The sequence below is a fragment of the Streptomyces sp. NPDC047981 genome, assembly GCF_040653315.1.
Taxonomy (GTDB): Bacteria; Actinomycetota; Actinomycetes; order Streptomycetales; family Streptomycetaceae; genus Streptomyces.
This window is the reverse complement of sequence record NZ_JBEZNQ010000011.1, coordinates 1-56386: the sequence shown is the minus strand read 5'-3', so window position 1 is coordinate 56386 and position 56386 is coordinate 1. Positions and strand designations below refer to the sequence as shown.

52 protein-coding genes and 1 pseudogene (1 of these 53 cut by a window edge) are annotated in these 56386 nt (G+C 72.4%); 28 read left to right on the top strand and 25 right to left on the bottom strand.

What is annotated here, in order from left to right; genetic code table 11:
* The 3 genes from ftsH to AB0E14_RS09470 all read left to right on the top strand — a co-directional run.
* Positions 1-1291: the 3' portion of an ATP-dependent zinc metalloprotease FtsH gene (gene ftsH, locus AB0E14_RS09480; RefSeq protein WP_362414255.1), read on the top strand. Its footprint begins 731 nt before the window's first position; 1291 of the gene's 2022 nt are visible here — the last part of the coding sequence; the start codon falls outside the window, past its left edge; the stop codon is at positions 1289-1291.
* Positions 1292-1390: 99 nt separating this feature from the next.
* The gene (gene folE / locus AB0E14_RS09475; protein WP_362414253.1) at positions 1391-1996 is read left to right on the top strand and encodes a GTP cyclohydrolase I FolE; all 606 of its coding nucleotides are present in this window, start codon (positions 1391-1393) and stop codon (positions 1994-1996) included.
* A 34-nt stretch (positions 1997-2030) separates the two neighbouring features.
* The gene (locus AB0E14_RS09470; protein ID WP_362414251.1) at positions 2031-2561 is read left to right on the top strand and encodes an SMI1/KNR4 family protein; all 531 of its coding nucleotides are present in this window, start codon (positions 2031-2033) and stop codon (positions 2559-2561) included.
* A 3-nt stretch (positions 2562-2564) separates the two neighbouring features.
* Here AB0E14_RS09470 and AB0E14_RS09465 read toward each other — a convergent pair whose 3' ends face one another.
* The 6 genes from AB0E14_RS09465 to AB0E14_RS09440 form a co-directional block, all read right to left on the bottom strand.
* Entirely contained in the window at positions 2565-3056 is a 492-nt protein-coding gene (locus AB0E14_RS09465; protein ID WP_362414249.1) for a DUF3180 domain-containing protein, read from the bottom strand.
* Between the two features lie 52 nt (positions 3057-3108).
* Positions 3109-3708, bottom strand: coding sequence for a 2-amino-4-hydroxy-6-hydroxymethyldihydropteridine diphosphokinase (folK, locus tag AB0E14_RS09460; protein ID WP_362414247.1), 600 nt, complete (start codon positions 3706-3708; stop codon positions 3109-3111).
* A complete protein-coding gene (folB, locus tag AB0E14_RS09455) occupies positions 3705-4064 on the bottom strand; it encodes a dihydroneopterin aldolase (protein WP_361676937.1) in 360 nt (119 codons plus the stop codon). Before folB ends, folK begins: the two co-directional genes overlap by 4 nt.
* Positions 4065-4265: 201 nt before the next feature.
* The gene (locus tag AB0E14_RS09450; RefSeq protein ID WP_362414244.1) at positions 4266-4724 is read right to left on the bottom strand and encodes a nuclear transport factor 2 family protein; all 459 of its coding nucleotides are present in this window, start codon (positions 4722-4724) and stop codon (positions 4266-4268) included.
* A complete protein-coding gene (folP, locus tag AB0E14_RS09445; RefSeq protein ID WP_362414242.1) occupies positions 4721-5584 on the bottom strand; it encodes a dihydropteroate synthase in 864 nt (287 codons plus the stop codon). Before folP ends, AB0E14_RS09450 begins: the two co-directional genes overlap by 4 nt.
* A 99-nt stretch (positions 5585-5683) precedes the next feature.
* Positions 5684-7525, bottom strand: coding sequence for a phosphatidylglycerol lysyltransferase domain-containing protein (locus tag AB0E14_RS09440; RefSeq protein ID WP_362414239.1), 1842 nt, complete (start codon positions 7523-7525; stop codon positions 5684-5686).
* Between the two features lie 170 nt (positions 7526-7695).
* On the opposite strand from AB0E14_RS09440, the gene AB0E14_RS09435 reads away from it, so the two are divergent.
* Positions 7696-8808, top strand: a complete 1113-nt coding sequence (locus AB0E14_RS09435) for an alpha/beta hydrolase-fold protein (RefSeq protein ID WP_362414237.1) — start codon at positions 7696-7698, stop codon at positions 8806-8808.
* On the opposite strand, the gene AB0E14_RS09430 is transcribed toward AB0E14_RS09435, so the two are convergent.
* Positions 8795-9928: an ATP-binding cassette domain-containing protein gene (locus AB0E14_RS09430; RefSeq protein WP_362414235.1), complete on the bottom strand. Its 1134-nt coding sequence runs from the start codon at positions 9926-9928 to the stop codon at positions 8795-8797. The two genes, AB0E14_RS09435 and AB0E14_RS09430, sit on opposite strands and share 14 nt — an antisense overlap.
* 143 nt (positions 9929-10071) lie before the next feature.
* Between AB0E14_RS09430 and AB0E14_RS09425 the strand changes: the two genes are divergently transcribed.
* From AB0E14_RS09425 to AB0E14_RS09405, 5 genes are all read left to right on the top strand, one after another.
* A complete protein-coding gene (locus tag AB0E14_RS09425; RefSeq protein WP_362414233.1) occupies positions 10072-10758 on the top strand; it encodes an ABC transporter permease in 687 nt (228 codons plus the stop codon).
* Positions 10759-10761: 3 nt separating this feature from the next.
* On the top strand, positions 10762-11421 hold the full coding sequence (locus AB0E14_RS09420) for an ABC transporter permease (RefSeq protein ID WP_362414231.1): 660 nt from the start codon (positions 10762-10764) through the stop codon (positions 11419-11421).
* A 96-nt stretch (positions 11422-11517) separates the two neighbouring features.
* Positions 11518-12489, top strand: coding sequence for an ABC transporter substrate-binding protein (locus AB0E14_RS09415; protein WP_362414229.1), 972 nt, complete (start codon positions 11518-11520; stop codon positions 12487-12489).
* Positions 12490-12609: 120 nt separating this feature from the next.
* Positions 12610-13671 carry a hypothetical protein gene (locus AB0E14_RS09410; protein WP_362414227.1) on the top strand — a complete coding sequence of 354 codons (1062 nt, stop codon included), beginning with the start codon at positions 12610-12612 and terminating at the stop codon, positions 13669-13671.
* Positions 13668-14156, top strand: coding sequence for a GNAT family N-acetyltransferase (locus AB0E14_RS09405; RefSeq protein ID WP_362414225.1), 489 nt, complete (start codon positions 13668-13670; stop codon positions 14154-14156). Before AB0E14_RS09410 ends, AB0E14_RS09405 begins: the two co-directional genes overlap by 4 nt.
* 92 nt (positions 14157-14248) lie before the next feature.
* Here the strand turns inward: AB0E14_RS09405 and AB0E14_RS09400 are convergent, their stop codons facing one another.
* A complete protein-coding gene (locus AB0E14_RS09400) occupies positions 14249-15391 on the bottom strand; it encodes an NADH-quinone oxidoreductase subunit D (RefSeq protein WP_362414223.1) in 1143 nt (380 codons plus the stop codon).
* Between the two features lie 193 nt (positions 15392-15584).
* Entirely contained in the window at positions 15585-16562 is a 978-nt protein-coding gene (locus tag AB0E14_RS09395) for an SAM-dependent methyltransferase (protein WP_362414221.1), read from the bottom strand.
* Positions 16563-16659: 97 nt separating this feature from the next.
* On the opposite strand from AB0E14_RS09395, the gene AB0E14_RS09390 reads away from it, so the two are divergent.
* Positions 16660-17865: a sensor histidine kinase gene (locus tag AB0E14_RS09390; RefSeq protein ID WP_362414219.1), complete on the top strand. Its 1206-nt coding sequence runs from the start codon at positions 16660-16662 to the stop codon at positions 17863-17865.
* Positions 17866-17883: 18 nt separating this feature from the next.
* On the top strand, positions 17884-18558 hold the full coding sequence (locus AB0E14_RS09385; RefSeq protein WP_362414217.1) for a response regulator transcription factor: 675 nt from the start codon (positions 17884-17886) through the stop codon (positions 18556-18558).
* 31 nt (positions 18559-18589) lie between these two features.
* On the opposite strand, the gene AB0E14_RS09380 is transcribed toward AB0E14_RS09385, so the two are convergent.
* Entirely contained in the window at positions 18590-19678 is a 1089-nt protein-coding gene (locus AB0E14_RS09380; protein ID WP_362414215.1) for a DUF5937 family protein, read from the bottom strand.
* Between the two features lie 101 nt (positions 19679-19779).
* On the opposite strand from AB0E14_RS09380, the gene AB0E14_RS09375 reads away from it, so the two are divergent.
* Entirely contained in the window at positions 19780-20010 is a 231-nt protein-coding gene (locus AB0E14_RS09375; protein WP_362414213.1) for a hypothetical protein, read from the top strand.
* A gap of 68 nt (positions 20011-20078) precedes the next feature.
* Here AB0E14_RS09375 and AB0E14_RS09370 read toward each other — a convergent pair whose 3' ends face one another.
* Positions 20079-21320, bottom strand: coding sequence for a beta-eliminating lyase-related protein (locus AB0E14_RS09370; RefSeq protein WP_362414211.1), 1242 nt, complete (start codon positions 21318-21320; stop codon positions 20079-20081).
* 124 nt (positions 21321-21444) lie between these two features.
* Here AB0E14_RS09370 and AB0E14_RS09365 point away from each other — a divergent pair, with 124 nt between their 5' ends.
* The 10 genes from AB0E14_RS09365 to AB0E14_RS09320 all read left to right on the top strand — a co-directional run bounded on the left by AB0E14_RS09365 (position 21445) and on the right by AB0E14_RS09320 (position 29760).
* A complete protein-coding gene (locus AB0E14_RS09365; RefSeq protein ID WP_362414209.1) occupies positions 21445-22371 on the top strand; it encodes a DUF2520 domain-containing protein in 927 nt (308 codons plus the stop codon).
* The gene (gene panC, locus AB0E14_RS09360) at positions 22368-23414 is read left to right on the top strand and encodes a pantoate--beta-alanine ligase (RefSeq protein WP_362414207.1); all 1047 of its coding nucleotides are present in this window, start codon (positions 22368-22370) and stop codon (positions 23412-23414) included. Before AB0E14_RS09365 ends, panC begins: the two co-directional genes overlap by 4 nt.
* Positions 23411-25105 carry an L-aspartate oxidase gene (locus AB0E14_RS09355; protein WP_362414205.1) on the top strand — a complete coding sequence of 565 codons (1695 nt, stop codon included), beginning with the start codon at positions 23411-23413 and terminating at the stop codon, positions 25103-25105. The genes panC and AB0E14_RS09355 overlap by 4 nt, the downstream gene beginning before the upstream one ends.
* Entirely contained in the window at positions 25102-26115 is a 1014-nt protein-coding gene (gene nadC, locus AB0E14_RS09350; protein ID WP_362414203.1) for a carboxylating nicotinate-nucleotide diphosphorylase, read from the top strand. Before AB0E14_RS09355 ends, nadC begins: the two co-directional genes overlap by 4 nt.
* Entirely contained in the window at positions 26115-26921 is an 807-nt protein-coding gene (locus tag AB0E14_RS09345) for a type III pantothenate kinase (protein ID WP_362414201.1), read from the top strand. The genes nadC and AB0E14_RS09345 overlap by 1 nt, the downstream gene beginning before the upstream one ends.
* A 290-nt stretch (positions 26922-27211) precedes the next feature.
* Positions 27212-27835 (top strand): hypothetical protein, encoded by a 624-nt coding sequence (locus AB0E14_RS09340; RefSeq protein WP_362414408.1) that lies wholly within the window; start codon positions 27212-27214, stop codon positions 27833-27835.
* Positions 27836-27849: 14 nt separating this feature from the next.
* The gene (locus AB0E14_RS09335) at positions 27850-28026 is read left to right on the top strand and encodes a hypothetical protein (RefSeq protein WP_362414199.1); all 177 of its coding nucleotides are present in this window, start codon (positions 27850-27852) and stop codon (positions 28024-28026) included.
* A 154-nt stretch (positions 28027-28180) separates the two neighbouring features.
* On the top strand, positions 28181-28663 hold the full coding sequence (locus AB0E14_RS09330) for a BlaI/MecI/CopY family transcriptional regulator (protein WP_362414197.1): 483 nt from the start codon (positions 28181-28183) through the stop codon (positions 28661-28663).
* Between the two features lie 9 nt (positions 28664-28672).
* Positions 28673-29200: an amino-acid N-acetyltransferase gene (locus tag AB0E14_RS09325; protein ID WP_362414194.1), complete on the top strand. Its 528-nt coding sequence runs from the start codon at positions 28673-28675 to the stop codon at positions 29198-29200.
* A gap of 224 nt (positions 29201-29424) precedes the next feature.
* Positions 29425-29760, top strand: coding sequence for an Lsr2 family protein (locus AB0E14_RS09320; RefSeq protein ID WP_362414192.1), 336 nt, complete (start codon positions 29425-29427; stop codon positions 29758-29760).
* A 4-nt stretch (positions 29761-29764) separates the two neighbouring features.
* Here AB0E14_RS09320 and AB0E14_RS09315 read toward each other — a convergent pair whose 3' ends face one another.
* A complete protein-coding gene (locus tag AB0E14_RS09315) occupies positions 29765-30379 on the bottom strand; it encodes an SCO3374 family protein (RefSeq protein ID WP_362414190.1) in 615 nt (204 codons plus the stop codon).
* Between the two features lie 474 nt (positions 30380-30853).
* On the opposite strand from AB0E14_RS09315, the gene AB0E14_RS09310 reads away from it, so the two are divergent.
* Entirely contained in the window at positions 30854-33379 is a 2526-nt protein-coding gene (locus AB0E14_RS09310; RefSeq protein WP_362414188.1) for an ATP-dependent Clp protease ATP-binding subunit, read from the top strand.
* A 70-nt stretch (positions 33380-33449) separates the two neighbouring features.
* Here the strand turns inward: AB0E14_RS09310 and AB0E14_RS09305 are convergent, their stop codons facing one another.
* From AB0E14_RS09305 to AB0E14_RS09295, 3 genes are read right to left on the bottom strand one after another with little or no spacing between them, the layout of a single operon-like run.
* The gene (locus tag AB0E14_RS09305; protein ID WP_362414186.1) at positions 33450-36350 is read right to left on the bottom strand and encodes an NACHT domain-containing protein; all 2901 of its coding nucleotides are present in this window, start codon (positions 36348-36350) and stop codon (positions 33450-33452) included.
* On the bottom strand, positions 36350-36679 hold the full coding sequence (locus AB0E14_RS09300; protein WP_362414184.1) for a trypco2 family protein: 330 nt from the start codon (positions 36677-36679) through the stop codon (positions 36350-36352). The genes AB0E14_RS09305 and AB0E14_RS09300 overlap by 1 nt, the downstream gene beginning before the upstream one ends.
* A 28-nt stretch (positions 36680-36707) precedes the next feature.
* Positions 36708-39770 (bottom strand): NACHT domain-containing protein, encoded by a 3063-nt coding sequence (locus tag AB0E14_RS09295; RefSeq protein WP_362414182.1) that lies wholly within the window; start codon positions 39768-39770, stop codon positions 36708-36710.
* A gap of 477 nt (positions 39771-40247) precedes the next feature.
* Between AB0E14_RS09295 and AB0E14_RS09290 the strand changes: the two genes are divergently transcribed.
* Positions 40248-40952 carry a M23 family metallopeptidase gene (locus tag AB0E14_RS09290; protein WP_362414180.1) on the top strand — a complete coding sequence of 235 codons (705 nt, stop codon included), beginning with the start codon at positions 40248-40250 and terminating at the stop codon, positions 40950-40952.
* A 14-nt stretch (positions 40953-40966) separates the two neighbouring features.
* Here AB0E14_RS09290 and AB0E14_RS09285 read toward each other — a convergent pair whose 3' ends face one another.
* Positions 40967-41521, bottom strand: coding sequence for a helix-turn-helix domain-containing protein (locus AB0E14_RS09285; protein ID WP_362414178.1), 555 nt, complete (start codon positions 41519-41521; stop codon positions 40967-40969).
* A 138-nt stretch (positions 41522-41659) separates the two neighbouring features.
* Between AB0E14_RS09285 and AB0E14_RS09280 the strand changes: the two genes are divergently transcribed.
* The gene (locus AB0E14_RS09280; protein WP_362414176.1) at positions 41660-43249 is read left to right on the top strand and encodes an MDR family MFS transporter; all 1590 of its coding nucleotides are present in this window, start codon (positions 41660-41662) and stop codon (positions 43247-43249) included.
* Positions 43250-43375: 126 nt separating this feature from the next.
* On the opposite strand, the gene cseC is transcribed toward AB0E14_RS09280, so the two are convergent.
* The 6 genes from cseC to AB0E14_RS09250 all read right to left on the bottom strand — a co-directional run bounded on the left by cseC (position 43376) and on the right by AB0E14_RS09250 (position 48782).
* Entirely contained in the window at positions 43376-44692 is a 1317-nt protein-coding gene (gene cseC, locus AB0E14_RS09275; protein ID WP_362414174.1) for a two-component system sensor histidine kinase CseC, read from the bottom strand.
* Between the two features lie 32 nt (positions 44693-44724).
* Positions 44725-45429: a two-component system response regulator CseB gene (gene cseB, locus AB0E14_RS09270; protein WP_362414172.1), complete on the bottom strand. Its 705-nt coding sequence runs from the start codon at positions 45427-45429 to the stop codon at positions 44725-44727.
* Between the two features lie 28 nt (positions 45430-45457).
* The gene (locus AB0E14_RS09265; RefSeq protein WP_362414170.1) at positions 45458-46162 is read right to left on the bottom strand and encodes a hypothetical protein; all 705 of its coding nucleotides are present in this window, start codon (positions 46160-46162) and stop codon (positions 45458-45460) included.
* Positions 46150-46713 (bottom strand): SigE family RNA polymerase sigma factor, encoded by a 564-nt coding sequence (locus AB0E14_RS09260; RefSeq protein WP_362414168.1) that lies wholly within the window; start codon positions 46711-46713, stop codon positions 46150-46152. Before AB0E14_RS09260 ends, AB0E14_RS09265 begins: the two co-directional genes overlap by 13 nt.
* Before the next feature lie 455 nt (positions 46714-47168).
* On the bottom strand, positions 47169-48095 hold the full coding sequence (locus AB0E14_RS09255) for an A/G-specific adenine glycosylase (RefSeq protein WP_362414166.1): 927 nt from the start codon (positions 48093-48095) through the stop codon (positions 47169-47171).
* A 33-nt stretch (positions 48096-48128) separates the two neighbouring features.
* The gene (locus AB0E14_RS09250; RefSeq protein WP_362414164.1) at positions 48129-48782 is read right to left on the bottom strand and encodes a phosphatase PAP2 family protein; all 654 of its coding nucleotides are present in this window, start codon (positions 48780-48782) and stop codon (positions 48129-48131) included.
* Between the two features lie 159 nt (positions 48783-48941).
* On the opposite strand from AB0E14_RS09250, the gene AB0E14_RS09245 reads away from it, so the two are divergent.
* Positions 48942-49769: a hypothetical protein gene (locus AB0E14_RS09245; RefSeq protein WP_362414162.1), complete on the top strand. Its 828-nt coding sequence runs from the start codon at positions 48942-48944 to the stop codon at positions 49767-49769.
* A gap of 102 nt (positions 49770-49871) precedes the next feature.
* On the opposite strand, the gene disA is transcribed toward AB0E14_RS09245, so the two are convergent.
* Positions 49872-50930 (bottom strand): DNA integrity scanning diadenylate cyclase DisA, encoded by a 1059-nt coding sequence (gene disA, locus AB0E14_RS09240; RefSeq protein ID WP_362015852.1) that lies wholly within the window; start codon positions 50928-50930, stop codon positions 49872-49874.
* Positions 50931-51053: 123 nt separating this feature from the next.
* Entirely contained in the window at positions 51054-52445 is a 1392-nt protein-coding gene (radA, locus tag AB0E14_RS09235; RefSeq protein WP_362414160.1) for a DNA repair protein RadA, read from the bottom strand.
* A gap of 174 nt (positions 52446-52619) precedes the next feature.
* Here radA and AB0E14_RS09230 point away from each other — a divergent pair, with 174 nt between their 5' ends.
* On the top strand, positions 52620-54350 hold the full coding sequence (locus AB0E14_RS09230) for a hypothetical protein (RefSeq protein ID WP_362414158.1): 1731 nt from the start codon (positions 52620-52622) through the stop codon (positions 54348-54350).
* Between the two features lie 31 nt (positions 54351-54381).
* Here the strand turns inward: AB0E14_RS09230 and AB0E14_RS09225 are convergent, their stop codons facing one another.
* On the bottom strand, positions 54382-55329 hold the full coding sequence (locus tag AB0E14_RS09225) for a hypothetical protein (RefSeq protein WP_362414156.1): 948 nt from the start codon (positions 55327-55329) through the stop codon (positions 54382-54384).
* Positions 55330-55369: 40 nt separating this feature from the next.
* Here AB0E14_RS09225 and AB0E14_RS09220 point away from each other — a divergent pair.
* Positions 55370-56293: pseudogene (locus AB0E14_RS09220) on the top strand (Ppx/GppA phosphatase family protein); the annotation flags it as partial.
* Positions 56294-56386 lie beyond the last annotated feature (93 nt).

The window sequence follows — 56386 nt, the reverse complement described above, 5'->3', positions numbered from 1 at the left end:
CGAGATGTTCGTCGGTGTCGGTGCCTCCCGTGTCCGCGACCTCTTCGAGCAGGCCAAGGCGAACGCCCCGGCGATCGTCTTCGTCGACGAGATCGACGCCGTCGGACGCCACCGCGGCGCCGGCCTCGGCGGCGGCCACGACGAGCGCGAGCAGACCCTCAACCAGCTGCTCGTCGAGATGGACGGCTTCGACGTGAAGGGCGGCGTCATCCTGATCGCCGCCACGAACCGCCCCGACATCCTCGACCCGGCCCTCCTGCGCCCCGGCCGCTTCGACCGCCAGATCGCGGTCGACCGCCCGGACATGCAGGGCCGTCTGGAGATCCTCAAGGTCCACCAGAAGGGCAAGCCGGTCGCCCCGGACGTCGACCTGGGCGCGGTCGCCCGCCGCACCCCGGGCTTCACGGGCGCCGATCTCTCCAACGTCCTGAACGAGGCGGCGCTCCTGACCGCCCGCTCGGACAAGAAGCTGATCGACAACCACTCCCTGGACGAGGCGATCGACCGCGTGGTCGCGGGCCCGCAGAAGCGGACCCGGATCATGTCGGACAAGGAGAAGAAGATCACCGCGTACCACGAGGGCGGTCACGCCCTGGTCGCGGCGGCCTCGCCGAACTCCGACCCGGTCCACAAGATCACGATCCTGTCCCGCGGCCGCGCCCTGGGCTACACGATGGTGCTCCCGGACGAGGACAAGTACTCGACCACCCGCAACGAGATGCTCGACCAGCTGGCGTACATGCTGGGCGGCCGCGCGGCGGAGGAGCTCGTCTTCCACGACCCGACCACGGGCGCGGCGAACGACATCGAGAAGGCCACGGCCACCGCTCGCGCGATGGTCACCCAGTACGGCATGACCGAGCGGCTCGGCGCGATCAAGTTCGGTGGAGACAACACCGAGCCGTTCCTGGGCCGTGAGATGGCGCACCAGCGCGACTACTCGGAAGAGGTCGCCGCGCTGGTCGACGAAGAGGTCAAGAAGCTCATCGAGACCGCGCACAACGAGGCGTGGGAGATCCTCGTCGAGAACCGTGACGTCCTCGACAACCTGGTCCTGCAGCTCCTGGAGAAGGAGACGCTGGGCAAGGAGGAGATCGCCGAGATCTTCGCCCCGATCGTCAAGCGCCCGGCTCGCCCGGCCTGGACGGGCTCGTCCCGCCGCACGCCGTCGACCCGCCCGCCGGTCCTCTCCCCCAAGGAGCTGGCCCTGACGAACGGCGCGAACGGCAGCGCACCGGTGGACACCACCAAGGCGATCGAGGTCGCCCCCGAGGAGGCCCCGGAGGCCTGACCTCCGCCCACCCGGAATGGAAGCCGCGCCCCCACAGGTTTTAGCCTGTGGGGGCGCGGCACATTTCGCGCCATGAGTTCATGACGGAACGAGGCACAGATGACCGACCCGGTGACACTGGACGGCGAGGGCACGATCGGCGAGTTCGACGAGAAGCGCGCCGAGAACGCCGTACGAGAGCTCCTCATCGCGGTCGGCGAGGACCCGGACCGCGAGGGCCTGCGGGAGACGCCTGGGCGGGTGGCGCGGGCGTACAAGGAGATATTCGCGGGCCTGCGGCAGCAGCCGGAGGACGTGCTGACCACGACGTTCGACCTCGGGCACGACGAGATGGTGCTCGTGAAGGACATTGAGGTGTACTCGACATGTGAGCACCACCTCGTCCCGTTCAGGGGCGTGGCGCACGTCGGCTACATCCCCTCGACCTCCGGCAAGATCACCGGCCTGTCCAAGCTGGCCCGTCTCGTCGACGTCTACGCCCGCCGCCCGCAGGTCCAGGAGCGGCTGACCACACAGGTCGCCGACTCGCTCATGGAGATCCTGGAGCCGCGCGGCGTCATCGTCGTCTTCGAGTGCGAGCACATGTGCATGTCGATGCGCGGCATCCGCAAGCCGGGCGCGAAGACCATCACCTCGGCCGTCCGCGGTCAGCTCCGCGACCCCGCGACCCGCAACGAGGCGATGAGCCTGATCATGGCGCGCTAGCGCCGTTGTCAGTGGTCCCGGTTAGCCTCCAGGCATGATCGAGACGACCGTGGACGACCGCCGTTTCCCGCCCGCCCTGGCCGAGGTGGCCCGGGTCGAGTTCGCGTACGGGGACGAGGGGGAGGGCGTCGACTTCGAGCCGTACGACGCCTTCGACTCCGCCGAGGAGACCACCGACTGGCTGCGGCACTGGACCGGCAACCACGCGCTCGACGGCGGCGCCTACCGGGTCTTCGGGCAGGACGGGACCGGGGGCCTCGCCGCGATCTGGTGGGTGCGGGAGGGGCGGCCGCTCGACGAGCAGCCCGTGGTGTTCATGGGGTCGGAGGGCGAGCGCGGTGTGGTCGCCGGGAATCTGTCCGACTTCCTGTGGGTGCTCGCCGACGGGTTCGGGCCGATGGAGGCCGCCCTGCACGAGCACCGCGAGGCGCGGCCGGACGTGGAGCTGGAGGCGCTCGCCGAAAGGCATGCGACGACGCCGCGGCGGGGTGGCCGGGAGATCATCACGCAGGCGCAGGGAGAGTTTCCGAGTTTCTCCGACGATCTCGACGAGCTCTGCCGCTGAGCCTTACGACACCGGGGCCGCGCCCTTGCCGTTCGAGTTGTTGTCGTCTTCCGGGAGCTTGCAGACGCGCTCCAGGAAGAGGGCCGCGGCGATGACCGCGAAGCCCGCCAGGACCGAGAAGCCGGCGTAGATGGCCTGGTCGCGGCGGGACGGGATGTCCAGGGAGCCCAGGAGGAAGACGCCCGTGCCGCCGTACATGCCGGCGACCAGGGCGGCGACGAGGGCGCTCGCCTGGCCGAAGACCACCGCGCGGGCCGCCATCAGGGGCTCGACGCCCTTCGCGCCGGGGCGGCGCTCGCGTTGGGCCTTCAGGCGGGCGCGGATGGACAGGGCCGTGGCCGTGAGGACGGCCGCGATCGACGCGAGGACGATCGGGGCCGCGAGCGGCACGCTCGGCAGGGTGCCGACCGCGTCCCAGAGGCGCGCCGCGCCCCAGGACAGTACTCCGGCCGCGATGAAGAGTCCGGCCAGAACCTTGAGCCGCAGTTGCTTCACCGGGTGTCCTTCGTGTCGTCGTCTCGCGGGCGGTCTTCCCCGAGCCTAACGACTACTCGGGCAGGCGGAGTTCCAGGTCGGCGCGCGGCACGACTCCTTCGTGGCCGAGCGCCGTGAGGAGGTCGGCGATCGCGCCGAGGCCGGGCAGCTGGGCCTGGGGGTCCACGTCGTGCCAGGGGGCGAGGACGAAGGCGCGCTCGTGGGCGCGGGGGTGGGGCAGGGTGAGGACGGGGTCGTCGGAGACCACGTCGGCGTACGCCACGATGTCGACGTCGATCGTGCGGGCGCCCCAGCGCTCCTCGCGGACGCGGTGGAAGGCCTCCTCGACGGCGTGCGCGCGCTCCAGGAGGGAGCTGGGCGGCAGGGTCGTCTTCACGAGGGCGACCGCGTTCAGGTACGAGGGCTGGGAGCCGGGCTCGACGCCCCAGGGCTCCGTCTCGTACACCGGGGAGACGGCCTTGACCCGGAGGCCCGGGGTGTCCTCCAGGGCGTCGACGGCGCCCTGGAGGGTCTCCAGGCGGTTGCCGAGGTTGGCGCCGAGGGCGATGACGGCCCACTTCGGGTTGGACAGGGTCACGTCGGCGGCGTCGACGGCCTCGACGACGGAGGCCGGTACGGGCTGCACGGTCGGGTCGCTGTGCGTGGCTTTCATACTCGGCTCCGGGTGATGGTGATGGTCACGTCGTCGAAGGGGACGGTGATCGGTGCGTCCGGCTTGTGGACGACGACCTCGACCTCCTGGACGCCGGGGTGCTTGAGGCACTGCTGGGCGATCCGCTCGGCGAGGGTCTCGATGAGGTCCACGGGCTCGCCCTGGACGACGTCGACGACCTCCTCGGCGACGACGCCGTAGTGGACGGTCTTCGTGAGGTCGTCGTCGGCGGCCGCGGGGCGGGTGTCCAGGCCGAGGACGAGGTCGACGATGAAGGTCTGGCCTTCCTCGCGTTCCTTGGGGAAGACGCCGTGGTGTCCTCGGGCCTTGAGGCCGCGCAGCGCGACACGATCCACGCGAATCACTCCTGCTGTCGTAGTTCCGTGGCCACGCAGCCGGGTGCGGACGGCCGGGTGTCCAGCATCGAATCTACCTGCGAGCACCGACAGCGCTTGCCCATGGGGGTTCGGGCGGCGGCCACAGGGGACTGGGTGCGGCCCCTACCCAGAGCCTCGGATTCCAATCCCCCGGCTCACCCGTTCGGCCCCCGGATCCCGTCAGGCGCCGGGCTCGTCGTCCTCTTCGTCGTCGGATTCGGTGAGGACGGGGGAGCCGTGGTGGGACCAGATCTTCCAGCCCTCGAATGTGCGGCGGAACACATTGGTGGCGACCACGAGCTGGCCGACGAGGGGGCCGAGCTCGGCGCCGTCCTCGGCTGGTCCGCCGCTGAGGATGTTCTCGGTGCAGGTGACGACGGCCACGTCGCCGCCGAGGGAGATCTTGATGTCGGTGAGGAAGAACTGGATGTACTCGGTGTTCGCCATGATCAGGGCGTACGAGCGGAGGACCTCGCCGCGTCCGGAGAGCACGGGCCAGCCGGGGTGGACGCAGGAGATGGGGGTGGCGCCGTCGTCGAGCCAGAGCGCGGAGACCGTCTCGAAGTCGCCGGTCTCCATCGCCTCGTAGAAGGCGGTGTTCGCGGCCTCGACCGCGGCGGTGTCGGTCTGGTGGGTCACCTGGCTCCCTCGACGGCCCTGGCGACGCGGACGGCGTCGGCGGTGGCCCTGACTTCGTGGACGCGGACGGCCCAGGCGCCCTCGTGGGCGGCGATGGCGGAGACGGCGGCGGTGGCGGCGTCCCGTTCGCGGGCGGGTGGTGGGGCGGCGCCCTTGTGGGCGGTGAGGACGTGTCCGAGGAACCGCTTGCGCGAGGCGGCGACGAGCAGGGGCCTGCCGAGGGCGCGCAGTTCGGGGAGGTGGGCGACGAGGGCCAGGTCGTGCGGGGCGAGCTTGGCGAAGCCGAGGCCGGGGTCGATCACGATCCGCTCGGGGGCGATGCCGCCGTCGACGACGGCCTCCATGCGCCGGCGCAGTTCGGTGACGACGTCGGTGACGACGTCGTCGTAGACGGCGAGGCTGTTCATGTCCTGGCTGAAGCCGCGCCAGTGCATGACGACGAAGGGGACCTCGGCGGCGGCGACGGCGGGGACCATGGCAGGGTCGGCGAGGCCGCCGCTGACGTCGTTGACGAGCGCGGCGCCCGCTTCGACGGCGGCGCGGGCGACGGAGGCGCGCATGGTGTCGACGGAGACGGTGACGCCTTCGGCGGCGAGGCCTCGGACGACGGGCACGACCCGGCGCAGTTCCTCGTCCTCGTCGACCCGGCTGGCGCCGGGGCGGGTGGACTCGCCGCCGACGTCGACGAGGTCGGCGCCCTCGGCGGCCAGGTCGAGGCCGTGTTTGACGGCGGCGGTGGTGTCGAACCAGCGGCCGCCGTCCGAGAAGGAGTCGGGGGTCACGTTGACGACGCCCATGACCGCGCAGCGGTCCCACTCCGGCAGGCCCAGGGCCGTGCCCCGGCCGATCGACGTACTCATACGCCCAGCGTAGGGCCCGTGCCGCCGGTCGGGCCCTGTGGGCCTCGGGCCGGCGGCCGGAACCTCACGCCGTGTGGGCCTCAGTGCGGGCCGCGCGGCTCATGCGGCGCGGACCTCGCGGTCGGTCTGCGGGGCGACGATGTGGGCGCAGACGCGGGGTTCGGCGGCGGCCCTGCGGCGGGCGAAGGGGCGGGGCAGTTCGAGGTTGACGAAGCCTTCGGCCTGCATGGCGGCGAAGCCGATGCGGGGCAGGTCGCGGCTCTTGCGGTAGACGACGAAGCGGGGTTCCCAGCGGGGCCGGAACTTGGCGTTGAACTTGTACAGGGACTCGATCTGGAACCAGCGGGAGAGGAAGACGAGGAGTCCGCGCCAGAGCCGCAGGACGGGTCCTGCGCCGATCTTCTCGCCGCGGGCGAGGGCGGCGCGGAACATGGCGAAGTTGAGGGAGACGCGTTCGATGCCGAGGCGCGGGGATTCCTGGAGGGCGGCGACGATGAGGAGCTCGTTCATGCCGGGGTCGGCGGAGCGGTCGCGGCGCATGAGTTCCAGGGACATGCCGTCGGTGCCCCAGGGGACGAAGTGGATGATCGCCTTCAGGTCGCCGTACGGGGAGGTGGTGCCGTCCTCGTCGGTCTTGTGGGCGGTGGCTATGACGGCGTCGCCGTCGCCGGGGTCGCCGATGCGGCCGAGGGCCATGGAGAAGCCGCGTTCGGTGTCGGTGCCGCGCCAGTCGGCGGCGGCGCGGCGGACGCGGGCGAGTTCGCCGTCGCTGAGGTCGCGGACGCGCCGCACCTTGGTGGTGTAGCCGCCCCGTTCGATCCGCTTCACCATCTGGCGCACGTTACGCATGGCGCGCCCGGAGAGGGAGAAATCCGCGACGTCCACCACCGCCTCGTCGCCGAGTTCGAGGGCGTCGAGGCCGGTCTCGCGGGTCCAGACCTCGCCGCCGGTCTCGGAGCAGCCCATGACGGCGGGGGTCCAGGAGTGGGCCTTGGCCTCGTCCATGAAGCGTTCGATGGCACCGGGCCAGGCCTCGACGTCGCCGATGGGGTCGCCGCTGGCGAGCATGACGCCGGAGACGACGCGGTAGCAGACGGCGGCCTTGCCGCTGGGGGAGAAGACGACGCCCTTGTCGCGGCGGAGCGCGAAGTGGCCGAGGGAGTCGCGGCCGCCGTGCTTGGCGAGCAGGGCGCGCAGGCGGGTCTCGTCGTCCTCGGTGAGCCGGGCGGCGGGGTGCTCGGGGCGGAAGGCGAGGTAGATGGTGGTGAGGGCGGTGAGCATGCCGAGCGCGCCGAGGGAGTAGCCGACGGTCCAGTCGACGCCGCGGGTGTAGCCGACGGGGCCTTCGAAGCCGAAGAGTCCGTACAGGACGTGTTCGAGGCGGTCGGTGAGGCTGGGGTCGCCGACGACGCGGCGCGGGTGGGCGCTGACGATGACGAGGCCGAGGACGATCGAGCCGGCGCCCATGAGGACGAAGTTGGCGAGCGCCTTCCAGCGGCTGCGGGGGTCGGGGAGGGCGGCGAACTGGCTCCGGTGGCGTACCAGCAGGGCGAGCAGCGCGAGGGAGAGCAGGGCGCCGAGCACCGAGTGGCGCCAGACGAACTGGGCGACGGCGCCGAGCGGCAGCAGGACGACGGCGGCCCGCCAGGCGCGGCGCTTGTGGCGCTTGAGGCCGTGGGCGAGGAGCAGCAGGAGGACGCCGACGCTGAGGGAGAGGGCCGCGGAGAGCGGTCCGAGCGTGCCGGGCAGGACCTCGGCGATGGCGTGCATCCGGCTGGCGCGGAAGCGGGGGAAGACGCCCGCCGCGATGTCGATCAGGCCGATGAAGGTGCAGGCCGTGCCGACGAGGGAGGGCACCTTCTCGGGGCGTGGTCCGCGCAGAATCCGGCGCACCCGAATCGGAACCAATCCTGACTTGTCCCCATCTACCGTGACAGACATCGCTTCCCGTGCTTCCCGTGGCTCCGCGAATGAATTCGAATCTCCGGCGGCCGCGCGGTGGTCAGGGGCGGGGCCGGTCCGGAGGTTTTGCGCCTTCTAGGACGGCTTCGCGGGGGAGCGGGTTCATTCCTACTCGCAGGTATTTCTCAGGAAGAGGGCTCGGGCGTCTCATGGGTCTCACCAGCAACAAGGTCCTGGCCCTCGCGGTCGCGCTGGCGGTGGTGTTCTTCGTGGCCACGGTCTGGCTGTGGCCGCGCCTCGCCCGGGGTGGTGTCCGGGCCGTTCTCGGCAGGATCGGGCTGCTCCTGGCGACCCAGCTCGCGCTGTTCGCCTCGGTGGGCCTGGCCGCGAACAACTCGTTCCTCTTCTACGGGTCGTGGGCGGACCTCTTCGGCCAGGAGCAGGACATGGGGGTGGTCGTCGACCACTCGGCCGGCTCCAAGGACCTGAAGGTCGTCGGCACACAGGCGCTCGACGTGCCGGGCGGCTCCAAGCCCTCGGTCGGCGGGCAGATACAGAAGGTCGTCGTCGCGGGCGAGAAGTCCGGGATCAGCTCGCCGGCGTACGTCTACCTGCCGCCGGAGTACTTCCAGAAGGGGTACGAGAAGAAGACGTTCCCGGCCTCGGTGGTGCTGACGGGCTACCCGGGCACGGCGGAGAACCTGCTCAAGGGGCTGAAGTACCCGAAGACCGCCTTCCTCCAGGCCAAGGAGAAGAAGATGCGGCCGATGATCCTGGTGATGCTGCGGCCGACGGTCGCGCCGCCGAGGGACACCGAGTGCGTGGACATCCCGGGCGGCCCGCAGACGGAGACCTTCTTCGCCCAGGACCTGCCGAAGGCGGTCTCGGAGTCGTACCGGGTGGGCACCGAGGCACGGAACTGGGGGTTCATGGGGAACTCCACGGGCGGCTACTGCGCCCTGAAGATCGCGCTGCACCACCCGGACCGGTTCGCTGCGGGCGCCGGGTTCTCGGCGTACTACCAGGCGGCCGAGGACGTGACGACGGGCGATCTCTTCCACCGCGACGACAAGGCGCGCAAGCGGGCGAACCTGCTGTGGAGCCTGGACCACCTGCCGCAGGGGAAGTCGTCGTTCCTGGTGACGACCTCGAAGCAGGGCGAGGGGAACCTGCGCGGGACCCTGGACTTCATCAAGAAGGTCAAGGCCCCGGCGCGGGTCTCCTCGATCACGCTGGACAGCGGCGGCCACAACTTCAACACCTGGAACCGGGAGATCCCGCCGGGCCTGGTGTGGATGAGCGGGCGCCTCAGCGCGGAGTGAGCGTCTTGGCGGGCGCCTCGCCGTCGGTGGCGCGGTCCTCTGCCGGTGCCTGTGCCGGTTCCGGGGACGCCGCGCGCAGGGCGCGGTGGACGGCGGCCGGGGTGAGCACGCCGGCGTACCGGCCGCCCTCGGCGGGGTCGGTGACGGGCAGCCAGCCGGTGTCGTGCTGCAGCAGCGCGGCCAGGGCCTCCCGGAGGGAGGCCCCGAGCGGCACGGGCTCCGGGGCGGGGCGGGTGCGGCCGGGTTCGTCCGCGGCGACCCAGCCCTCGATCCGGCCGTCGGCGTCGAGGACGACGGACCAGGGGGCGTCGGCGGCGGGGGCCTCGCCCGCGCGCAGGACCGGGACCTCCTCCAGGGCGGCGGAGTCCACGGCGGTGACCGAGAGCCGCTTGAGGCCCCGGTCCGCGCCGACGAAGTCGGCGACGTAGGGGGTGGCGGGGGCGCCGAGTACCCGGGCCGGGGTGTCGAACTGCTCGATGGTGCCCTGGCCGTATACGGCGATGCGGTCGCCCAGGCGGACGGCCTCCTCCAGGTCGTGGGTGACGAGCAGGACCGTCTTGCGGACCTGCGACTGCAGGCGGAGGAACTCGTTCTGGAGGCGCTCGCGGACCACCGGGTCGACCGCTCCGAACGGCTCGTCCATCAGGAGCACGGGCGGGTCGGCGGCGAGCGCGCGGGCCACGCCGACGCGCTGGCGCTGCCCGCCGGAGAGCTGCTCGGGGTAGCGGTCGCCGTACGTCCTCGGGTCGAGGCCGACCAGGTCGAGGAGTTCGGCGGCGCGGGCACGGGCCCGGGCGCGCGGGGCGCCGAGGAGGTGCGGGACGGTCGCGGTGTTGTCGAGGACCGTGCGGTGCGGGAAGAGGCCGACCTGCTGGATGACGTAGCCGATGCGGCGGCGCAGTTGGACGGGGTCGATCGCGGATATGTCCTCGCCGGCGAGGAGGATCCGGCCCTCGGTCGGTTCGATGAGCCGGTTCACCATCTTCATGGTGGTGGTCTTGCCGCAGCCGGACGGGCCGACGAGCGTCACCAGTTCACCCTCGGCGACCTCGAAAGAGAGGTCGTCGACGGCCGTCGTGCCGTCCGCGTACCGCTTGGTCACATGCTCGAACCGGATCATGTTCCCCATTCTGACGCCTGGATGACGGGTGCGTGTGAAGGGCGTGTTGCCGGAATGTGGCGGTCCTCGGAGATTGTCGGTGCCGGGGGATAGGGTCGGTCAGACATACGTTCGGCAACGGCGAGCGACCGGGGGGAGGGTACATGAGCGCGGCGAATTGTCTGGTGACGAACGACTGGATCTGCGGGGAGTATCTGCGCACGCGCAGCCAGGAATTGACCGACGCGCTGCTCCAGCACGTGGGCATCACGGCCGTGTCCGTCCTCATCGGCATCGCCGTCGCCTTCCCGCTGGCGCTCCTCGTCCGGGCCAGGCCGCGGTTCGCCGGGCCTGTGCTCGGCCTGACGACGTTGCTGTACACGGTTCCTTCGCTGGCGATGTTCTCGCTGCTGCTGCCGTTCTTCGGTCTTTCGGCCGCCCTGGTGGTCACGGGACTCGTGCTGTACTCCCTGACGATTCTGGTGCGGAACATGGTGGCGGGTCTCGACGCGGTGCCGGCCGAGGCGCGGGAGGCCGCGCGCGGCATGGGGTACGGCTCGGGGCGGCTGCTCTGGGAGGTCGAACTGCCGCTCGCGCTGCCCGCGTTGATGGCCGGAATACGCATGGCGACGGTCTCCACGATCGCGCTCACGACGGTCGGCTCGATCGTCGGGCGCGGCGGCCTGGGCAACCTCATCGAGGACGCGCTGCCGACGTTCTTCAAGGCGCAGGTGCTCGCGGCCTCGGTGCTGTGCGTGCTGCTCGCGGTGGCCGCGGACCTGCTGCTCCTGGGCGTGCAGCGGCTGCTCACCCCGTGGACCCGGATACGCACGGCGCCGGGGGGCGAGTGAGCGATGGGGATCGTGGCGGACGCCTGGAGCTGGCTGACGACCGGCGCCAACTGGGCGGGCGAGGGCGGGGTGTGGCACCGCCTGGCCGAGCACGCGTACGTGAGCGGGGTCGCGCTGCTGCTGGCCTGCGCGATCGCGCTGCCGCTGGGGCTCTGGCTCGGGCACGTCGGCAAGGGCGGCGCGCTCGCCGTGAACGTCTCCAACGTCGGGCGGGCGATCCCCGTCTTCGCGGTCCTCGCCCTCTTCATGGTGTCGCCGCTGCGCAACGCGGGATACGTGCCCACGGTCATCGCGCTGGTGCTCTTCGCGATACCGCCGCTGCTCACCAACGCGTACGTGGGCATGCGGGAGGTGGACCGGGCGGTGGTGGAGGCCGCGCGGGGGATGGGCATGTCGGGCGGCCAGGTCTTCCGCAAGGTCGAACTGCCCCTCGCCAGGCCGCTGGTCATGACAGGGTTGCGCTCGGCCGCCGTCCAGGTCGTCGCCACCGCGACGATCGCGGCGATGGTCGGCCAGGGGGGCCTGGGCCGGATCATCACCGCCGGTTTCAACACCTACAACACCCCGCAGGTGGTAGCCGGAGCCCTGCTCGTGGCGCTGCTCGCCCTCGTCGTGGAGGTCGCCCTGGTGGGAGCGGACCGCCTCCTCGGCCGGCGCGCCTGACCCCCGTCCCGCCCGGCTGCCCGGCTCGCTCGGCCGGCTCGGTTTTGGAACAGAACTGCTTGTGACACGCAACGAACGACGACTAGGAGTGATCTCGTGAGCAGGACCTCGCGCATCGCGGGTGCGGTACTGGGTACGGCAGCGCTGACCGTCTCGCTCGCCGCGTGCGGCGGCGACAGCCTGGAGCAGGGGAAGGCGGGCGGCGGCGCGTCCGGCTCGGCCAAGGGCTCCCTCGTGGTGGGCGCCGCCGCGTTCACCGAGTCCAAGGTGCTCGCGGAGCTCTACGCGCAGGTGCTGAAGGACGCCGGATACGAGGCGACCGTCACCACGGTCAAGAACCGTGAGCTGTACGAACCCTCGCTGGAGAAGGGCGAGATCGACGTCGTACCGGAATACGCGGCGACGATCGCGGAATTCCTCAATGCGAAGGTGAACGGCCCGAAGGCGCCCGAGGAGAAGCCGGTCGCGTCGGGTGACGCGACCGCCACGGTGGAGGCGCTGAAGAAGCTCGCGGAGCCGCGCGGTCTGAAGGTCCTCGCGGTCGGCGAGGCCGTCGACCAGAACGCCTTCGCGGTCTCGAAGGAATTCGCCGAGAAGAACAAGCTGAAGACGCTTTCCGACCTCGGCGCGTCCAAGCTGAAGGTGAAGATCGCGGCCGGCGACGAATGCGAGATACGGCCGTTCTGCGCGCCCGGTCTGAAGAAGACCTACGGCATCGACGTGACCGGGATCGACCCCAAGGGAGTCGGCACCCCGCAGGCCAAGCAGGCCGTCAAGGACGGCGTGGACCAGCTTGTCCTGACCACCACGACGGACGCCACGATCGACTCCTTCGGCCTTGTCTTCCTCGACGACGACAAGAAGCTCCAGAACGCCGACAATGTGCTGCCGGTGGTCAATGCGAAGGACGCCGGATCGCCCGAGATCGCGGCCGCTCTCGACAAGATCACAAAGGTCCTCACCACGGCCGATCTCGCCGAACTGAACCGCAAGGTCGACGCCGAGCGCGCGAAGCCCGAGGACGTGGCGAAGACCTATCTGGAGTCGAAGGGCCTGGTCAAGAAGTAAGGCCCAGGTGAGGGGAGTCGGCCCGGTCCGCGCCGGGGCTCGGCCACGACGACGAGAAGTGGCCAAGAGATTGCCGGGCCGACACCCCATACATCGCCTACGCACGGTAAATTTCAGGCCATGCCACGTGGACGCCACCGCCATTCACCGCCCCTGCACAAGCTGCTGCCGCCCTCCGCGGTCGCCGGAGCGTCGGTCGTCTGTGCCGCGGGCGCCTGGCTGCTCGCCGATCCCGTGGTGCTGCGGCTGCTCGTGGCAGCAGCGGCGGCGTCGGCGATCACCGGTGGCGTCATCATGCGCAGTTGGGACCGGAGCGCCGGCCGCCAGGTCGCGGAGCTGACCCGGGCCCGTACGGCGGACCAGTGGAGGACCGAGGAGCGCATAGCCGAGCTCGAGGCCGACCTGGATGAGTCGCGCGAGCTGCGGGCCAAGCTCGACGCCAAGCTGCGCGCCAAGCGGGTCGAACTCGCCGGGCTCCGCGGCGAACACGCCGCCCTGCTGCGCCGGTACGCGACCGCCGAGACCGAGCGGGCCAGCGCCCTCGAAGGCCGCAGGCAGCTCGCCCTGGAGTCGACCACCTCCGCCAAGGAGCTGCCGGCCGCCGGATCCGCGCCGACCCCGGACGCCTACCGCAAGGCCGCCGACGCCCTGCGCAACCTCACGCGCAACGCCGCCGCCCAGGAGGCCCGCCGTACGGCCGAGGCCGCCCGCAGCCGCGATCTCGCCGAGCGCGCCCGGGAGTCGGAGGAGCCGCAGGGGAAGCACGCGGCGGCCGCCGGGAGCGAGCAGCACGCTCGACCGTCGTCCGCCGCGGTACCCGCCCTCGCGGCCGTCCCCGCCACCGTTCCCGCCGCCGTGCCCGCGGTACGGGCCGTCCCGGCCGCGTCCGCGATCGTCCCCTATGCCCCGCGCCGTGTGGCCCGCCCCGAGGGCGGCTTCGACTTCTTCGGCACGCAGGCCGCGCAGGCCGCGCAGAACGCCCAGGGTGCCGAGAAGGCGGCGGCGGCCATCGAGGCCGTGCAGGACGCCGACCTGGCCGACGTGGTCGGCGAGGAGGTCCTCGCGACCGTCGTGCGCCGGACCCCCGAACAGCGGGCGATCGGCAAGGTCATCGACCTGACCGCGCACGACGAGACCGAGCAGCTCGACGTGGCGGAGCTGCGCGGAGTGGTCGGCTCTTGACGGTCGGCGCGCTCGCCGCCGAGGACCTGGCCGCGCGCCGGGACGAGTGGATCGCCCTGTGCGCACAGGCCTTCTGCGGACCGCCCTGGCACGAGCCCCCGCGCGGGGCGCTGCACACCGTCGAGCGGCTGCTCGGCAGGGCGCGGGCGCGGCAGCCCGGTTTCCGCTGCGTCGCCGCGTTCGACGCCGAGGGAGCGGTGACCGGCTTCGCCGCCGGCTGGCTCGACACCGCGCTCTCGGGCGGCGCGGAGGAGGCCTTCGAACTCGCCGAACTCGTCGTCGCCCCCGCCCACCAGGGCCGCGGCCTGGGCCGCGCGCTGCACGACGCCCTCCTCGCGGGGGCGCCCACGCCCCGCCTGCTGATGACGCTCGACGTGCCGGAACTGCGCGAGCGCTACGCACGCTGGGGCTGGACCGTGGTGGACCGGCAGCGCCCGGAGAAGGACGGCAGGGACTTCGTGGTCATGCGCGCCGAGGCCGCCTGACCGTCCGCCGGTCCGACCACCGCCGGCCCGACCACCGCCGGTCCGACCACCGCCGGTCCGACCAGGGGTCCGAACCACCCGCTACTCGCCTGCTACTTGTCGATGTCCCCGACGACGAAGAAGAGCGAGCCCAGGATCGCGACCATGTCGGCGACGAGCGTCCCCGGCAGCAGCTCGGTCAGCGCCTGGATGTTGTTGAACGAGGCCGAGCGCAGCTTCAGCCGATATGGCGTCTTCTCGCCCTTGGAGACCAGGTAGTAGCCGTTGATGCCGAGCGGGTTCTCGGTCCAGGCGTACGTGTGCCCCTCCGGGGCCTTGAGCACCTTGGGCAGCCGCTGGTTGATCGGCCCCTGCGGCAGCTCGGCCATCCGGTCCAGACAGGCGTCCGCGAGGTCCAGGGAGTTGTGGGTCTGCTCCAGGAGGCACTCGAAGCGGGCGAGGCAGTCGCCCTCCTCGCGGGTGACCACCTGGAGCGTGTCCTGAAGCTCGCCGTAGGCGAGGTACGGCTCGTCGCGCCGCAGGTCGAAGTCGACGCCGGAGGCGCGGGCGATGGGCCCTGAGACGCCGTACGCGTGCACCGCCTTCGCGGTCAGGACGCCGACACCACGGGTACGGCCCCGGAAGATCTCGTTGCCGAGGACCAGCTTGTCGTACACGTCCATCCGCGACCGCACGTCGGCCACGGCCGCGCGCGCCCGGTCGAGCCATCCCGCGGGCAGGTCCTCCTTGAGCCCGCCGACCCGGTTGAACATGTAGTGCATCCGGCCGCCGGAGACCTCCTCCATCACGGCCTGGAGCTCCTCGCGCTCCCGGAACGCGTAGAAGACGGGGGTGATACCGCCCAGTTCGAGGGGGTACGAGCCGAGGAACATCAGGTGGTTGAGCACCCGGTTCAGCTCGGCGAGCAGCGTCCGCGTCCAGACGGCGCGCTCGGGGACCTCCATGCCGAGCATGCGCTCGACGGCCATGACGACACCGAGCTCGTTGGAGAAGGCGGAGAGCCAGTCGTGGCGGTTGGCGAGCATGACGATCTGCCGGTAGTCACGCGCCTCGAAGAGCTTCTCGGCGCCCCGGTGCATGTAGCCGATGACCGGCTCGGCCCGCTGGATCACCTCACCGTCGAGAACCAGCCGCAGCCGGAGCACGCCATGGGTCGAGGGGTGCTGCGGCCCGATGTTCAGCACCATGTCGGTGCTCTCCGCCGCCCCGCCGATTCCGACCGTCGTCTCCGTCATGGGAGCAGTATCTCCCGTGCCCGCCGACTTGCGGCCGGCCGTCCCGCAGTACGGTCCCCCACCCCCTCCCCACCGTTGTGGGCAATCGTTCCGCAGGGCTGGGGGTCCCCCCAGGGCGAAGTCCTAGGGGGAGGGTGGGCACTACCCCAGGGGGCGGCGCCTTGTCGTGTCCCTCGCCCGGGGCGGCAACCGGTCAGGCTCCCGACGCCACCCGCCGCGTGAGCCACAGGAAGTCCCCCAGCCCGCCGCGAGCGGTCAGCTCGGCCGCCTCGCCCGCCGCGCCGAGCGCCCGCACGTAGGCGGCCGGGTCGGTGGACGCGAGGGTCAGAGGGGGGCGCTCGCCGCTCACGCCCAGGCCCCGCAGCGCCTCCCGCTGCGAGACCAGCCCCCCACCCCCGCACGCCGAGGCGCACGCGTCCATCGCCACGTGCGCCGTCACGTCGCACGACCCGTCCGGCACCGGCGTGACCTCCCGCCCGCCCCGGAACCCGGTCAGCGTCCCGAACGGCGGCCTGGACTCCCGTACGTGCCCGTAGTCCACCGCCACCGCCCGCCCCGCCGCCAGGGAGCCGACCGCCGCCGCCCATGCCTCGTCCCGCGGGCGCCCGATCTCCGCCCGCGCACCGGGCTCCGTGAGCGGCCACCACCGCTCCAGCCACTCCGCGTCCGCGCCCTCGACCGTCCGCCCGAGCCGCTCGGCGCCGTCGGCCGCCCGCACCTCGACGTACCGCACGGTCCCCGAGTCGTCCACGGCCGCCACGTCCACCGGCACGTTGTCGAGCCACTCGTTGGCGAAGAGCAGCCCCCGCACGCCCTCCGGCAGCCGGTCCGTCCACTCCACCCGGGGGTCGAGCCCCGCCGGACGCTCCGCGCGCTCGACGCCGTACGCCCGTACCCGTACGGCAAGCCCCTCCACCGCCGCCAGGACCCCCGTCAGCAGCTCACCGCGCCCCGCGCCCATGTCCACGAACGCGACCTCGTCCGTGTCCAGCTCCTCCGCGACCTCCACGAGGAGCCGGGCGATCGCCCCCGCGAAGAGCGGGGAGGCGTGCACCGAGGTGCGGAAGTGACCTGCGGGGCCCTCGGGGCGCAGAAAGAAGCCTCCAGGGCCGTACAGCGCCCGCTCCGTGGCCTCACGCCACCCCTGCCACTGACACGTCTCATCCGTCACGAGCCCCAGTCTCCACCTTGGGGAGTACGGCTCTCGCGTCAAGGATCGACCCCACGGTTGACCCCTGCACCTATGCGCCTTCCCTACGCTGGGTTACGTGCAGCGCCTCTACGACTTCATCCGCAGACACCCGACGGGCGTCGACAGCTTCTGGGCCGTCGTCCTCTTCGGGCTCTCCCTGCTGTGGGTGGGCTCGAGCTACCCGACGGTCGACAACCCCGCCGCGTACGGGGTCGTCGCCGCGCTGCTGTGCCTGGTGGTGGCGCTGCGCCGGCGCGCGCCCGAGAAGATGCTCGTGCTCACGGTCGTCATCGGCGTCGCCCAGCTCGCCTTCGGGCTCATGCCGTTCTTCGCCGACTTCGCGATGCTCGTGATCATCTACACGGTCGCCGCGCACGACGGCCCGCGCTGGGCCTCCCGGCTCGCCCTGGCCGGCGGTCTGAGCGCCGCGACCCTCTCCCAGCTGCGCTGGCCGGACCAGGAGGAGATCAACTCCACGGCGGCGCACGTCTTCTTCACCGTCATCATGACCGTGCCGTTCGTCCTCGCCTGGGTGCTCGGCGACTCCCTGCGCACCCGCCGCGCGTACTTCGCGCAGCTGGAGGAGCGCGCCACCCGCCTGGAACAGGAGCGCGAGGCGCAGGCCAAGGTCGCCGTGGCCGCCGAGCGCGCCCGGATCGCCCGCGAGCTGCACGACGTGGTCGCGCACAACGTGTCGGTGATGGTCGTCCAGGCCGACGGCGCCGCGTACGTCCTCGACTCCTCGCCCGACCAGGCCAAGCAGGCCCTGGAGACGATCTCCTCGACCGGCCGGCAGGCGCTGGCCGAGATGCGCCGGCTGCTCGGCATCCTGCGCACCGGCGAGCACAAGGAGGCCGGGGAGTACGTGCCCCAGCCGGACGTCGAGCAGATCGAGGACCTGGTCGAGCAGGTCCGCAGCGCCGGTCTGACCGTCGACTTCCGGATCGAGGGCACCCCGCGCCCGCTGCCGAGCGGCGTCGAGCTCACGGCGTACCGGATCGTGCAGGAAGCCCTCACCAACACCCGCAAGCACGGCGGTCCTGACGTCGGCGCGAGCGTCCGCCTGGTCTACTTCGACGACGGTCTCGGGCTGCTCGTGGAGGACGACGGGCGGGGCGCGACCCACGAGATGTACGAGGACGGGGGCGCCGACGGCCGGGGCCACGGCCTGATCGGCATGCGGGAGCGGGTCGGCATGGTCGGCGGCACCCTGGACGCGGGACCGCGCCCAGGCGGCGGCTTCCGCATCAGCGCCCTGCTTCCCCTCAAGCCCGCTCACTGACGACCCCTAAGGATCTTCATGTCCATCCGCGTGATGCTCGTCGACGACCAGGTGCTGCTGCGCACCGGCTTCCGCATGGTGCTCGCCGCTCAGCCGGACATGGAGGTCGTGGCCGAGGCGGGCGACGGCGTGGAGGCGTTGGAGGTGCTGCGCTCGACGGCCGTGGACGTGGTCCTCATGGACGTCCGCATGCCGAAGCTGGACGGCGTCGAGACGACCCGGCGGATCTGCGCGGAGCCCGGTGCGCCGCGCGTCCTGATCCTGACCACGTTCGACCTGGACGAGTACGCCTTCTCCGGCCTCAAGGCGGGCGCGAGCGGCTTCATGCTGAAGGACGTGCCGCCGGCCGAGCTGCTCGGCGCGATCCGCTCCGTGCACAGCGGTGACGCGGTGGTGGCCCCGTCCACGACCCGCCGCCTGCTGGACCGCTTCTCCCCGATGCTGCCGTCCTCGGGCAAGGACCCGCAGCACAAGGAGATCGAGCGGCTCACCGAACGGGAGCGCGAGGTCATGCTCCTGGTCGCCCAGGGCCTGTCGAACGGCGAGATCGCCGCCCGGCTCGTCCTCTCGGAGGCCACGGTGAAGACCCACGTCGGCCGCATCCTCACCAAGCTGGACCTGCGCGACCGCGTGCAGGTCGTCGTGCTCGCGTACGAGACGGGCCTGGTCCGGGCGGGCGGCGGCGCGGGCTGACCGCCGTACGTTCCGACGCCCTCCGGCCCCGCTAGCGCAGCACCGCCTCCAGGAAGTCGCTGCCGAGGCGGGCGACGACGGTCACGTCGAGCTGGTGCATGACGTAGCGGCCGCGCCGCTGGGTGGTGAGCAGCCCGGCCTTCTTCAGGACCGCGAGGTGCCGGGAGACCTCCGGCGCGGAGATGCCGTACGCGTCGGCCAGCTCGCTCGTCGTGTACGAGGCGCGGGCGAGGCTGCGGCACATCCGCATCCGCATCGGGTGGGCGACGGCCTCCAGGCGGAGCTTGACGGTCTCCACGGGCGCGGTTCCGGCGATCTCGCGGGTGGAGACGGGGTACTGCACCACCGGCTGCCAGCCCGCCGCGTGCAGGGCGAAGAGGTGCGGCCTGCCGAAGGCCGTCGGCAGGAACGTGAGCGCCGAGCCCTGGGCGGTCGTACGGCCGTGCACGAGCTTGTCGACGACGATCCGGGTGCCGCGCGCGTCCTCCTCCAGGCTCACCGCCGACGACACGGCCGCGAGCGCCTCGGCGAGGCCCTTGCGCCGCAGCAGTTCGGTCTTGTGGCGGGCGTCGGCCGCCAGCTGGACCCGGACCCGGTCCCAGGTGTCGGCGAAGAACGCCTTGTCGCAGTCCTCCAGGAGCCGCCGGATCCACGCGCGCGTGCCGGGCGGGTCGGCCAGCATCCGCGCCACGAACGCGGCCTGGCGCGGGCCGCGCGCCGCCGCCAGGTCGAGGACCCGGCAGCGGGCCTGGGCGTCGACGAGCGGGGAGGGCACGCCCTCGCCGTACTGGGAGTTGCAGGAGATCTCCAGGGCCGCGCCCACGAACTTCTCGTCGTCCATGCGGTCGAGGTCGTCCAGCTCCTCCGCGAGCGTCGCGCGCGGCTGGGCGGTCAGCAGGAAGTCCGACCGGGTGGAGCGCCACATGAAGTCGGCCTCGTGCAGCCGGTCGGCGAGCTCCGGCTTCAGGTTCGCGCAGGTGGTGGTGGCCCAGCCGTGCAGGCCCGGGTGGTGGCCGGGCTCGCAGAGCGCGTGCAGCGCGGCGCCCAGCTCGGCCAGGGGCGAGGGGGCGAAGACGATCCGCTCGTGCGGAAGGCCGGTGATGTCGATGGTCACGCTCACCACCCCATGGTGCGGGAAGCCCGGTGGGTGGTGTCGCGTCGTTTGACGCCGCCCGTCAATCGGCGCGACCCGGGGCGCTGGGCGGAGCCATCGTCGAGGGCATGAACGCGATGCATCAGTACCTCTTCGACACCTATCGCGCCGCGCAGCACGGGGAGCGGATGCCACCGCTGCCCGGTACCCACGACGTCGCGACCTACCGTGCGCTCCGCGACCGCCGCCGCTTCCGCGCGGTCCTCGCAGGCCGGCCGGCCCGGGGCCGCCTGCGTGCGGCGCTGCGCAGGGCGCTGCGGACGGCCCTGACCCGCCGACACCATCCGAAGGCCTGCTGAGGACCCCACGTGCGGCCGGGGACCTCCAGGCCAGGGCCTCCGGCCTCCGGCCGCCCCGGGCCTCCGCGCTACGCCCGGGGCAGCAGCGCAAGGAAGGCCCGTACCGCCTCCCTGACGTCCTCCTCCGTCCATGTCAGGCCCGGCTCGCCCACCGTCACCTCCGCCATCGCCACCCCCGGCGGACCGCCCGCGCCGGGGCTCCGCCAGCGGCGGAAGAGGACGGTGCCGGTCGCCTCCGTGAGCGCCACGGAGGCCGCCGTCAGAACATCGGGGGCGTACGGCAGCCAGACCTGGAACTGGTGGGTGTGCGGCGGCTCGGGGTGCACCCGGAACCACGCCGTGCCCGCCTCCTCGAAGGCCGCCCGCAGCCAGGCCGCCACCACGCGCGCGTGCGCCACGTACGACGGCAGCAGGGGCAGCTCCCGGTCGAGGCCCCGGAGCGCCGAGGCCGCCGCCGGGTACTGCTGGAAGACCTGGCCGCCGTACCGGTGCCGCCACACCCGGGCCTCCTCCATCACGTCCTCCGGGCCGGCGAGCGCCGCGCCCGAGAGGCCGCCCAGGGACTTGTAGAAGGACACGTACACGCTGTCGGCGAGCGCCGCGATCTCCCGCGGGCCGCGCCCGAAGTGCGGGGCGCACTCCCACAGCCGCGCGCCGTCGACGTGCACCACCGCATCCCGTTCCCGGGCCGCCTCCACGACCGCCACCAACTCGTCCCAGGTCGGCAGCACGAACCCGGCGTCCCGCAGCGGCAGCTCCAGCATCAGCGTCCCGAACGGCTCCGGGTGGTCCCGCACCTCGTCCGCCGTGGGCAGCCGGGGCTCGTCCGTCGGGTGGACCGTCCGCAGCCCGCTCACCGACGTGAGCGCGCCGCCCTCGTGGACCTCCGGGTGGGCGAGCGGGTGCAGGGCGACGACGGGGCTGCCGGTCCGCCCGGCCCAGCAGCGCAGCGCCACCTGCTGCGCCATCGTCCCGGTCGGGAAGAACACCGCCGCGGGCAGCCCGAGTTCTTCGGCCACCCGCCGTTCGACCTCCTCGACGAGGCCGTCGCCGTAGGCGTCGAGCGGGCCGCCGTCGTCCTCGGCGGTCGCGGCCCAGTCGGCGAGCGCCCGCAGCCGGTCGCCGACCGTGCCCTCGACCGGCGAGTGGGCCAGCTTCCGGGCGGCCGCGCCCCACACCTCGGCCTGGTGGCGGCGGGTTTCGGCCGCGTCCACCGGCAGATCCGGCCGGGCGCTCGCGTCCTCGCCCCCGCCCTCGCCCCTGTGCTCGCCCCTGCCCTCGTCCACGTTCTGGTCCACGACGTCGTTCATGGGTCGATCATCACACCGCCGCCCACACCCTGTGGACAGCCACGGAGGAGGGCGAAACGCTGGCGTAGCATGACCAGAAATCGTCCGGTACCCCCCGCGGACTGGAACGGAAGGCCGTTGCCGCGTGAACCATCCAGCTGAGTCCCGAGCAGAACCCCGAGCCGAGGACCGACCCGCGCGACTCACCGTCGGAGTCGTCGGAGCGGGCCGGGTGGGACCCGCCCTCGCCGCCGCCCTGCAGCTCGCGGGCCACCGGCCCGTCGCCGTCTCCGCGGTCTCCGACGCGTCCCGGCGGCGCGCCGCCGAACTGCTCCCGGACGTGCCGGTCGTGCCGCCCGCCGAGGTGCTCGCCCGGGCCGAGCTCGTGCTCCTGACGGTCCCCGACGACGCCCTGCCGGGCCTGGTCGAGGGCCTCGCCGAGACCGGTGCCGTACGCCCCGGTCAGCTGCTCGTGCACACCTCCGGGCGGTACGGCGTGCAGGTCCTCGACCCCGCCCGCCGGGCCGGTGCACTCCCGCTGGCCCTGCACCCCGCCATGACCTTCACCGGCACCTCCGTGGACGTCCAGCGCCTGGCCGGCTGCTCCTTCGGGGTGACCGCGCCCGTGGAACTGCGGCTCGCGGCCGAGGCCCTGGTCATCGAGATGGGCGGCGAGCCCGAGTGGATCGCCGAGGAGGCCCGCCCGCTCTACCACGCGGCCCTCGCCCTCGGCGCGAACCACCTGGTCACGCTGGTCGCCCAGTCGATGGACCTGCTCCGCGAGGCCGGGGTCGCCGCCCCCGACCGCATGCTCGGCCCGCTCCTGGGCGCCGCCCTGGACAACGCGCTGCGTTCCGGGGACGCCGCGCTCACCGGCCCCGTGGCGCGCGGTGACGCCGGCACGGTCGCCGCCCATGTCGCCGAGCTGCGCAAGCACGCGCCCGGCACCGTCGCCGGCTATCTGGCGATGGCCCGCACGACCGCCGACCGGGCGCTCGCGCACGGCCTGCTCAAGCCCGAGCTGGCCGAGGACCTGCTGGGTGTGCTCGCCGACGGGGAGACCGACCGATGACCTCGACCACCTTCGCCCTGGTCCGTACGGCGGACGAGCTGCACGCCCTCGCGGCCCCCCAGGGCCTGGCCGAAAACCGCTCCACCGGCCGCCGCAGCGCCGTCGTCATGACCATGGGCGCGCTCCACGACGGCCACGCCACCCTCGTCCGTACGGCCCGTGAGTCCGTCGGCCCCGACGGCTTCGTCGTCGTCACCGTCTTCGTCAACCCCCTGCAGTTCGGCGCGGGCGAGGACCTCGACCGGTACCCCCGCACCCTGGACGCCGACCTCAGGACGGCCGAGGAGGCCGGCGCGGACGCCGTCTTCGCGCCCTCCGTCGACGAGGTGTACCCCGGCGGTGAGCCGCAGGTCCGGATCAGCGCGGGCCCCATGGGCGAGCGCCTCGAAGGCGCCTCCCGGCCGGGACACTTCGACGGCATGCTCACCGTCGTCGCCAAGCTGCTCCACCTCACTCGCCCCGACCTGGCCTTCTTCGGCCAGAAGGACGCCCAGCAGCTGGCCCTGATCCGGCGGATGGTCCGCGACCTGAACTTCCCGGCGGAGATCGTCGGCGTGCCGACCGTCCGCGAGACCGACGGACTGGCCCTGTCCAGCCGTAACCGCTACCTGTCGGCCGGCGAGCGCCGCACCGCCCTCGCCCTGTCCCGCGCCCTGTTCGCCGCGAGCGACCGGCTCGCCGCCCAGCACGCGCTGCGCGCGCGTGCCGACTCGCTGCCCGGCGCCCACAACCGGGCCGAGACCCGCGCCGAGGGGCTCTCCCGGCTCGGCGAGGCCCGTGCCGCGGCCGACGCCCACGCCGTCGCGCAGGCGGCCGAGGGCGGTGGCGCCGAGGCCGTACGGGCCGCGGCCCGCGCCGTCGTCGACGACGCGGCGAAGGCCGAGCCCCCGCTCACCCTCGACTACCTCGCCCTGGTCGACCCGGCGGACTTCACCGAGGTCGCCGACGACCACGACGGCGAGGCGCTCCTCGCCGTCGCCGCGCGCGTGGGCAGCACGCGGCTGATCGACAACATCCCGCTGATGTTCGGAGCCACCAAGTGACTGGAATACGGCTGCACGCGCCCGCGCCCGGCTGGTCCATCGACGCCGACGTCGTCGTGGTCGGCTCCGGCGTCGCCGGGCTCACCGCGGCCCTGCGCTGCACCGCCGCGGGACTGCGCACGGTCGTCGTCACCAAGGCCCTCCTGGACGACGGTTCCACCCGCTGGGCGCAGGGCGGGATCGCCGCCGCGCTCGGCGAGGGCGACACCCCCGAGCAGCACCTGGACGACACGCTCGTCGCGGGCGCCGGGCTCTGCGACACCGAGGCCGTCCGGCTCCTGGTCACCGAGGGCCCCGACGCCGTCCGCCGGCTGATCGACACCGGCGCCGACTTCGACAAGACCGCCGACGGCGAGATCGCCCTGACCCGTGAGGGCGGCCACCACCGCCGCCGGATCGCCCACGCGGGCGGCGACGCCACCGGCGCGGAGATCTCCCGCGCCCTCGTGGAGGCGATACGGGACGGGGGGCTGCGCACGATCGAGCACGCCCTCGTCCTCGACCTCCTCAAGGACGCCGACGGCCGCACGGCCGGTGTGACCCTGCACGTCATGGGCGAGGGCCAGCACGACGGCGTCGGCGCCGTCCACGCCCCCGCCGTGGTCCTCGCCACCGGAGGCATGGGCCAGGTCTTCTCCGCCACCACCAACCCGGCCGTCTCCACCGGCGACGGTGTCGCGCTCGCCCTGCGCGCCGGGGCCGAGGTCTCCGACCTGGAGTTCGTCCAGTTCCACCCGACGGTGCTCTTCCTCGGCGCCGACTCCGAGGGGCAGCAGCCGCTGGTCTCCGAGGCGGTACGGGGCGAGGGCGCCCACCTCGTGGACGCGGACGGGGTCCGCTTCATGCTCGGGCAGCACGAGCTGGCCGAGCTCGCCCCCCGCGACATCGTCGCCAAGGCGATCATGCGCCGGATGCAGGAGCAGGGCGCGGAGCACATGTACCTGGACGCGCGGCACTTCGGCGCCGAGATGTGGGAGCAGCGTTTCCCCACCATCCTGGCCGCCTGCCGGGCCCACGGCATCGACCCGGTCACCGAGCCCGTCCCGGTCGCCCCTGCGGCCCACTACGCCTCCGGCGGCGTCCGCACCGACCTGACGGGCCGGACCACGGTCCCGGGCCTCTACGCGTGCGGTGAGGTGGCCTGCACGGGCGTCCACGGCGCCAACCGGCTCGCCTCGAACTCGCTCCTGGAGGGCCTGGTCTTCGCCGAGCGGATCGCCGACGACATCGCCACGCGCGGCCCGCACCGCGAGGGCCTTCCGGTGGTGTCCGCAGGCACGACCGTGCTGCCGCTGCTGGCCCCGGAGACCCGGGTCCGCATCCAGCGGATCATGAGCGCGGACGCCGGAGTGCTGCGGTCCGCCGGGAGCCTCGGCGCCGCCGCCGACGCCCTGGAGAGCCTGAGCCTCTCCGCGGCGGAGGACCACTTCGGCAAGACGGCCGAGCCGGGCGTCGAGTCCTGGGAGACCACCAACCTCCTGTGCGTCGCCCGGGTCCTGGTCGCCGCCGCCCTGGAGCGCGAGGAGACCCGCGGCTGCCACTGGCGCGAGGACCACCCCGAGCGCGTCGAGGAGTGGCAGCGCCATCTGGTCGTGCGCCTCACCTCCGACCGGCGGCTCGTGGTCCGCCGTACCGCCACCGCAGACTTTCCCCCCGTCACACCCGAAGCCCCCGAGGAGCCGCAGCCGTGAGCACGCCCGAAGAAGCACGTCCGCAGCCCGTGGACGTCCCCCTGATCCAGATCAGCGCGCCCGCCGAGGACTCCGGCGGCTGCGGTGACGGCTGCGGCTGCGCCGACGAGGTCTACGAGAGCGGCCTCGACCCGGCGCTCGCCCAGCTCCTCGCCGACGCCGGCCTGGACCCGGTCCAGGTCGAGGACATCGCCCACCTGGCCATCGAGGAGGACCTCGACGGCGGCGTGGACGTGACGACCGTCGCGACCGTCCCCGAGGACGCGGTCGCCACCGCCGACTTCACCGCCCGCGAGGCGGGCGTGGTCGCCGGCCTGCGCGTCGTCGAGGCCGTGCTGTCCATCGTCTGCACCGACACCTTCGAGGTCGAGCGGCACGTCGAGGACGGCGACCGGGTCGAGGCGGGACAGAAGCTCCTGAGCGTCACCACCCGGACCCGTGACCTGCTCACCGGCGAGCGCAGCGCGCTGAACATCCTGTGCCGTCTCTCCGGCATCGCCACCGCCACGCGCGCGTGGGCGGACGTCCTGGAGGGCACCGGGGCGCGCGTGCGCGACACCCGCAAGACCACTCCGGGCCTGCGCGCCCTGGAGAAGTACGCGGTGCGCTGCGGCGGCGGCGTCAACCACCGCATGTCGCTGTCGGACGCCGCGCTGGTCAAGGACAACCACGTGGTGGCCGCCGGTGGCGTCGCGCAGGCGTTCAAGGCCGTTCGGGAGCAGTTCCCGGACGTGCCGATCGAGGTCGAGGTCGACACGCTGCACCAGGTCCGCGAGGTCCTGGACGCGGGCGCGGACCTGATCCTGCTGGACAACTTCACCCCTCTGGAGACCGAGGAGGCCGTCGCCCTGGTCGCCGGCCGCGCGGTGCTGGAGTCCTCCGGCCGCCTCACCCTGGAGAACGCGGCGGCGTACGCGGCGACGGGCGTGGACTACCTCGCGGTCGGCGGGCTCACGCACTCCTCCCCGATCCTCGACATCGGCCTCGACCTGCGCGAGGTGCGGGCCTGATGCTGCTCACCATCGACGTCGGCAACACGCACACGGTCCTCGGCCTCTTCGACGGCGAGGAGATCGTCGAGCACTGGCGCATCTCGACCGACCCGCGCCGCACCGCCGACGAGATGGCGGTCCTCCTCCAGGGCCTGATGGGCATGCACCCGCTGCTCGGCGTCGAGCTGAGCGACGGCATCGAGGGGATCGCGATCTGCGCGACGGTCCCCTCGGTGCTGCACGAGCTGCGCGAGGTCACCCGCCGGTACTACGGCGACGTCCCGGCCGTCCTCGTCGAGCCCGGCGTCAAGACGGGCGTGCCGATCCTCACGGACAACCCGAAGGAGGTCGGCGCGGACCGGATCATCAACGCGGTCGCCGCGGTCGAGCTCTACGGCGGCCCGGCGATCGTGGTCGACTTCGGTACGGCGACGACGTACGACGCGATCACCGCGCGCGGCGAGTACGCGGGCGGGGCGATCGCGCCCGGCATCGAGATCTCGGTCGACGCGCTGGGCGTCAAGGGCGCGATGCTCCGCAAGATCGAGCTGGCCCGGCCGCGCAGCGTGATCGGCAAGAACACGGTGGAAGCGATGCAGTCGGGCATCGTCTACGGGTACGCGGGCCAGGTCGACGGCGTGGTCTCGCGCATGAAGCGCGAGCTCGTGGGCCGGGACGGCGACCCCTCCACCGTGACGGTGATCGCGACGGGCGGCCTCGCCCCGATGGTCCTCGGCGACTCCACCCAGATCGACGAGCACGAGCCCTGGCTGACGCTGGTGGGCCTGCGCCTGGTGTACGAACGCAACGTCTCCCGGCTGTGACCCTGCCCGGCCGCGGGTGAAGCCGGGATGCCGCCGCGCCGAACCAGGGGCGGCCGTACAACCGTCGTCTCCTCCCGGAAGTCTCCGTTCCGTAGGTACATCGGGAACGTCCGTGACGGAGACGAGGACAGCCATGAGGGGCAGCAGGCGCGTGGCGGGGCTGTTGGCCGCTGCCGGCCCGCCCCCGGCCCTCCGTCCGCGCCGCGCCCGGGGATGATCGGTAAGACGAAATTTGTCCGATTAGCGCGTATCGTCACCCCATGCCCACGCCATACGGATCCCGGGGCGGCATGGCGTTCAGCGCGGACGAGCTGCGTGTGGTCCGCCGCGCCCTTGCCACCGCCCTCAACCCCGCCCCCCTTCAGGACGAGGATGTCCAGGACTGCCTGCGCCTCGCCGAGTCCGTGGACGACGCCGTCCGCGAGGCAGGCCGGCTCCGGGCGTTCCTCCTCGCGGACCTGACCAGGTACCGCGAGACCCTGCCCGGCTCGCTCACCGGCTATCTGGAACTCCTCCAGGACGCCCTCGGCGCGGGGTACGACCCCGGCGTCGACGACCTCGCGGCCCTGCGCGCGCTGCGGGCCAACCCCCGGGCCGCCGCACTCCTGGAGCGCTGCCAGGTCCTCGCGGAGCGTTCCGTGCGCGCCCGCCTCGCCCGCCTCTCCCAGGCGGCGCCCGCGCCCGTGCCGCCCACGCCCGTGGTGCCGGCACCCGCGCAGCCCCCGGCGCCCCGTGCGCGGCTGCTCGCCCTGCCCGGCGGCCGGGCGGCCGACGAGCCCAAGCGGCCCGCCACCCCGAAGCCGCCCGCGACACCCGCTCCGGCCAAGCGCCCGGCGCCCAAGCCCTCCGAGGTGTTCCCGCCGCGCCGACGCCCCGTACCCCCGCCCCCGCCCGAGGAACGCGTCGCCGGATAGCTACTCTGGTGGCCATGGACTACGTATCCGCGCTCCTGCCCCCCGTCGTGATGGCCGTGTTCTTCACCGCGCTCGTCGTCACGATCGTGAAGAGCCAGGGCGGCCCCAACAAGGCCAAGGAGGACGCCGCCGTGGACGCCGCCCTCGCCCGCGCCGAGGCCACCCGCCAGGCGGACGGCGCGGCCTCGTAGCCCGCGGGCGGCCCCCGCCCGCGGCGGAGGACGCCCGCGCAGCACCCGAAGAACACCCGAAGGACGTACGACCGCTTTCCGGTCGTACGTCCTTTTTGTTGCGTTTCCTCCGTCAATAACCAGCCATTACCGGTTCGCGGACTATGGTGGCGGTGTGCCCCGCCAATTGGGAGAGCTGGAAGACGCCGTCATGACACGCGTCTGGCAATGGAACCGGCCGGTGACCGTCAGGGAAGTCCTGGAGGATCTCCAGCAGGAACGGTCCATCGCCTACACCACCGTCATGACCGTAATGGACAATCTCCATCAGAAGGGCTGGGTGCGCAGGGAAGTCGACGGGCGCGCCTATCGATATACGGCGGTCTCCACCCGCGCCGCCTACTCGGCCGCACTCATGAACGAGGCCTGGGCGCAGAGCGACAACCCCGCGGCGGCCCTTGTCGCGTTCTTCGGCATGATGTCCAGCGAGCAGCGCGAGGCCCTCAGCGACGCGATCCGCGTCGTCGGGTACAACGCCCCCGAGCCCCCCGCCCCACCTGCAGAGGAAGCCCCCGCGAGCCCGCCCGCGGCGGCCCCGGCCGCGCCGGAGAAGGCCGTCGGCGAGGCTGCCGACGCCGCGGACGACGCCGGGCGATAACGTCCCCCCATGCCGTCGTCCCCCGCCGCCGCAAAAGCCGTCACCGTTCGTCGCGCCCGCACCAGTGATGTCGCCGCCGTACGCCGCCTCGTCGACCCGTACGTCAGCCGGGGCATCCTGCTCGACAAAGCGACCGTGACGCTTTACGAGGCCATCCAGGAGTTCTGGGTCGCCGAACGCGACGAGGACGCCGTCGTGGTCGGCTGCGGCGCACTCCATGTCATGTGGGAAGACCTCGCCGAAGTCCGTACTCTCGCCGTCGATCCCGAGTTCAAGGGCGCCGGTGTCGGACATCACGTGCTCGAGAAGTTGCTGCACACCGCGCGTTGGCTCGGGGTGCGCCGGGTATTCTGCCTGACCTTCGAAGTCGACTTCTTCGCGAAGCACGGCTTCGTGGAGATCGGTGAGACTCCGGTCGACGGAGATGTGTACAGCGAGCTCCTGCGTTCCTATGACGAGGGTGTCGCGGAGTTCCTCGGTCTCGAACGAGTGAAGCCGAACACCTTGGGCAACAGCCGGATGCTTCTGCACCTCTGATCGTAACGATCGCTCTGATACCGGCTCCGGAACGTGCGCGGAACCGTCACGGAACCTCATCCGAAGCCCATCGGAAGCCCATCGGAACCCACTCGGAACCTCTATGTCCGAATCGCGTACGTTTCCCGCGTTGCCTGGCTTCTGAACCTCTCCCAGGGGTTTGTGTTTTTCCGGGAAAAGCGGTTTCCTTTCCGCGTACTGCATTTTCGATGAAAGGAAATCCGGTGGCACAGAAGGTTCAGGTCCTTCTTGTCGACGACCTCGACGGTGTCGAGGCGGACGAGACCGTGACGTTCGCGCTGGACGGCAAGACCTACGAGATCGACCTCACCACCGCCAACGCGGAGAAGCTCCGCGGCCTGCTCGAGCCGTACACCAAGAGCGGCCGTCGCACCGGTGGCCGCAGCGCCGCTACGCGCGGCAAGGGCCGAGTGGCGCCCGGTGCGGGCCCGGACACCGCGAAGATCCGTGCGTGGGCCAAGGAGAACGGCTACCCGGTGAACGACCGCGGCCGTGTCCCGGCGGAGGTCAAGACCGCGTACGAGAACGCCAACCGCTGACGCGTCAGCTGCTGAGCGACCGGCCCGTGGAGCACGCGGGGCGCGCACTCAGCAGCCGCACCCGGTGGCACTCCGCCGCCGCGGCGGCCACAAGCCGCACCAGACACGGGGCGGCCGCGTCGGCCCGCTCCGCGGGCCGCAGGGCGGGGAGTGAGGGTTCCACCGCGCGACCCGGCTCGGGGGCCCGCAGCCACACCGCGGCGCCCGGCGCGCCGGAACCGCTCCATCCTGGGGGAACAGGAGCGGTCATCCGGCTGCCGGCGCCCATCGCGGTGAGGTCCAGCGAGATGCCGCCCCACTCCAGCCAGTCGAGGAGCCCCGGCAGCTCCTCCGCGCTCCCCGCGGCCACGAGCAGCCGCATCCGCCGCCCCGCCAGGGCCACCGGCCCCGTGGCGCCGCCGCCCGTCCTGCGCAGCACCGCGCGACCGGCCTCGGCGGGCAGCTCCAGGACGTCGAAGCGCAGCCCCGTCACCAGGCCCACCGGCGGCCCCGCCACCGTCGCCCAGCCGAGCCCCTCCTCGTACCAGCGCGCCGGATCGCCCTCGAACGGCGGACCGTCGAGCGGCGGACCGTCGAGCGGAGAGCGGGGCGGCGGCACGCGCCGGACGCTGAAGGGCATGCCCGGGGAACGCCCCCGAGGGCTCCTTGGTTACGCCGACGGGCACGCCGGCATCGACGCTCCGTCGCCGATCGGATGCACTCCGTGAGCGTGAGGGGGGCGTGCGGGTGCGTCCGGCAGCGCAAGGATGTTCGCCCGTAGCGGAGGGAACCGGGGTGTGCCGCATGGAGTGTCAGTGCCTACGGGTAAGACATTCCTAGTGAGGAGGGACGACTCGCGGCGATTCGCGTCTCACGTTCGCCATCGGCGTACATGCGGCGCGGGTAACTGCTTGGCCTGCGGGAACATCGTCTCGCACCATCGAGTTGGAGCATTTGTCGGCTGTTCGGCAGCAGGTCTCCCCACGGACAAGGGGGTGATCCGGACGGATGTCGGCAGTTGGAATGAGCGGTCCCCGCTTGCGGGACTAAGCTGCGGAAGGACAGGGAGGGGATCGACCCCTAACTGACTGACCGCTCTGAGGAGCGATTAACGATGTTCGAGAGGTTCACCGACCGCGCGCGGCGGGTTGTCGTCCTGGCTCAGGAAGAAGCCCGGATGCTCAACCACAACTACATCGGCACCGAGCACATCCTCCTGGGCCTTATCCACGAGGGTGAGGGTGTCGCCGCTAAGGCCCTGGAGAGCCTCGGGATTTCGCTCGAGGCGGTCCGCCAGCAGGTTGAGGAGATCATCGGGCAGGGCCAGCAGGCTCCGTCCGGTCACATCCCCTTCACCCCGCGTGCCAAGAAGGTCCTGGAGCTGTCGCTCCGCGAGGCCCTCCAGCTCGGCCACAACTACATCGGCACGGAGCACATCCTGCTCGGCCTGATCCGCGAGGGCGAGGGCGTCGCCGCCCAGGTCCTCGTGAAGCTGGGCGCCGATCTCAACCGGGTGCGGCAGCAGGTCATCCAGCTGCTCTCCGGCTACCAGGGCAAGGAAGCCGCCACGGCCGGCGGTCCTGCCGAGGGCACCCCCTCGACGTCCCTGGTCCTCGACCAGTTCGGCCGCAACCTCACCCAGGCGGCCCGCGAATCCAAGCTCGACCCGGTCATCGGGCGCGAGAAGGAGATCGAGCGGGTCATGCAGGTGCTGTCCCGCCGCACGAAGAACAACCCGGTTCTCATCGGCGAGCCCGGCGTCGGCAAGACCGCCGTCGTCGAGGGACTGGCGCAGGCCATCGTCAAGGGCGAGGTGCCCGAGACCCTCAAGGACAAGCACCTCTACACCCTGGACCTCGGCGCGCTCGTCGCCGGCTCCCGCTACCGCGGTGACTTCGAGGAGCGCCTGAAGAAGGTCCTCAAGGAGATCCGCACCCGCGGCGACATCATCCTGTTCATCGACGAGCTCCACACCCTGGTGGGTGCGGGTGCCGCCGAGGGCGCGATCGACGCCGCCAGCATCCTCAAGCCGATGCTGGCCCGCGGTGAGCTCCAGACCATCGGCGCCACCACGCTCGACGAGTACCGCAAGTACCTGGAGAAGGACGCCGCGCTCGAGCGCCGCTTCCAGCCCATCCAGGTCGCCGAGCCGTCGCTGCCGCACACGATCGAGATCCTCAAGGGTCTGCGTGACCGGTACGAGGCCCACCACCGCGTCTCCATCACGGACGAGGCCCTCGTCCAGGCCGCGACCCTGGCCGACCGGTACATCTCGGACCGCTTCCTGCCGGACAAGGCGATCGACCTGATCGACGAGGCCGGTTCCCGGATGCGCATCCGCCGGATGACCGCGCCGCCGGACCTCCGCGAGTTCGACGAGAAGATCGCCGGCGTCCGCCGGGACAAGGAGTCCGCGATCGACTCCCAGGACTTCGAGAAGGCGGCGTCTCTCCGCGACAAGGAGAAGCAGCTGCTGGCGGCGAAGGCCAAGCGGGAGAAGGAGTGGAAGGCCGGCGACATGGACGTCGTCGCCGAGGTCGACGGCGAGCTGATCGCCGAGGTCCTCGCGACCGCCACCGGCATCCCGGTCTTCAAGCTGACCGAGGAGGAGTCCAGCCGCCTGCTCCGCATGGAGGACGAGCTCCACAAGCGCGTCATCGGCCAGAAGGACGCCGTCATCGGCCTCTCGCGGGCGATCCGTCGTACGCGTGCCGGCCTGAAGGACCCGAAGCGTCCGGGTGGCTCGTTCATCTTCGCCGGCCCGTCCGGTGTCGGTAAGACCGAGCTGTCCAAGGCGCTCGCCGAATTCCTCTTCGGCGACGAGGACGCGATGATCTCCCTCGACATGTCGGAGTTCAGCGAGAAGCACACGGTTTCCCGGCTCTTCGGTTCCCCGCCCGGATACGTGGGCTACGAAGAGGGCGGCCAGCTCACCGAGAAGGTGCGCCGCAAGCCGTTCTCCGTCGTCCTCTTCGACGAGGTCGAGAAGGCCCACCCCGATATCTTCAATTCCCTTCTCCAGATCCTGGAGGACGGTCGCCTGACCGACTCCCAGGGCCGGGTCGTGGACTTCAAGAACACGGTCATCATCATGACGACCAACCTCGGGACCCGGGACATCTCGAAGGGCTTCAACCTGGGCTTCGCCGCCCAGGGCGACACGAAGTCCAACTACGAGCGGATGAAGGCGAAGGTCAGCGACGAGCTGAAGCAGCACTTCCGCCCGGAGTTCCTCAACCGTGTGGACGACATCATCGTCTTCCCGCAGCTCACCCAGGACGACATCCTGCAGATCGTCGACCTGATGATCGGCCGGGTGGACGAGCGCCTGAAGGACCGGGACATGGGCATCGAGCTCTCCCAGTCCGCGAAGGAGCTGCTCGCCAAGAAGGGCTACGACCCCGTTCTGGGCGCCCGGCCGCTGCGCCGGACGATCCAGCGCGAGATCGAGGACTCGCTCTCCGAGAAGATCCTCTTCGGCGAGCTGCGCCCCGGTCACATCGTGGTCGTGGATGTCGAGGGCGAGGGTGAGGAGAAGAAGTTCACCTTCCGCGGCGAGGAGAAGTCGGCCCTGCCGGACGTCCCGCCGATCGAGCAGGCCACGGGCGGAGCGGGCCCGAACCTCTCGAAGGACGCGTAAGCGCCCGATCGCGTGACAGGGGCGGCCCCGGACTCGGAAGAGTCCGGGGCCGCCCCTTTGGCGTGGGTCCCTACGGCTGCAGGGTGAGCCGGTCGCCGAAGGGGGCACGGCCGAGGACCTGGCGCTTGGCGAGGCCCTCGACCCTCACCTTGAGGCCGGCGAGGCTGTGCAGCGGGGTCAGGTCCAGCTGGGTGGTGAGGTCCGGGCGGGCGTGCAGCGAGAGGTGCCGCAGCGAACGGACCCTCGCGATCACCTTCAGCTCCTCGGCGCCCAGCCGCATACCGTCGAGCTGCAAGGACTGCAGCTCGACGAGACCCTCGAGTGCCGTGAGGTCCGTCAGCGACGAGCAACGCTGCATCGACAGGGCCCGGAGCGTGGCCGCGAACGGCATGAGCAGCGACAGGTCCGTCAGGCGTGCGTTGTCGGTGATGTGGAGCAGTTTCAGGGGGAGGTCACGGAGGGCTTCCGTGATCTCCGCCTGGGCGAAGCCGCCGTGCAGATGAACGTTCGGGGCGTGCCGCAGCAGCGGGACCCAAGGGAGCTGGTCTCTTTCCGTGATGTAGAGCATGACGATGTCGAGCGGGATGCGGGCCAGGACTTCGCGGGCGTACGCCTCCGTCGGGAACGTCGACCAGCTGACGGCCAGCAGAAAGGCATGCGTGGCGTCGGCGTACGCGCGTGCATAGGGGAGCGCGGCCGCGCCACCGATCTCGCAGATCAGGGAGAGCGAGGATCCTCTGGGCTCCGCCTCCGACGCCGGGTCGGGCAGGAGCGGCAGGAGGTAGGCCCCCAGCCTTGTCAGCGTGTTCTGCTGTTCGAGGGTCCGGGGCGGCAGGACCGAGACGATCGCCTTCCGCACGCGCGCGTGGAGCCCCTCCGTGAGCCAGGCCGCGTGCTGGGCGCAGAGGGCTGCCAGCACGTACAGGGTCGTCTTCAGGTCCTTGTCCCGGCTCCCCGAGCCGGCCGCGAGGAGCCCCTCCACGAGGACGGGCAGGTCGCGGCGCGAGCAGTGGCCGGCCGCGAGCAGCAGGACGTCGTGCCACTGCTGGTCGCGCGCGTGCCGCAGCAGTTCCGGTACGAGGTCGTCCTCGACGAACTCCTTGGCCGCCAGGAAGTCCTGGAACGTGCGGTGGGCGAACTGGAAGACGGAGTCGGTCCGTTCGTGGAGGAGGCCGGTGCGGTTGAGGAGATGGGTGAGGATCTCCTCGGGCGTGCCCTGCTCCGCGACGCGTGGCATCCCCGGCAGCGTCCGGTTCAGCTGGTGGAGCGCCTGCTCCCGGGTGAACTCCGTCTGCCCGCCCCGGACGAGCCAGGCCGCGAGCCGCTGGAGGAGCTGCTGGTGCTCCTCCACCGACATCCGGATGCCGTCGGGGGCGTCGATCCGGCGCCGGTCGTCGCGGCTGCCGAGCAGCAGCCTCAGGGCGGAGTCGTAGAGCGCCCAGCGGGTCTCGGGCAGGAACCCGTCCCGTAATCGGTGCAGGGCGCAGATCACCGCGCACAGCAGCGGTGTACGGGCCAGGTCGGCCAGGGTCGGGTTGTGGCGGAACTGCTGGAGCAGGTCGCGTTCGAGCGCGTCGAGCGGCTCGTCGACGGCGTCGAGCCGGGCGGCGTCGTGCCAGGCGGTCACGAAGGCCTGGATGTCCTCGTCCCGCAGCGGGAGCAGGGTGAGCTCCTCGAACCCCTCCCCGCCCAGCCAGTCCACCTCGACGGCGAGCGGTCGCACGGTCGCCACGCAGCGGGTGCGGGGGTAGCGGGCGAGGAGCCCCGACAGCCAGCCGTGGACGGCCTCCCGGTCCTCCTGGGGCACCTCGTCGAGACCGTCGACGAGCAGCAGCGCCCGACCCTCGGCCAGCACGCGCCCGGCCCAGCCGTCGGGTGCCGCGTCGATCATCAGGCCTGCCGTGCCCGGGAGTTCGGCGGGGGTGGGGAAGCCGGTGCCCCGGGCGCGGAGGGCCCGCAGGGGGACGACGAACGGCACGAGCCCGTTCAGCTCGGCCAGTCGCGGGCCGAGGGTGCCGGCGGCCGCGTGGGCGGCGAGCCACCAGACGAGGGTGGTCTTGCCCGCGCCCGCGTCCCCGCGGAGCAGGACGCGGGGCCGGGAAGCGAGGAGGTCGTCGATGCGCTGCGGGACGGGAGCGGCGGCCGGGGCCCGTGAGGTGGCCTCCAGGGAGAGGTAGGCGGTGTCCAGGTCCCAGTCGGCGGCCCGTCGGCCGAGTTCGTCGAGGCCGAAGATCCGGGTGCGGCGGTAGGCGGCGGCGACGGCCTCGCCGTACTCCTGCTCGTAGGGCGCGTCGGTCGAGGAGTGGTGGGTGAGCGCGACGAGCGAGGGGAAGCCGTGGCCGGTGGCCTGGGTGTAGGCGACGAGGAAGTCGGCGTCGGCGGCGAGGGCGCTCAGCGGCACGCACTCGACGCGCCGGTGCCCACGGCCCCTCGGCACCTCGCGCACGATCCCGATCAGCCCGTCACCGGAGATGACCGGCCCGCCGGAGAGCCCCGCGAGCGGTGAACCCTCGTCGCTCTCCACGGCCGCCGGCGGTGCGTCGAGCTCGACGACCATCGTGCGGCGGATGAGCCCGGCGAGGGGGAGCAGGGTGCCGCGGTACTGATCGCTCTCCAGTTTGCGGCCGTCCTCGTACCGCTGGACTCGCGGATACCCGAGGATCTCGCAGCCGGGCAGGGGCCGGTCGGTGGCGACGTGGCCGATCCTGGCGCGGTAGGCGACCAGACCGGCCAGGCTCTTGGGGGCCTGCAGGAGCGCCGCGTCGAGCCGGTGGTCCGACCAGATCACCTGACAGAGGACGGACGCGTGCAGTCCGGGCACGGACACCCAGGCCGAGTAGGCGGGGCCCAGGACATGGGCGCAGGTGAGGACGGTGTCGGTGGTGAGCATGACCCCGCTGCCCTGTCGGCCGTGCTGCTCGGAGCGGACGACGACGGGGAGCCGTAAGGCGGTGCGCCCGAGGACGCCCATCAGCGGGCGGGCCCGGCGCCGAAGTCGGAGGTGTCACCCGCGTCGTCGTTCCCGACGAGCCAGGGACCTCGGGTGGCGGCGTTGAGCGGCTTCAGCGTGAAGGAGACCCGGTGCGTCTCGCCCCGCGCCCGGGAGGCGTCGGCCCCGGCCTCGACGACCCAGGCCTTGACCTTGGCCCCGCCCTTCACCTCCTTGCGGAGTTCGATCGTGAACTCCATCTCGATGTCCCCCACTTCGAAGGCCACGGGCTTCCCCGTGGCCCGGCCGGCGGCCTCGATGAGCTGATCGCGTACGGACTCGATGGCGTCGGCGAGTTCTATGTCGGTCATGTGCGCGAACGTACCGGGGGAGGGCGGGTCATGTGACCACTTCGACGGTGGGGCGGAGGTGTTCGGTGCCGGTGAAGCGGGCGCCGGTCGCGGCGGCGACGTAGGAGAGCCGTTCCAGTGGCGCCAAGGGCGTGAGGTCGTGGACCTGGCCACGGTGTGAGCCCCAGACGAAGAGCTGCTCCAGATGCGGGAAGGCACGACCGATCACGTCGAGGGGGGCGAAGGCATCCCTGCACTCCACGTACAGCGAGTTGACCGGCAGCCGCAGCGAGTCCGGCATGGTCCGCAGGGCCGTGTCGGTCACCGAGAGGAACCTGAGCCGGGTGAAATCGGCGAGCACCCACCAGTCCTCCGGGGCCACCACGTTCTCACCGCGGACCGTGAGCCCACTCAGCTCGGTCAGGCGTCGGAATACGCCGAAACCTCCTTCCGGGGTGTCCGCCAGGGTGAGGCTCTCCAGCGCGTTGTCGGCGGGGAGGGACTCGAGGATGTGGGCGATCGAAGCCACGACGCCCAGGCTCTTCGCGCTCCTGAGCGCGTCGCCCAGCAGCGCCGCTCCGTGCGGGGTGAGGCCTTGACGGAGTTCCAGGCGCTCCGGACGCAGCCCCAGGCGCTCGAACAGGGCCGCGTGTTCGTCGGTACGCACGGTGAAGCTGAGTTCCGACGGATCCAGCCGGGCGATGATCTCCTCGGCGTATGTCGCGGGGTCGAACCGGGGCCATGCCCACATGAGCTGGGAGCGCACCCGCAGGCTCGGGTGGCGGGTGAACCTCGCCAGGTACGGCAGCGCCGCGTCGTCCAGGATGTGCGTCGCCGTGATCACCACCGCCCGTGCGGCCTCGCCGTCGAGCCCCTCCGGTCCCGGCAGCAGGTCGAGGACCGCCCGTCCCACCGACGCCAGATCCCGCGCCTCGTCCGGGCCGGAGGGCGGAATGACCGCCGCAGTCCGGCGCAGGACCCGGCTCCGGATCTCCGGCGCCACCTCCGTCGCGTGGTCGAGGGCGGTCGCCGCCACGACCAGGATCCGCAGCCGGGTGCTGCGGTCGGGTGCCGCGTCGACCGCGCGGAGCAACTCCTCGAAGATCTCGGCGCATTCACGTGGGCGGGCATGGCCGACAGCCATGCGGATGACGTCCTCCCACTGGTCGTCGGCCGCGTGCCGGACCAGGACGCCGATGTCCCAGCGGTCCACGAGCGCCTTCGCCGCGAGGTAGTCCTGGAAGGTGCGGTGCACGAAGTCGACGGTGTCGGCGGTCGGTTCGCGCAGGAGGCCGCTGCGGTGGAGGAGGTGAGTGAAGACCGCGTCCGGGTCGTACCCGGCCGCCTCGGTGATGGCGGGCACCGCCTCCCGTACGACCGACTCAGCGTGCGAACGGTCGATCGTCGTGCGGCCGTTGAGGGTCAGCCAGTACGCGATGCGCTGGATCAGCTGGATCTGCGGGGCCTCGCCCAGCTCGATCCCGTACGGGGTGCCCATGTCCCGCTCGCGGTCGCGGCGGCTGAGGAGCATCGACAGGGCCGCGTCGTAGAGCGCCTTGCGGCCGCGCGGCAGGAAACCCCGGCGGCTGCGGTGCAGGGCGCAGATCAGACCGCACATGAGGGGGTTGGTGGCGAGCTGGGCGACCTCGGAGGTGGACCGTAGGGCGTCGAGCAGCTGCTGCTCGTACGGGGCCGCGTCCGGTCCGGCCGCCCGGTGCCAGCGGCGTACGAAGGTGGTGACCTCGGCGGTCGACATGGGGGTGAGGGTCAGCTCGGCGAAGCCCTCGCCCGCCAGCCAGTCGTCGCGTACGGCGGTGGGGCGGGAGGTGACGAGCCAGCGGTTGCCTTCGTAGGAGTCGAGGAGGTCGCGGAGCCAGCGGCGGGCGCGCTCGCGCTCGGCCTCCGGGATCTCGTCGATGCCGTCGACGAGGACCAGGCCGCGCCCGGAGGCGAGGACGCGGTCCGCCCAGCCGTCGGGTGGGGAGAGGGGGCAGTCGACGGAGGCCAGGAAGCGGTCGGGGCTGGGGAGCCGCTCGCCGTGGCGGGTCAGGGTGCGGAGGGGGAGGACGAAGGGGATGCGGTCGCGGAGGTACGCCATGTCGTCCGCGAGGTCCTCGCGGGTCGCCGAGACGGCCAGCCACTGGACGAGCGTCGTCTTCCCGGAGCCGGCGAGGCCCCGCAGCAGGACCCGGTCCTGCTGGGCGAGCGCCTGGTCGGCGGGGCCGCCCACAGCGGCGCGCTCGCGGAGCCGTCCGTATCCGAGACGCAGGAGCGCGGCTTCATCCAAGGAGTACCGGTCTGCCAGCGTGCTGTCATCGAGTTCGGTCAGCGCTGCCCTGCCCTCGGCCTCCAGCAGGTCCAGCGCTGCCCTGCCTTCGAGCTCCAGCATGTTGGAGAGCAGCCCCGTCGCCTCCAGCGACAGATACGCCACGTCCAGCGGCCACCTCTCCGGAGCCCCGTCCAGGTCGACCCCGTAGATCTGCAGGCTCCCGTGCTTCCGCGCCACGTACGCCAGGTACCGCCGCTCGAACTCCGCGTCCCGCGCGTCCACCCGGGGCGTGCGGCGGATGACCTCGTCGACCTTGGCGGTCAGGGCGGCCTGGCCGCGGGTCTGCTCGACCAGGGAGCGGGCCACGAAGGTGGAGCGCTGGGTGAAGAACTCCAGGATGTGGACGCAGGCCCACTCGGTCAGCGAGCCGAGGAAGTGGACGGAGTCCGTCGACAGGCCGTCCGGGGCCGGGGCCGCCGTGCGCAGGGCGCGGGCCAGGGCGGGCGCGCCCAGGTGGACGGCCTGGACGTCGTCCATGTCGAGGTCGCCGAGGGCGAGCAGGGTCGCGGCCAGGGTGTCCGTGAGCGCCTCGGTCTCGTCGGCGGGGAACGGCCGCTCGCCGGGGCCGGCCGTCGCGCGCTCGACGAGGGTGGCGGCGAGCTTGCGGACGTCCTTCTCGGTCAGGGTGCGCTTCTCACCGCGGAAGGAGACGAGCCCGGACAGTCGGATGCGCCGGGCCGCGCCCGGCAGACCCGCCCCTGGACCGTCGCTGACCAGCAGTTTCTTCAGAAGCGGGGCCATCGCCGCAGAGGCGAGGCGCGTGCCGATGACTGACGGATCCATCTGGTGTCCCCCCTTGGTGCCCGACGGCGTCAGCGTAGCCCCGGACGTGATCGACAAGGCCGCGGTTGCGTGACCCAGGTCGCAATGGCGGGGGCGGCGCCGTGACAAGGCGCACAGGCGTTTCGAGGGGTACTAAACGGAATAGTGCTGGTGTTTGGTGGTGATTCGGGACGTTCAGGGCGCCGCGCCCGGGTCTTAGGTCCCAAGACCTCCCGAACCGTGCGCTGAGGGGCCTGATGGACGGTTCCGGGCGAGTCCGACGTGCGGATAAACCAGTTCTCTTGGGTTGGTATGTCCGATTTCGAAGGTGGAGGAGTCGGGCGTCAAGGGCTGAACTTCCCCGCCCGCCGCTACGACGCAATGTCGTAGATGGGGTGGTTTACGCCGGATGGGGGTCCGGGTTACCAAGGATGAGCAACAGCCCGCCCGGTGCGCCGCTCGCATCGGGTCCCTTTCTGTCCGGAGGTTTTCCCCCGTATGTCGAAGCGCGTTATGAACCCCGCCGCCCGAGTCACCGCCGTCGCTCTCGCCACCGCGGGTCTGGGAGTGTCGCTGGTGGCCGGAGCTGGGTCCGCCTTCGCCGCCGAGGGCAAGGCCACCATCGCGACTGCCGCGACCGGTGCGTCCGCTGCCGTCGCCGCGCAGGCCGACGCCCAGGCGCACGCCGCCGCCACCGTCAAGGCCGCCGCCGAGAAGGCCGCCGCGAAGAAGGCGGCCGTCGCCAAGGCGGTCAAGGCCGCCCCGGTCGCCGCCAAGAAGGCCCCCTCCTGGGTCAAGCCGGTCGGCGGCTACACCCTGACCGCCAGCTTCAACCAGGGCGGCGCCATGTGGGCCCACAAGCACTCCGGCCAGGACTTCGCCGTCCCGGTCGGCACCCCGGTCAAGGCCGCCGGTGCCGGTACCGTCGTGAAGGCCGGCCCGAACGGCGGCGGCGACGGCCCCGCGTACGGCAACGCCATCGTCGTCAAGCACGCCAACGGCAAGTACTCGCAGTACGCGCACCTGTCGAAGATCCAGGTGCACGTCGGCCAGAAGGTCGGCGCCGGCCAGAAGATCGCCCTGTCCGGCAACACCGGCAACTCGTCCGGCCCGCACCTGCACTTCGAGATCCGTACGACCCCGAACTACGGCTCCGCCCTGAACCCGGCCGCGTTCCTGCGCTCGATGGGCGTCAGCATCTGACACACAGCGGGTGATCAGGCGTGATGCGCCTGGCTCAGCAGATCGAGGGCGACCTCGAGGACGGCTTCGTGCTTCTCCTCGAGGTCGCCCTCGACGTTCTGCATGAAGAAGGTGCCGGCGTGCAGCGTGAAGATCGCGCTCACGCACCGCACCCGGTCGACCGTCGCGAAGTCCTCCTCCTGCACCAGGCCCGTCAGCTCGATCATGCGCTCCTTGAACGTCAGCCCGATGCTCAGCTCACGCACCGTGGCCTGGTTCTCCTGCATGAAGCGGAAGAGCGGGGCGGCGGCGAGGAGCGCCTGCTGGTAACGGCGCAGGATCTCCTGCCGGGTCTCCAGCGTGCGGGGCTGCGTCCGCGCCCACTCGATCAGCTCGTCCATGGGGCGGGTGAGGTCCTGGAAGAGTCCGATGAGGATGTCTTCCTTGGTCTTGAAGTGGTAGTACAGCGCCGCCTTCGTGACGTCGAGGCGCTCGGCGATCTCCCGCAGTGAGGTCTTCTCGTACCCCTGTTCGGCGAAGAGTTCGAGCGCCACGTCCTGGATGCGCTGGCGGGTGTTGCCTCTGGCCATGGTCTGCTCGCTCCCACACGCTCTTACTTGCTTGACGCCCGGCTAGTTACGGGTCTACCGTCCCCAGTGTAGTAACTAGCCGGTCGGCAAGTAAGCACCCGGGCGGGTGCCGGGAGCGGGAACACAGGAGCGCGGGACATGACCACCACACCAGAACCCAGGACGGCGGCGGAGGCGTCCCAGGAGGCGGAGCAGCCGCGCAGCGTCCGCGTCGTCCTCCTCGCCCTGATGATCGCGATGCTGCTCGCGATGCTCGACAACATGATCATCGGCACCGCGATGCCGACCATCGTCGGCGAGCTCGGCGGCCTCGCGCACCTCTCCTGGGTCGTCACCGCCTATACCCTGGCCACCGCCGCCTCCACCCCCATCTGGGGCAAGCTCGGCGACATGTACGGCCGCAAGGGCGTCTTCCTCACCTCGATCGTGATCTTCCTGATCGGCTCGGCGCTCAGCGGCATGGCCCAGGACATGGGTCAGCTCATCGGCTTCCGTGCCGTCCAGGGCCTGGGCGCCGGCGGTCTGATGGTCGGCGTCATGGCGATCATCGGCGACCTGATCCCGCCCCGCGAGCGGGGCAAGTACCAGGGCATGATGGCCGGCGTGATGGCCCTCGCCATGATCGGCGGGCCGCTGGTCGGCGGCACCATCACCGACCACTGGGGCTGGCGCTGGTCCTTCTACATCAACCTGCCGCTCGGCGCCGTCGCACTCGCGATGATCACCGCGGTCCTCCACCTGCCGAAGAAGCAGCGCGACCGCTCCGTCCGGATCGACTTCCTCGGCGCCGGGCTGCTGACCGTCGGCATCACCGCGATCGTCCTCGTCACGACCTGGGGCGGTACGGAGTACGCCTGGGGCTCCGCGACCATCGTCGGACTCTCGGTCGCCGGTGTCCTCGCGCTCGCCGCCTTCCTCTGGGCCGAGAACCGCGCCGCCGACCCGGTCGTCCCGCTCCACATCTTCCGCAGCCGCAACTTCACCCTCATGTCGGTGATCGGCTTCCTCACCGGCTTCGTGATGTTCGGCGCGGTCCTCTTCCTGCCGCTCTTCCAGCAGTCCGTCCAGGGCGCCTCCGCGACCAACTCCGGTCTGCTGCTCCTGCCGATGCTGCTCGCCATGATGGTCGTCTCGCTGATCTCCGGCCGGATCACCACCAACAGCGGCAAGTACAAGATCTTCCCGATCATCGGTACGGCCCTGATGGTCATCGGCCTGTTCCTGCTCGCGCAGATGGACACCGACACCTCCCGTCTGACCTCCGGTGTCTACATGGCGGTGCTCGGCGCCGGCATGGGCTTCCTGATGCAGATCACGATGCTCGTCGCGCAGAACAGCGTCGAGATGAAGGACATGGGCGTCGCCTCCTCCTCGACGACGCTCTTCCGCACCCTCGGCTCCTCCTTCGGCGTCGCGATCATGGGCGCGCTCTTCACGAGCCGCGTCCAGGACGAGATGGCGGCCCGTGGCGGCTCCGCGCTGACCCAGCAGTCCGCCCAGCTCGACGCGGCCTCCCTCGCGAAGCTGCCCGAGGCGCTCCGCGAGGCGTACCAGCACGCGGTGGCCGCCGGTACGCACTCGGCCTTCCTGGTCGGCGCGGCGGTCGCGGTCGTCGGCTTCGTCCTCGCCTTCCTGGTCAAGGAGGTCGCCCTGCGCGGCGCCGGACCGGAGGCGAAGAAGCCGCAGGCGACGGACGGCGAGCTGCCGAAGGTCGCCGAGACGGTCTGACGACGCCTGTACGCACGAGAGGGCCCCGGCACATCCGATGTGCCGGGGCCCTTCCGCGTACGTACGTCCCTCAGTCCTCTGTGCGACCCTCGGTCCGCTGTACGACCTCAGCCCTCTGTACGACCCTCAGTCCGCGAACTTGATCATCGGGAAGCTGCCCGTGTTCGTCGGCGCGTGGTCCGGCAGCCAGAGCACCGCGATCGCCCCGCCCGCCCCCTCCGGCGTCCCCTCGGGAGCCGCGTTCCGGAAGGTGAGCCGGGCCCCGAGGACCCTGGCCTGCCCCGCCGCGATCGTCAGGCCGAGCCCGTGCCCGTGCCCGGCGCGGTCGCTCGCCCCGGTCCTGAACCGGCTCGGCCCCTCGCGCAGCAGCGCCTCGGGGAAGCCGGGCCCGTGGTCCCTGACCCGGACGACCCGGCCCTCGACCGTGACCTCGACCGGCGGCTTGCCGTGCTTGGCCGCGTTCGCGAGCAGGTTGCCCAGGATCCGCTCGAGGCGCCGGGGGTCCGTGCTCACCCAGGACTCGTGCACCACGTGCACGACCGCCTCCGGGTCGAGCGCCCGCACCCGGCGCTCGACGAACTCCCCGAGCGCGATCTCCTGGAGCTCGGCGCGCTCCGAGGCGCTGTCGAGCCGGGCGACCTCCAGGACGTCCTCGACCAGCGTGCGCATGGCCTGCGCCCGGTCCCGTACGAGTTCGGTGGGCCGCCCCGGAGGCAGCAGCTCCGCCGCCGTGAGCAGACCGGTCACCGGGGTGCGCAGCTCGTGCGCGATGTCGGCGGTGACCCGGCGCTCGGCCTCGATCCGTTCCTGCAGCGCGTCGGTCAGCGCGTCCACCGCGCGGGCCAGCTCGTCGGTCTCGTCGCGGACGACTCCGCCGATGGCGTCCCGTACCCGTACCTCCGTGTTGCCCTGCGCGACCCGGCCCGCCGCCGCGGCGGCCTTGCGGAGCCGGCGCGAGAGCTGGCCGCCGATGAGCACACCGAGCGCACAGCCGCCGAAGACCACGGAGACGGAGCCGATGACCAGCGCGCGGTCGAGGTCCTTCATGATCGCGGCGCTGCGGTCGGCGAACGGGATGTGCAGCGACAGCACGTCGCCGTTGGCGAGCGGCACGGCCGCCCAGACGTCGGGCGGACCGCCGTGGCTGTGCTCCTGGACGAAGGTGCCGCGCCGGTTGTCACGCATCAGCTGGTCGAGCTCGGGCGGCAGCATCGGGTCGTTGATCTTGGTGCCGAAGCGCGGTTCCTTCGGCTTGGAGCCCTCGTACATCCGCTGTGCGAAGAGCAGCCGCTCCATCTGCACCTCGCGCGCGTTGTCGAGCATCGAGACGCGCGCCGAGTTGTGGACGACCAGGCTGAGGGTGACCGCGATGAGCGCGCCCACGGCCGCGATGGCGACGGCGATCTTCCAGCGCACGCCGGTACGCAGGGCGGGCGGCTTCATCTGCCGACCTGCTTCTCACACATCAGCGCCTGTCATCCCTTGAGCTTGTATCCGAAGCCGCGGACCGTCTCGATCCGGTCCTGGCCGATCTTGGTGCGCAGCCGCTGCACATGGACGTCCACCACCCGGGTGTCGCCGCCCCAGCCGTAGTCCCAGACCCGCTCCAGGAGCTTGTCCCGGGACAGGACGGTGCCCGGCGCGGTCGAGAACTCCAGCAGCAGCCGCATCTCCGTCGGCGTCAGCCCCACCTGCTCGCCGCCCCTGCGGACCTCCATGCCCTCGGTGTCGACCTCCAGGTCCCCGAAGACCAGCAGGCCGCCCTCCGGGCCCTCGTCCCCGCCCGCGTCGCCCGCCGCCGGGCCGCCCGCGTGGCCGAAGCGGCGCAGCACGGCCCGGATCCGGGCCACAAGGACGGAACCGTCGAAGGGCTTGGTCACGTAGTCGTCGGCCCCGGCCTCGAGACCCAGGACGACGTCGATGGAGTCGGCCCGCGCGGACAGCATGATCACGGGCACGGTCGACTCGTCGCGGATGCGGCGGCACAGGCTCACCCCGTCCATGCCCGGCAGCATCACGTCGAGCAGGGCGATGTCGGGGCGGTCCGCCCGGAACGCCTCCAGGCCCGACAGGCCGTCGGGCATGGCGGTCACCACGAAGCCGTCCCGCTCCAGCGCGAGCTGGGTGGCCTCGCGGATGACGTCGTCGTCCTCGACGAACAGCACATGGGTCTCGGCCATCGCGCGCCCTCTCACTCCACGTTCTCGTTCAGCTGCCGCTCGGCTCGGGCGTCGCGGGGCCGTCGAGGCCACCGTCGCCGACCGCGCGGCTGTAGTCGTTGTGCACCCAGTCGTGCTGGGAGAACTTGCTGCCCGACCAGCGGTACGTGATCACGTCCTCGCCCGACGGGTAGGCCACCGGGTCGCCCTTGGCGTACACCTGCTTGGTCACCACCAGGTCGCCCCGGTCGATCGTGGCGTACACGGCCGCGTCCTCGACCATGAAGACGTTCTTGTAGCCGTCGCCGTTCTCGCGGTACACGAAGGTGCCGATACCGACGGCGTCGCCGCAGGTCATCACGTTGACGACGACATCGGGCGAGGTCCCGCCGGTCAGGTTCCCGTACGAGGTGTCCACCGGGTACGCGTCGGCCACGCAGGGCTTCAGATCGTCCTTCAGACGGGGCCCGATCTTGGGGTCGGCCTTGAGCAGCGCGATCGGATCGACCCGCTCGGCGGGCATCTGGCCGGAGGACGGCGAGGGGGAGACCGGCGCGGGGGAGGCCGAGGCCACCGCGTCGGTGCGGGCCGCGCCCTCGTCGCGGGAGCCCGTACCGCCGGTGGAGCAGGCGGTCAGGAGCACGGCGACGGCGGCGAGCACGGTCACCGCCGTGATGCTCGCCGCCGTGAGGGTCCGGCGGCGCGGGCCGCCGGACCCGTCGTCGCCGTCGATTCTGGCGCCTAGGCCGCGCACCGGTCCTGCCCCCGTTCGTCACGTCGTACGGTCGAGCGCTCCAGAGCACGGGCATCGGCGACACCACGGCTCTCCAGTTCCTGACGCAGTCGGGCCAGGGCGCGGTGGAGCGTGGACTTCACCGTACCCGTCGACATCCCGAGCGCGGCGGCCGTCTCCTCCGTGCTCATCTGTTCCCAGTGGCGCAGCACGACGACGCTGCGCTGCTTCGGGGCGAGCACCTTGAGGATGTCCATGAGCAGCGCGCGGTCGGCGTGCTGCTCGGTGGCGTCGTCGACGGACGCGTCGGGCAGCTGCTCGGTGGGGACCTCGTCGAGCTTGCGGGCCCGCCACCACTCGGTGCGGGTGTTGATCATCACCCGGCGGAGGTACGCGTCGGCGAGCGACTTGTCGGCGATGCCGTCCCAGCGGCCGTACGTGCGGACGAGGGCGGTCTGGAGGAGGTCCTGCGCGTCCACCGGGTCGGGGACGAGCCGGCGGGCGCTCCGCAGCAGCGCGTCCTGCCGAGTGCGTACGTACTCCTCGAAGTCGAGCACCTCGCCGTGCGACATACCGACCGCCTCCATCCCCGTGACCAGCTCGTTTGCTTGACGTCGATGACGCTACGGAGCGGTTGTCACGAGGTTGTGCGCCCCAGCCGTCGGCGGACGCACGGCTGTCCATCGGTTGTGTAACAGGGCGCTGGAGTGGGTATAGGGGTGGGCTCGCCCGGCCGCGGGCCGCAACGGACTCGGTCCCGCGGGCCGCCGGGGGCTCGGGCCTGCGGGACGGCGCGGGCTCGGGCCTGTGGCGGCGCGGACTCGGCCTGCGGGCCGTCACGACTTGGACCCGCGGGCTGCCGCGGGCTCAGGTCCTCGGACCCGCGGGCCGGCGCGGGCTCAGGTCCTCGGACCCGCGAGCTGCCGCGGGCTCAGGTCCTCTGACCCGCGGGCCGGCGCGGGCTCAGGCACTCGGTCCCGCCGGCCGCCGCGGGCTCAGCCCTGCGGGCCCGTGCGCCGCCACGGGCTCAGCCCTGCGGCAGGCGGTACTCCGCGTCGGCCAGCGGCTCCACGAGGCCGTCCGCGACCAGGCCGTCCAGGGCGCGGGCGCGCTGCACCGGGTCGTCCCACACCGCGTCGAGCGCCGCCTGGGACACCGGCCCCGGCGAGTCCCGCAGGACGGCGAGGAGCCGGCCCCGCACCTGGCGGTCGGTGCCCGCGTACGTCTGCCCGCGCCGGGGCGGCCCGTCGTGGGCGGGCTTCCCGGCCAGCCGCCACGCGCACAGCTCGGCGATCGGACACCGCGCGCAGTCCTCGTTCTTCGCCGTGCACACCAGCGCGCCCAGCTCCATCGAGGCCGCCGCCCAGCGCGCCGCCGTCGCCTCGTCCTCGGGCAGCAGCTCGCGCGCGAGCCTGCGCTCGGCGGCGGTCGTGGCGTTCGGCGGGTACTGCACGCCCGTCGCCGCCCGGGCGAACACCCGGCGCACGTTCGTGTCGAGGACCGCGTACCGCTGCCCGTACGCGAACGAGGCCACGGCGGCCGCCGTGTACTCCCCGATCCCGGGCAGCGCGAGCAGCGCCGCGTGCTCGCTCGGCACATCGCCGCCGTGCCGCTCCGTTATGGCGACCGCCGCCGCGTGCAGCCGCAGCGCCCGCCGCGGGTAGCCGAGCCGGCCCCAGGCGCGGACGGCCTCGCCCGGCGCGTCGGCGGCCAGGTCGGCGGGGCGCGGCCAGCGCGCCAGCCACTGCTCGTACACCGGCAGGACCCGGACGACCGGGGTCTGCTGGAGCATGAACTCGCTGACCATCACGGACCACGCGCCCGCCTCGGGGCGCCGCCAGGGCAGGTCGCGGGCGTGCCGGTCGAACCAGGCGAGGACGGGCCCGTGCAGCGCGGCGGGTGCCGCGACGGCCGGGGCTTCGAACACGGGGGTGGGGGCATCGGTGGAAGTCATCGCACCCCCGATCCTGGCACGTCCACGGCGCGTTCAGTACGCGCCGTGGCGCACACCCCCGGGGCGCGTGGAGGCGTGCGGGCGCGGCCCACGCCCGGCGCACCACACCACGGCGCCGCTCCGGCTCGACCGTGCCGCCTCCACAAGGGCCAGGACCGGCCGGTTCGCCGCCCTGACGACCAGGAAGGCGACCACCCCGCCGAGCAGCAGGCCGACCACCACGTCGTGCGGGTAGTGGACGCCGAAGAAGACCCGGGAGAACGCCATGAGCAGGGCCATCGGCACGGTCAGCCACACGATCCCGCGCCAGGAGAGCGCGAGGGCGACGGCCGCCGCCCCCGCGATGGCCGCGTGGTTGCTGGGGAAGGACCAGTCACCGGTCGGCGGGCACGGCACGAGCGAGGCGGGCGCCCCGGCGACCGCACGGCACGGACGCTCCTCGTCCACCACCGACTTGAGCGCCTCGCTCACCACGTACCCGAACGCGGTCGCGAGCGGGGCGAGCAGCGCGAGCGTCATCGCGCCGCTCGGCGCGGACCTGGCGCGCCACCAGCCGGCCAGGAACAGCACGCCGAAGAGCAGCAGTCCGGCCTCCGTCCACGCCTCGGCGAGGAGCTGGAACCAGTGCGGGGTGGCGTGGGCGAAGTCCGTGACCTCGCGATAGAGATCGTCCGAGAGGGTGTCCATGACGGCCGACGCTAGGCCGCCGCCGATGCCCGGCACCCGAGCCGAAGGACCACGACGACCCCTGACGAAAGTCGGGTGGATGTGATCATCGGCAAAACTTGATGCCTGGGGCGGCGGGTGGGGCGGGAGTTGGCGCCGATCTCTCGTAAGGTTCGTGGCGTGGGATCACTGCGCAATCCGGTCGGGCCGCTTCCCTCCTCCATCTACTGGCGACGGAGGGCGGTCGCGCTGTGCCTGATCGCCCTCGCGGCGCTGGTCGCCCTGTGGGTCGCCACCTCCGGTGGCGGGGGCGGGAAGAAGACCGACGACGCCGCCAACGGCGCTTCTCCCGCGCCCTCGATCACCCCCGGGCCCTCCGGCTCCGGTCCCGCGATCAGTGAACAGCCGGGCGGCCGGGACGAGTCGGGCGAGTCCGGCGAGAACGCCGGAGGCGACGGCGGTACGGACGCCGGCACCGGTACGAGTGCCGGCACGGGCGCGGACGCCGGCGCCGAGGCCGGCGGAAAGAACGGCGACACCGACGGCGGGGGCGGCGACGGCGGCGCGGGAACGGGCGCGGGACAGCAGGTTCCGGCCAATTCTCCGCTGCCGAACTGCGCCCCCGGAGCGGTGCAGTTGACCCTGCGCACCGCCAAGGTCTCGTACGAGGCGGGCGAGAAGCCGCGCTTCCAGCTGGTCGCCAAGAACACCTCGGCCACCGACTGCAAGGCCGATTTCGGCCCGAAGAACGCGGTTCTGACGATCAGTGACAACCAGGACGACGACGTCTGGTCCTCGAAGGACTGCCCGCGCGCGGCCGGCGCCGTCCTGCTCCGGATCCCGGCGAACGCGACGATCACGCACACCGTGGAGTGGGACCGGACCCGCAGCGCCCCGCAGTGCGCCACGCCCCCGGCCGGCCCGGTGGGTCCCGGCACCTACCTGGTGGAGGCGGCCGTGCCGGGCGCGACGGTGGCTCCGGCCTCGTTCACGCTCGCCAAGGAGTAGGGCCCGACGTCACGGAGAAGGGGCGGTACGGGATCCGATCCCGTACCGCCCCTTCCGTATGCCGATGCGCACCGGCCGGACGGACGTACCGCTCCGGGACGGTCAGACGTACCGCTCCAGGATCGAGGACTCCGCGAGCCGGGAGAGGCCCTCACGGACGCTGCGCGCCCGCGCCTCGCCGACGCCGTCGACGGTCTGGAGGTCGTCGACGCTGGCCGCGAGCAGCTTCTGCAGGCCGCCGAAGTGCTCGACGAGCCGCTCGATGATCGCGCCGGGCAGCCGCGGCACCTTGGCGAGGAGCCGGTAGCCGCGCGGGGAGACCGCGGAGTCGAGGGTCTCGGGGGAGCCGCTGTAGCCCAGGGCCCGCGCCACGATGGGCAGTTCGAGCAGCTCGGCGTGGGAGAGCGCGTCCAGCTCGGTGAGCGCCTCCGCGACCGTGCGCGAACGCTTGGCCGTCGGCTCCGGTACGTAGTCCCGGACGACGAGCTCGCGCTCGGGCTCCACGCCCGCGATCAACTCGTCCAGCTGGAGCGAGAGAAGCCGGCCGTCGGTGCCGAGCTCGACGACGTACTCGGCGATCTCGGTGGCGATCCGGCGGACCATCTCCAGACGCTGGGCGACGGCGGTGACGTCCCGGACGGTCACCAGGTCCTCGATCTCCAGCGCGGAGAGCGTGCCGGCGACCTCGTCGAGCCGGAGCTTGTACCGCTCCAGGGTCGCGAGCGCCTGGTTGGCCCGGGAGAGGATCGCGGCGGACTCCTCCAGGACGCGGCGCTCACCGTTCACGTAGATCGCGATGAGCCGCATCGACTGGGAGACGGAGACGACCGGGAAGTTGCACTGCTTGGAGACCCGGTCCGCGGTGCGGTGGCGGGTGCCGGTCTCCTCGGTGTGGATGGAGGCGTCCGGGACCAGCTGGACGCCCGCCCGGTGGATCTTGGAGATGTCCTTGTCGAGGACGAGCCCGCCGTCGAGCTTGCACAGCTCGCGCAGGCGCGTCGCCGTGAACTCCACGTCCAGCACGAAGCCGCCGGTGCACATCGAGTCCACCGTCTTGTCCATGCCGAGCACGATCAGACCACCGGTGTTGCCCCGCAGAACGCGCTCGAGGCCGTCACGCAGTGCGGTGCCGGGAGCGACCGCGCTGAGGGCCGCGCGCATCAGCGCTTCGTTCCCGTCCTTGGCTGCCACTGCTCTCCTCCGGCTCGTACGGATGGGCGAGACCAGGGCAAAGTCTAGCGACACCGCCCCGCGCGGGATTCGCACACCGTTTGCTCCCCTCCGTCAGGACGCCTCCGCGGGCCGCCTCCCCCTCGGGAGCACCCGCAGCGCGTCGCCCATGTCGGCCACCTCCGTGACCTTCATGCCGGCCGGGACCTTGCCCGGATCGGCGGGGACGAGGGCGTGCGTGAAGCCGAGCCGGTGCGCCTCCGCGAGGCGGCGCTGCACGCCTGTCACCCGCCGCACCTCGCCGGCGAGCCCCACCTCGCCGATCGCGACGAGGTTCTTCGGGAGCGGTGTGTCGCTCGCGGCGGAGGCCAGGGCGAGCGCGATGGCCAGGTCCGCGGCGGGCTCGGAGAGCTTCACGCCGCCCACCGTCGCCGAGTAGATGTCCCGCTTGCCGAGCGCGCTGATCCGGCCGCGCTGCTCCAGGACGGCCAGCATCATCGAGACCCGGGAGGTCTCCAGGCCCGAGGTGGTGCGGCGGGGCGACGGGATCTGGGAGTCGACGGTCAGCGCCTGCACCTCGGCCACCAGCGGCCTACGGCCCTCCAGAGTGACCGTCAGGCAGGTGCCCGGCACGGCGACGTCGCGCCGGGTCAGGAAGAGGCCCGAGGGGTCGGCCAGGCCCGTGATGCCCTCGTCGTGCAGCTCGAAGCAGCCGACCTCGTCCGTCGCCCCGTACCGGTTCTTCACGCCCCGGACCAGGCGCAGGCGCGCGTGCCGGTCGCCCTCGAAGTGCAGCACGACGTCGACCAGGTGCTCCAGGAGGCGGGGGCCCGCGATGGCGCCGTCCTTGGTGACGTGGCCGACCAGGAGCGTGGACATGCCGCGCTCCTTGGAGGCCCGGATCAGCGCGCCCGCGACCTCGCGCACCTGGGCCATGCCGCCCGGCGCGCCGTCGATCTCCGGGGAGGCGACCGTCTGTACCGAGTCCATGATCAGCAGGGAGGGCTTGACGGCGTCGAGGTGCCCGAGCACGGCGGACAGGTCGGTCTCCGCGGCCAGGTACAGGTGGTCGCTCAGCGCGTTGATCCGGTCGGCGCGCAGCCGGACCTGGCTCGCGGACTCCTCACCGGTCACGTACAGCGTGCGGTGCTCGTCGCTGGCCGCCTTCGCGGCGACGTCGAGCAGCAGCGTGGACTTGCCGACGCCGGGCTCGCCCGCGAGCAGGACGACCGCGCCGGGTACCAGGCCGCCGCCGAGGACCCGGTCCAGCTCGTCCACGCCCGTGGAGCGCGCGGTGGCCTGGCGGCCGTCGACCTGGCCGATGGGGACCGCGGCGGTGGAGACCCGGCCGGCGGCGGTGGTGCGGACGGCGGGCGCGCCGTACTCCTCGACCGTCCCCCAGGCCTGGCACTCGGGGCAACGGCCGAGCCATTTGGCGGTCGTCCAGCCGCACTCGGTGCAGCGGTAGGACGGCCGGTCCTTGGCGGATTTCGTACGGGCAGCCATGCGCCACACCGTAGCGGCCCCCACTGACAGCGGGCACGGAGCCGGTCGGAGGGCCGGCGCCGCGCCCGCGGAACGCCGTGTTCCTGTCCCCTTTTGAGGGATACCTTCACCCGTAAGGATTAAAAGTGTTCAACCGGTACGAAGAGTCCGTCCCGTCCTGCCTACGGTCGCCCAGTGACGAGCAGCAGGCTGGAACCCCCCACCCACACCACCGGCGCACACCGGGCGCACCGGCGGGCGGCCGAAAGTCCCCGCACTCTCGGTCAGCAGCCGCCCGCGCGCTACGAGGCGTATCTGGACGGCCTGTTCACCTACTGCCTCTCCGTGCTGTGCGACCACGACACGGCGACCGCCGTCCTCGGTGACGTCCTCGCCGTGGCCGAGCGCCACCGCGGCCGCTGCCCGGCCGACGAGGACGGGCGCAGGGCCTGGCTCTACGCGCTCGCTCGCTGGGCCTGTCTGCGCAGCCTCGGCGAGCAGCGTGTTAAGCGGCAGGGCGGCGCGCACTCCGGCCGCCCGCCCGTCGCCGCGCCCGAGCCGCCGCCGGTCTCCGAGGAGGTCGCCGAGCGCCGCCGCGCCGAACTGGCCCTCCTCGCCTGGCCGGAGGCCGCGGGCACCACCCCGGAGCAGCGCGAGGCGCTGGAGCTGGCCGTCCGGCACGGCCTCAGCCACCGAGCCGTCGCCGCCGTGCTCTCCCTCGACCCGCTCGCCGCCCGCGAGCTGCTCTCCTCGGCCGCCTGCGAGGTCGAGCGCACCCGGGCCGCCCTCGCGGTCGTCGAGACCGGCAACTGCCCCACCGTCGCCCGGCTCACCGGCGACCACCAGGTGCTGCTCTCCACCGCCCTGCGTGCCGAGCTCGTCCGCCATGTCGACGACTGCCCGCGCTGCCGCCGGGCCGCCGAGCGGGCGGGTGCGAGCGCCCCGTGGCCCGGCGCGACCACGCCCACCCCGGCCCGGCTCCCGCTGGTCGAGGCGCCCAGGGCGGCCGCCTACGTGGCGATGCTGCACGTCCCACGCGCGCGTGCGGGCGCCCCGCGCTTCGGGCCCGCCGGTTTCCCCCTGGACCCCAAGGACCACGCGGCCCGCCGCGACCGGATGCGGGCCCGCGCGGTGACGACGACCGTCGTGGCCGCAGTCGTCGCGGCCCCTGTCCTCGCCCTGTGGGCCTCGTACCGCGGCGGTCCCGTCACGGGCGAGGCCGGCGCCGGCGCGCCGGTCAGCGCGAGCGAGGCGGACGAACCGGCGGGCCTCGACGGCTCCCCGTACGACCACTACGAGAACGCGGGCAACGCCCGGACCACGCCCGATCCGCGCTTCACCCAGGGCAGCCGCTCCCCGGACGTCTCCGTCGAGGTGATCAGCCCCGGCGGCCCGGTGGGGCCCTCGGCGCCGGGCGAGGCGGGCCCGGGCCGGATCACGGTCACGGCGAAGGGCAACGGCGACACGACCCTGCTCACCCTCACCGCCTCCGGCGGCTCGCCCGTCTCCTGGGCGCTCTGGTCGGACGCGCCCTGGCTGTACGTGAACCAGGCCTCGGGCACCCTGCGCCCGGGCGAGTCGGTGACGGTACGGATCTCCGTGGACCACGCGCGCGAACCGGCGGGCGCCTGGTCCGCCCGGGTCGGCGTGAACCCCTCGGGCGCGGTCGTCCGGATCGACGGCCGAGGGGCCACCACCCCGCCCCCGACGACGGAGGAGCCCCCGCCGACCACGGAGGAGCCGACGACCCCGCCGCCCACGACGGAGCCCCCGACGACGCCCCCGCCGACCACCGAGGAGCCGCCCCCGACCGCGGAAGAGCCGACGACCCCGCCGCCCACGACGGAGCCGACCCCGACGACGGACCCCACCCCGTCGACCGACCCGGGCACCCCGAGCGGCTCGGACTCCCCACCGGCGCCCTAGGGCGAGCCAGGCCCCTCCCTGGCGCGGACGCTCAGCGCCCGGCCGGGCCCACCGGGTCCGCCGGGTGCGGAGCCACCAGCGGGAGCTGGGACGAGAGCCGTGCCTCGCACAGCTCGACCAGCACGTCGTACGCCGCCTTGCCCATCAGCTCGGTCAGCTCCGGCCGGTAGGTGACGTACACCGGCTCCCCGGCCCCGTGCGCCGAGGTCGCCGATGTGCACCACCAGTGCAGGTCGTGGCCGCCAGGGCCCCAGCCCCGCCGGTCGTACTCACCGATCGACACCTGCAGGATCCGGGTGTCGTCGGGCCGGTCGATCCAGTCGTACGTCCGGCGCACCGGCAGCTGCCAGCAGACGTCCGGCTTGGTCTCCAGCGGCTCCTTGCCCTCCTTGAGGGCCAGGATGTGCAGCGAGCAGCCCGCGCCGCCCGCGAACCCCGGCCGGTTCTGGAAGATGCAGGAACCCTTCCAGCGGCGGGTCTGCCGGTCGCCGTCGTCGTCGAGCTGGACCCAGCCCGAATCCGTGCCGACGTCGTGGAACTGCCACAGCTCCGGCGTGAGCCGGTCCACGTACGAGGCGACCCGCTTCTCGTCGTCCTCGTCGGAGAAGTGCGCGCCGAGCGTGCAGCAGCCGTCGTCGGCGCGGCCCGCCTGGATGCCCTGGCAGCCGCTGCCGAAGACACACGTCCAGCGCGAGGTCAGCCAGGTCAGGTCGCAGCGGAAGACCTGCTCGTCGTCGGCCGGGTCGGGAAACTCGACCCAGGCGCGCGGAAAGTCCAGGCCCTTCTCGTCCGGCTCGATGTCCGCTCCGGACGCCGCCGCGCCCTGCTTCGTGGCGACCTTGACGGCCTTCTCGGCCTTCACAGCCTTCTCGGCCTTCCCGGCCTTGGAGGTCTTGAGGTCCTTGGGGGGCTTGGGAGCGTTCGTGGCGCTGTCGCCGCCGCTGTCTTTGCCCGGCTTCGCCTTTTTCGTCTTTGGCACACGCCAAGCGTATGCGCGCGGGCGCAGTAGCGTTCCGTCCATGAGACTCGGAGTCCTCGACGTCGGTTCGAACACAGTGCACCTGCTGGTGGTGGACGCCCACCCCGGCGCCCGACCGCTGCCCGCCCACTCCCACAAGGCGGAGCTGAGGCTGGCGCAGCTCCTCGACGCCGGGGGCGCCATCGCTCCCGACGGTGTGGAGCTGCTCATCGCCACCGTCCGGGACGCGCTGGGCGCCGCCGAGGACAAGGGCTGCGAGGAGGTCCTGCCGTTCGCGACATCGGCCGTGCGCGAGGCGACGAACGCCGACGCCGTGCTGGCCCGGGTCAAGGACGAGACCGGCGTCGACCTCCAGGTCCTCACCGGCGAGGAGGAGGCCCGGCTCACCTTCCTGGCCGCACGCCGCTGGTTCGGCTGGTCCGCCGGCAAGCTGCTGCTGCTCGACATCGGCGGCGGCTCCCTGGAGATCGCGTACGGCATCGACGAGGAGCCGGACGCGGCGGTCTCGCTGCCGCTCGGCGCGGGGCGGCTGACCTCGGGCTGGCTGCCCGGCGACCCGGCGGCGGAGGCGGACGTAAGGGCCCTGCGCCGCCATGTCCGGGCCCAGATCGCCCGTACGGTCGGCGAGTTCAGCCGCTTCGGCAAGCCCGACCATGTCGTGGCCACGTCCAAGACCTTCAAGCAGCTCGCCCGGATCGCCGGCGCCCCCGGCTCGGGGGAGGGGCTCTACGTCGACCGGCTGCTGACCCGCAGGTCCCTGGAGGAGTGGGTGCCCAGGCTCGCCGTCATGACCGTCGACCAGCGCGCGGCCCTGCCGGGTGTCTCCGAGGGCCGCGCACCCCAGCTGCTCGCGGGCGCGCTCGTCGCCGAGGCCGCGATGGACCTCTTCGGCGTCGACGAGCTGGAGATCTGCCCCTGGGCCCTGCGCGAGGGCGTGATCCTGCGCCGCCTGGACCACCTGCCGGAGTCGACGGCCAGGCCAGCCCGCCGGAACAGGAAGTCCGGGCGCAGCCTTCGGCCGGAGCGTGACCCGAGCAGCGGCTGGGACTCGGGGCGC

Coding starts and splice junctions, on each gene's coding strand:
- folE (WP_362414253.1), top strand. CDS start 1,391: ATGACCGACCCGGTGACACTGGACGGCGAGGGCACGATCGGCGAGTTC.
- AB0E14_RS09470 (WP_362414251.1), top strand. CDS start 2,031: ATGATCGAGACGACCGTGGACGACCGCCGTTTCCCGCCCGCCCTGGCC.
- folK (WP_362414247.1), bottom strand. CDS start 3,708: ATGAAAGCCACGCACAGCGACCCGACCGTGCAGCCCGTACCGGCCTCC.
- folP (WP_362414242.1), bottom strand. CDS start 5,584: ATGAGTACGTCGATCGGCCGGGGCACGGCCCTGGGCCTGCCGGAGTGG.
- AB0E14_RS09440 (WP_362414239.1), bottom strand. CDS start 7,525: ATGTCTGTCACGGTAGATGGGGACAAGTCAGGATTGGTTCCGATTCGG.
- AB0E14_RS09435 (WP_362414237.1), top strand. CDS start 7,696: ATGGGTCTCACCAGCAACAAGGTCCTGGCCCTCGCGGTCGCGCTGGCG.
- AB0E14_RS09430 (WP_362414235.1), bottom strand. CDS start 9,928: ATGATCCGGTTCGAGCATGTGACCAAGCGGTACGCGGACGGCACGACG.
- AB0E14_RS09425 (WP_362414233.1), top strand. CDS start 10,072: ATGAGCGCGGCGAATTGTCTGGTGACGAACGACTGGATCTGCGGGGAG.
- AB0E14_RS09420 (WP_362414231.1), top strand. CDS start 10,762: ATGGGGATCGTGGCGGACGCCTGGAGCTGGCTGACGACCGGCGCCAAC.
- AB0E14_RS09410 (WP_362414227.1), top strand. CDS start 12,610: ATGCCACGTGGACGCCACCGCCATTCACCGCCCCTGCACAAGCTGCTG.
- AB0E14_RS09400 (WP_362414223.1), bottom strand. CDS start 15,391: ATGACGGAGACGACGGTCGGAATCGGCGGGGCGGCGGAGAGCACCGAC.
- AB0E14_RS09385 (WP_362414217.1), top strand. CDS start 17,884: ATGTCCATCCGCGTGATGCTCGTCGACGACCAGGTGCTGCTGCGCACC.
- AB0E14_RS09375 (WP_362414213.1), top strand. CDS start 19,780: ATGAACGCGATGCATCAGTACCTCTTCGACACCTATCGCGCCGCGCAG.
- AB0E14_RS09370 (WP_362414211.1), bottom strand. CDS start 21,320: ATGAACGACGTCGTGGACCAGAACGTGGACGAGGGCAGGGGCGAGCAC.
- panC (WP_362414207.1), top strand. CDS start 22,368: ATGACCTCGACCACCTTCGCCCTGGTCCGTACGGCGGACGAGCTGCAC.
- AB0E14_RS09345 (WP_362414201.1), top strand. CDS start 26,115: ATGCTGCTCACCATCGACGTCGGCAACACGCACACGGTCCTCGGCCTC.
- AB0E14_RS09340 (WP_362414408.1), top strand. CDS start 27,212: ATGGCGTTCAGCGCGGACGAGCTGCGTGTGGTCCGCCGCGCCCTTGCC.
- AB0E14_RS09335 (WP_362414199.1), top strand. CDS start 27,850: ATGGACTACGTATCCGCGCTCCTGCCCCCCGTCGTGATGGCCGTGTTC.
- AB0E14_RS09325 (WP_362414194.1), top strand. CDS start 28,673: ATGCCGTCGTCCCCCGCCGCCGCAAAAGCCGTCACCGTTCGTCGCGCC.
- AB0E14_RS09315 (WP_362414190.1), bottom strand. CDS start 30,379: ATGCCCTTCAGCGTCCGGCGCGTGCCGCCGCCCCGCTCTCCGCTCGAC.
- AB0E14_RS09310 (WP_362414188.1), top strand. CDS start 30,854: ATGTTCGAGAGGTTCACCGACCGCGCGCGGCGGGTTGTCGTCCTGGCT.
- AB0E14_RS09305 (WP_362414186.1), bottom strand. CDS start 36,350: ATGGGCGTCCTCGGGCGCACCGCCTTACGGCTCCCCGTCGTCGTCCGC.
- AB0E14_RS09300 (WP_362414184.1), bottom strand. CDS start 36,679: ATGACCGACATAGAACTCGCCGACGCCATCGAGTCCGTACGCGATCAG.
- AB0E14_RS09295 (WP_362414182.1), bottom strand. CDS start 39,770: ATGGATCCGTCAGTCATCGGCACGCGCCTCGCCTCTGCGGCGATGGCC.
- AB0E14_RS09290 (WP_362414180.1), top strand. CDS start 40,248: ATGTCGAAGCGCGTTATGAACCCCGCCGCCCGAGTCACCGCCGTCGCT.
- AB0E14_RS09285 (WP_362414178.1), bottom strand. CDS start 41,521: ATGGCCAGAGGCAACACCCGCCAGCGCATCCAGGACGTGGCGCTCGAA.
- AB0E14_RS09280 (WP_362414176.1), top strand. CDS start 41,660: ATGACCACCACACCAGAACCCAGGACGGCGGCGGAGGCGTCCCAGGAG.
- cseC (WP_362414174.1), bottom strand. CDS start 44,692: ATGAAGCCGCCCGCCCTGCGTACCGGCGTGCGCTGGAAGATCGCCGTC.
- cseB (WP_362414172.1), bottom strand. CDS start 45,429: ATGGCCGAGACCCATGTGCTGTTCGTCGAGGACGACGACGTCATCCGC.
- AB0E14_RS09260 (WP_362414168.1), bottom strand. CDS start 46,713: ATGTCGCACGGCGAGGTGCTCGACTTCGAGGAGTACGTACGCACTCGG.
- AB0E14_RS09255 (WP_362414166.1), bottom strand. CDS start 48,095: ATGACTTCCACCGATGCCCCCACCCCCGTGTTCGAAGCCCCGGCCGTC.
- AB0E14_RS09250 (WP_362414164.1), bottom strand. CDS start 48,782: ATGGACACCCTCTCGGACGATCTCTATCGCGAGGTCACGGACTTCGCC.
- disA (WP_362015852.1), bottom strand. CDS start 50,930: ATGCGCGCGGCCCTCAGCGCGGTCGCTCCCGGCACCGCACTGCGTGAC.
- radA (WP_362414160.1), bottom strand. CDS start 52,445: ATGGCTGCCCGTACGAAATCCGCCAAGGACCGGCCGTCCTACCGCTGC.